We start from the raw sequence: 57,671 nt of genomic DNA, 5'->3' as shown, positions 1-57,671 counted from the left end.
AGATACTTTCACCGTACACGATCTTGCTTTTTACCTTATCAAGAACGCCGGCTTTGCTAAGCGCTTCTTCAGCAGCCTTACCATAAGGCGCGGTTGCAGGGTTGGCTATCGCGATATTTTTCGTTTGTGATGACAATAGCAGCTTTTGCCAGTTTTTAAGTGACTGATGTAAGGTGCTGCAAATAATAAGACTACCTGATGCATACACCCTTGGTTGAGCCGTTGCCATGCCATTTTTAAACAAAGCATCGGCAAACTGCATATCAGCAGAAAGGAAAACATCATAAGGAGCACCGTTATTTATTTGCGCCACCAGAGTTCCCGATGAGCCGGTAACCACTTCAGCCGAAATACCTGTCCGTTGTTTAAAATCAGCCTGAAGCGCTTTTATAACACCCTGCAGATTTGCAGCCACGGCAACGCGCAGTTGCTGGGCTGTAGCCGGTGACTTAAAAGTCACGATTAACAATACAAGGCAGAAGTACTTCAGTCTCATCCTTACAAATATAGGCGCATTACAAACAAAAAGGCTGTGCCTTGCGGGCACAGCCTGATAAATAAATATAGTGGTCAGTTAATATTTATTAGTTTTTATAGTTCTTCGTCGTGCTGGCTAACGTCCAAACCAACAAGCTCTTCTTCAGGAGTAACACGCAGCGGGCTTATCAGGTCGGTTACTTTCAGCAGGATAAATGAACCTACAAAAGCAAATGCCGATACCGCAACCAGCGCGATAAGGTGTTTTACAAACAATTCGGTAGAACCGTAGAACAAGCCTTCGGCACCTGCACCGTTAACACTTTTTGTAGCAAATACACCAGTTAATATCATACCCATCATACCACCCACACCGTGGCAAGGGAATACGTCAAGCGTATCATCGATGTTGGTTTTAGTTCTCCAGATTACTACCAGGTTACTTACCACAGCAGCAACGATACCTATAACCAATGAGCTTGATACAGTAACGAAACCTGCGGCAGGCGTAATAGCCACCAAGCCAACTACAGCACCAATACAAGCACCTAAAGCTGAAGGTTTTTTACCGCGAAGCATATCAAAGAATATCCATGAAATTGCTGCAGCTGCAGAAGCGGTAGTGGTTGTAGCTAAAGCTGTTGAAGCCAGTTCGTTAGCGCCTAATGCCGAACCCGCGTTGAAACCGAACCAGCCGAACCATAGTAAGCCTGTACCTAATATTACATAGCTGATACGTGCAGGAGTGTGTGCTTCTTCGTTACGTTTTTTAAGGTAGATAGCTGATGCCAATGCAGCCCAGCCAGCCGACATGTGTACTACAGTACCGCCGGCAAAATCCAAAACGCCTAATTTAAAAAAGTAGCCATCAGGATGCCAGGTTGCGTGTGCAAGCGGCGCGTAGATGATGATAATAAACAGGGTTATGAATATCAGGTATGAGTTAAAGCGGATACGCTCGGCAAATGCGCCGGTGATAAGCGCTGGTGTAATTACCGCGAATTTTAACTGGAACATAGCGAACAGGATTACCGGTATTGTGCCCCAAAGTACGCCTGTGGTGTTTTGCATCATAAAGAAAGAAGCCGGGTTACCTAAGAAACCACCGCCGATATCTTCACCGAAAGCAAGGCTGAAACCGAATACCACCCAAATAATGGTGATAAGGCCCATACACACAAAGCTTTGAAGCATGGTAGAAATTACGTTCTTTTTGCGCACCATGCCACCGTAAAAGAAAGCAAGGCCGGGTGTCATTAACAATACTAGCGCTGTTGAGATAAGCAGCCAGGCGGTGTCGGCTTTGTCGGCAGGGGTTGGTTTATCGGCTACCATTGTACCGGGGTACAGCAGTGCCAATACTACTACTACAATAAGCAGTAAAAAGGGTAGGATTTTTTTCATTGTTATAGTTTTTAGTTAGGGTTATTTGATAAGTTATTCTGTTGTGTGCTTTTTATTACTTTGCTATTCACCAAAAGCCATGATGCGGAAAAAGGATTTGCTTTTTTAAACAATCACCACTCGTCCCGGTAAGTGGTAAAGTATTTATTGAGCATACCTGCAAAATGAAGGGTTGAACAAATACATCTGGTAGTACAATTCCATTGCTAACCTTTTCAGATTTTATTGTAGTGAAACCATTATTACCTGAATGATTTTTCAATAAAAGAGATTTTGATCCGACTTTCAATGCTTTTTTTACAGACAAAGCAGCTTTTTTAGATTCAATTCCGGCAAATGTTTCTCCTATCCATGACAAACTCATGGAAAAAATCAAGAAACATTTGATAAATATTGAATTGTTGCGACTAATCATGTCTAATTTTAATGCAATATGATAAAAATTTCAAAACAAACTAACTTTTTTTGAAAATACTTTAAAAATAAATGCTCTTTAAGCTGAATTAGCTAATATTTGTTAATTATTAATTTGATTTTTGAAATAAAAAACGCCGTTGCTTATAGGCAACAGCGTTTCTTTAATTAAAACCTTATTTTATTCCTGCCTTATCGGTTTATGATATAAATGACATGCTTCAGCGCACGCTATGCACGCGGCTGCACAAGCCTGGCAATGCTCATGCTTATGCTTGCTGCATTCTTCGGCACACAAACGGCATGCCTCTTCACAAATTAACAAATACTGAAGCCCTAAAGTCGAGTCACGCTTTAATAATCGGGTTGCCTGAAAACAAATATCGGCGCAATCCCGGTCGAGGCTGATGCAGCCGGCCATCATTTTTACATCCTCTTCTTGCAGGCACATAGTAGCGCAATGCTCACAGGCCAACGCACAGTCAAGTAGTTTTTTTATAAGTTCTTCGTGGTTTTCCATAGCTTATACTCCTTTTAGAAAAGAATTAACCATGAAGTAGTATTGTTTTAAAATTTCCATAAAAAATGGGTAAAGAAACAATTCCTTTACCCATTAACTATGGTCACTTTAATCACTAATACTTAATTGTCGTTATCACCTGCAGGCGCTTCATCAGTTTCAGAAGGAACGCCAACTACACGGTAAACCTTATTGTCGTTAGCATCACGGTCTTCTTTGTAATATACACCATCAGGAGAAATGAAAAGCTTTTCGCCGTTAAGTTTAACCTTGCGGCTACCCTCAGGAAGCTCTGCTTCAATGTCGCCAACCAGTGGCAACTGCTCGTCATAACCTTCTTCGGTATTTAACTCACCGTCTTTACCGGCAATTTGATAAACTACAGTACCATCATCTTTAGTTACCGGCTGATAATACACACCATTAAGCTCGTAGTATTGAATACCGTTTATAACTATCGACTGTGCTTTTGATGGCAGCTCTTTAATCTCAGCGCCAACGGGCGGCTCAACAACGGTATATTGGTCGTCTTGCTGTTGATAGTACAAGCCATCGCTGTAATAGTATTGCACATTGTTCCACCAGAATGGGTAGTATCCATAAGGTAAAACGCCTATGCTAAAACCAATTTGTGGCAGATAGTATGAGCTGTAAAATCCACGGTACGGATAGTAGAACCCGCGGTAGTAACGGCCATAATACCTGTTACCATAATAACGGTTGCCGTAGTACCTGTTACCATAATATCGGTTGCCATAATAACGGCCACGGTTGTAATACCCACCGCGGTAAGGAGAGGTACGTGTAGCGTCGGGATTTGAGTAGCTGCCTCTTGGCGAGCGCGTTGCACCCACAGACGGGCTGTAACCACGTGAAACCGAAGGGCGCTGGCCTGAATAAACGCCGCTGCTTCCTCTTGGCGAACGCGATGGTAAACCTGAACTACCACTATATGACGGCCTTGACGGACTGCTAAAAGAAGGACGGCCTCCACCACCGCCACCAAACGAACGGGAAACGCCTACGCTGCCGCCGCCACCACTACGCACTCCCCCGCCGCCACCGCCACTGCGTGAGCCGCGCTGGGCACTGGCATCAAACACTGTAAACGACATCAAAAGGCCGCTTAAGGCAATGTAAAGCAAATTTCTATATGATCTTTTCATGTAAATAATTAATTAGCTCTTCAGCATGAGCATGCTGATGTTTATATAGACTACAAAACACCTAAACGGTTTAATATACTATAAATTATTTTTAAGGCACCATTTAATTCAATACCATCCTATAAATCAATATGTTAAAACAATTTTCAGCTTTACATGTTATTGTTTGTTTACCAATTTGACCAAATTATGGAAAGTACAAACAACAGCCAGCCCAATCCGGCTGAAAACGAAAACAATCAGCCCAACGAAGCTGCATCATTCAACACCGATGAACAAACAAAAGTGATAGAAGCTATCGATCAGCAAGAAAATGCCCTTACTAATAAGCAGGAAGAGGATGTTGACCCGATAGAATATTACGGCCTTTAAGCTATCTCTTCGGCAATAAATATAAACGGCTGATCAAACTGCAGGCTAAAAAAGCCATCGTGAGTAGTTTTGAAGCGGTTATTATTTATATGCTCGAGCCCGCCGGTGTGCAGTTGATGCGGATGCACAAGCAGTTCAATTATCTCGCCGGCGGGTTTCCATTTATTAAAACCACTGTTTACTGCATATATTTTTCTGCCCGCGTTATAAATCACCAGGTTTATCTTATCCGCAAAAAATATAACATCTTTTAATTGAAGTTCGTCGGTAACGATATTAACTGCCGGGTAGTTATGTGTCACCAGATATTTTAGCGCAGCTTCAGTAAGGGTATCATTTCCAGCCGGCAAATATTTTATGTCTGATTGCAGTTCTCCATTTTCATCATTTGAAATTATGCAATCGATCTTAATTCCCCGGGCGTGTACCTGTTCGGCGGTATCTTCAGTAACTATTACGGTAGGGCTCCATTCAAGCAACTGGCCAAGCAATTCATCATCAAAGCTATCCATGCCCAGCACCAGCAATGCGGGTTCCTGTTTTTCGCGTACTACGTGATGTGAAGACATGGATAGGTTAATGTTTGTTTAATTTGTTCAAAAAGATTAGTCGTGAATACCTTCGCCTATTTCTTCAATGGTCTTGCGGTTGAATGCATCCAGATCGTCGGGTTTACGGCTGGTTACAAGGCCATTGTCAACTACTACTTCTTCATCAACCCAATCAGCTCCGGCGTTTTTCAAATCGGTTTGCAGCGATGGGAATGATGTAAGCTTGCGACCATTTATCAAACCTGTTTCAATCAGCAATTGCGGACCGTGGCAAATTGCCGCAACCGGCTTGCCTTCATCTAAAAACGCTGATGCAAAAGCCACCGCGTCTTTATTCGTTCTCAGCTTATCGGGGTTTAATACGCCGCCCGGTAAAACCAATGCGTCGTAATCATCCGGACTTGCGTTGCTCAGCTCAACATCCACATCTATCTCAATGCCCCAGTCGGTATGGTTCCATGCTTTTATTTTACCGCCTTTAGGCGATATAATATGCACTGTAGCGCCCGCTTCCAGTAGCGCTTCTTTGGGGCTTGTTAACTCTACCTGCTCAAACCCTTCTTCGGTAAGGATAGCCACCTTACGATTATTTAAACTTGCCATAATGTATGTTTTTATAGATAAATAAACTACAGTTAGCAGCCGGTATGGTTTTTAAACTTACTAAATTGGCAGCTATTAAAACAACATCATGACAAAGCGATATATCATCATGTTTATTGTGTACACAGCTATAATGGCAGCGGTTTACACATTAATATTTAACCAACAATTTGGTGTAGCATTTGTAAAAAGTATAATTGCCGGGGCGCTGTTTGTGCTACTATACCACCTGTTGGTACGCTGGCTGGCTAAACGTCAGAAAGATGCTTAGGCAACTAATTTACTTTATACGTTCGAAGTATTTGCCGGTGAATTTGTAAACGATAAATTTATTAGTGATCTTCCCTTTAGATGTAATCAAAGGAACTTTTAAAGCCTGCGTTTTAGGATAAAATTGCAACTCTGGCTGCTCGCCTATCCCTTTATTAACATCAGCACTTAAATCGGAATCAACATCTAAACGATAATTTAAGCCCGACTTTGTTTTTATCAATTTGGCGTTAATGTTAAGCTTGTCATGCTCTATCGTAAATACCCTAACACCTTGAACAAGATATGCACTTGATAAAATACTTTTATTTATACTTAGATAATAGGTTTTTTCCTCTGTATTAATAGGGTAAATATCTGAATAAAAAGGCTCAAATCCGGCCTTATCAGTAATTAAAAGTGTTGAATAAACTTTAGTTCCAGACTTATATTGAGCAATGTTTCTAAACTTATGCATAGTACCGCCAAGGCTGGTGTCCCATGAATAAATTCTAAGCAAACCATCAGCCGAAGTAACGACTTTTAAACCGGCTTTGGTTAACTGATTAAAAGGATGACTTATAGTAAAGGAATATTTTCCTGTATAATTTTTTAGTTTCTTCCCGAATACAACATTTGCGTTTTCAAGAGAATCATCACCACCGGGATTGCTTCTATTTTGATACCAATAATCAATTCTATCAAATGCTCTTAACAAGTCGGCTTCAAGTTTCGTTACACTTTGTGCAGCAGTAAATACCGGTAAGTAACAGATGAGCAATATAAGTTTAGGTATTTTCATAACACTAAAGTAAACAAAAAGGGATAACCAACCGGCTATCCCTTTTAAGTCTATAACTCCCCCTTAAAGAGGCTAGGGAATCTACACTTCCACTTCTTGTCCTATCAAATTTTTAGCAGCCAAATATTCAGCTATCTGTATAGCATTGGTAGCGGCACCTTTACGCAGGTTGTCTGACACTATCCAGCAGTTCAACGTATTCGGCTGGGTTTCGTCACGACGGATACGGCCTACAAAAACTTCGTCCTTGTCATGCGCGTCAAGCGGCATTGGGTATTTCAGGTTGGCTACATCGTCGGTAACTACAACACCCGGGGCGTTGCTTAACAGTTCGCGTACTTCGGCCAGGTCAAAATCGTTTTCAAACTCAATGTTAACCGACTCAGAGTGACCGCCCATTACCGGGATACGTACTGTGGTGGCTGTTACTTTGATGCTGTCATCGCCCATTATTTTTTTGGTTTCCAGTATCATTTTCATTTCCTCTTTGGTGTAACCGTTCTCGGTAAACACATCAATTTGAGGAATTACATTTAGGTCGATAGTATACGGATAAGCTTTTGGCCCGTCGATGCCCTTACGCTCGTTAAACAACTGGTCGACAGCCTTAACACCAGTACCTGTTACTGATTGGTAGGTTGATACCACAACACGTTTAATTTTATATTTTTCGTGCAAAGGCTTTAACGCCACAACCATTTGTATAGTTGAGCAGTTAGGGTTTGCAATAATTTTATCTTCAGCGGTTAACACGTCGGCGTTAACTTCGGGCACAACCAGTTTTTTGGTTGGATCCATACGCCAGGCTGATGAATTATCAATAACGGTAATACCGGCATCGGCAAACAAAGGCGCCTGAGCCAATGAAGTGCTGCCCCCTGCTGAAAACAAGGCGACATTGGGTTTCTGTTTAATCGCATCCTCAACAGAAACCACCTTATACTGCTTACCCTTAAAAGTGATTTCTTTACCAACACTTTTTTCTGAAGCTACGGGGATTAATTCTGTTACCGGGAAGTTGCGTTCTGCGAGAACCTGCAACATTTTAGTGCCCACCAATCCTGTGGCACCTACTACTGCGACTTTCATTTCTTTTTTTAAAAATTTGTTTGTGTTAAAGTTTTACGGATGCAACGCAAAGCTTCGTTTTTAAAGTTAATTTGTTAACACGGTCAGCTAACAAATTCAAATATGCGAAATTTTTCGCACTTAATGTCTGCAGATGTGTTAATAACGTTACAATACAGCTTGATAAAAGCAATTGTTTAACTTTGCGGCATATTAACCTCATGACCGAAAAAATTTTAGTTATCGGCGCCAACGGACAAATTGGTACCGAACTGGTGCGTGCATTGTGCGAAACTTATGGCTGCGAGAACGTTATCGCCGGCGACATACGCGAATCAGAAACCGTACGGCACAATGCGCCGTTTGAACTGGTGAACGTTACCGACGAAGCAAACCTGCGTGCTGTGTTCGAAAAATATCAACCAACCCAGGTATACCTGCTGGCGGCCATTCTTTCTGCCGTAGGCGAACAAAAACCCAAACTTGCCTGGGAACTGAATATGGACGGGCTGATCTATGTGCTCGACCTTGCCCTTGAATATAAAACCGCAAAAGTTTTCTGGCCAAGCTCAATAGCTGTTTTCGGGCCGCATTCGCCAAGGGTAAATACGCCGCAATATTGTGTGATGGATCCAAACAGCGTTTATGGTTTCAGCAAACTTGCAGGTGAGCGCTGGTGTGAATACTACCACCAAAGGTATGGCCTTGATGTACGAAGCCTGCGTTATCCGGGTTTAATAGGCTGGCGGTCGGCACCGGGTGGAGGTACTACCGATTATGCCGTGCATATTTTTCATGAAGCACTGGTAAATGGCGAATACCAGAGCTTTCTTTCGGCACAAACCGAGCTGCCTATGATGCATATGGACGATGCTATACGCGCTACTTTAATGCTGATGAATGCCCCGGCAGAGGAGATTAAGATACGCTCGGCATACAACCTTGCCGGTATTAGCTTTACGCCCGAACAACTGGCTAATGAGATCAAAAAACATATACCGAATTTTAAGATCAGCTATGCAGAGAGTGATCCAAGGCAGGCTATTGCCGATAGCTGGCCAAAATCAATTGACGACAGCGAAGCACGCGCCGACTGGGGCTGGCAACCGGAATTCGATTTGGCGGGGCTGGTGAAAAATATGCTGGATAATCTGAAAGCTAAATAACACCATAAGCGCTATTGCGCTACTTTAGCCAATACACGCATCAGTGAAGCATCGAGTATGGCAGTAAAAATGTTCACCTGCTCTGTACTTTCTGTCGACAGATTTTCAGGATAGACAAAATAATTTACACCAATAGCTTTTAGCAATTCGTCAGTAGCGGTATGGGCATCAGGCTTGTAGCAGCAGATTTTGGTTTTTTTGTAGAATGTGTTCATGCGCAGTCGGCGCACTAAAGGCTCGATATCCTTTTTAACATGGCTGTAATCAAACAAGATCAGGTCGGGCTTCAGCTCAAATATTACCGGGAATAAACGACTAACATCAGATACGTGTGTTACGTGCTGATATTCAGCAGCTAATCGCCTTGGCGGATTGTCGGGTGCGACAAGCAGAACTCGCTTAAATCTTTGTCGGATCATGCTCAGTTTAATTAGGGGAGCATAAAATTATATTGTAAATTTCACATTGTCAAGGGTTTATTCATTAAATAATATGAAATTTTACAATTGTACTCCACGTTACCATAGTTAAAACAAAAAAGGCTCCTGGTTTATTGCCGGGAGCCTTTTGAAAATTTTGTTTTAACCGCTTATTTTATCTCAAATACAGTGTTGATCTGAAAGCTCAGTTTTATTTTTTTGAAGTCAATGTCCGATTCGGGGACCGCACTTGCATCGGCTGCTGCACTTTTGAACATTACATTAGCCATGCGTGGCTGTGGATAAAAACTGTTATCGGTATCAACTATATTGATTGCACCACCGAGCTTATCGCCAAGGGCAGTAACCAAATAGGTAGCTTTTTCGCGCGCCGAAAGTAAGGCCTGAATTTTAAGCTCTTTTTTCAGCTCGTTGGCTTTTGAATAATCGTAGCTGTCAATGTTGGTATATTGTATCCCCTTAGGATCTAATTTACTAAGTAGCTGATTAAACTTGTTTAAGTCGCGAAACTTAATACCGTATTGTTTGCTCACCAAAAAATCAGGGTTTTTCTTTTTCTCTATTACATAGTTCCAGCTTGAAACGCTGTTCACAGTAAAATCCTCTTTAGCAATACCAGCTTCGGAAACAGCTTTTTCCAATTGCTGCTCAAGTTGGGTGATGGTGATTTTTTTCTTACCATCAAGATATTCTTTTAGTGAGATGGACACGTTTATAATATCAGGGGTAACTTCTTTTTCAGCAATACCGGTTACTTCTATTTTACGGCGCAGATCGGCAGTTTGTGCGAAGGCTCCAAAAGTGGTGGCAACCATTGCTGCCATTAACAATAATCTTTTCATGGTTATAGCTATTATTTACAGATATAGACGGTGTATTGAGGCAAAGTGAAACATGCAACAAAAACATTACAATTAACCGTAATTAAGAGCGAATGTTTCGGTCACTTTGTGTTGGTTCTTCGTTAGGATTGGAAGGTATGCTGTATGATTGTTAGTGGATGTTCTTTTTTCTTTTGCCGGAAAAGAAAAAAGAACCAAAAAAGAAACCGGCCGGCTGCACCCTGGCCTTTTAAAGATTCTGCTATGGCTTTGCCTGTGCTGCCCGGCCATGCTGATGCTGGAACTGTTAGGTTATTGGCGGATTGATCAGGTTCTTTTTTCAGCATCTCACATGCAATGTTTCCTGAAGCATTGTTGACGGAGAATAGTTTGCTGGCGTTCTCACTACACACTATTTCTTCTTCTTACGATTCGTCTTCTCGTATATGCGGGTATTTACAGCTACCGAATCCTGATTGAAATCGATAAACAAACGTTTCATATAACTTGGCGGATACCCATCGTATTTTATGTCGATATCGTAATAAGTGCTTAATCCTTTAGTACCCTGCGGGCGACCAAGTGTATCCTGCACCTGTTTCCAGGTAAGGCCTTTTATTTTGTGGTTTTGCAGGAGGTCGTCCAGCATATTATCACGGTACTTAAACTCAAGTCCGTCGCCGTCTTTCCAAAGCGCGCGGTCAAATTTCTGCTTTTTGCTGCACGCAGAAATGAGCAGGACTGTTAAGCCAATTACAACCAATATTACCCTGCTCTTTTTCATGCCTCAAACTTAAATGTTATTCAGCAAATAAGCCTTAAAATCTTCAAACCTGTTGCTCATTTCAACCGCTTGCTTTTCCTTGCCTTCAAGTTCCTTTACACTTTCAGGGATAACAATTTTTGCAGCTATTTCTGCGGGAATTACATCCGGAAATTTGCAAGGGTGCGCAGTTGACAGGAACACGCCTGATGCAACATCTTCGTTAGCGGCTTGCCATTCTTTTAATGCCTTCCATGCGATGGCAGTATGCGGGCATACTACATAACCGTTGGTATTGAATACCTGCTCTAATGCCTCGGCGGTTTCTTGGTCGTTATAGCTGTAACCAACTATAAGTTTTTTAAGCTCATCTTTATCGCCTTTAAATAGGTCGGCAATGCGTACCCAGTTGCTTGGGTTGCCCACGTCCATAGCGTTTGATATGGTGGCAATCGATGGTTTTGGTTCGTAAACGCCGGTTTTAAGGAAAGCCGGAACGGTATCGTTAGCGTTGGTAGCGGCTATAAACTGTTCAACCGGCAAGCCCATTTTCCAGGCCAGCAAGCCCGCGCCTATGTTACCAAAGTTTCCGCTCGGTACCGAGAATACTACCTTATTTTTGTTCTGTTTTAACAGCTGCGCATAAGTATTAAAATAGTAAAAAGTTTGCGGCACCAACCGGGCAATGTTGATTGAATTCGCCGATGTAAGACGGTATTTTTCGTTCAGCTCAGCATCAGTAAAGGCTTGTTTAACCAGCGCCTGGCAATCGTCAAAAGTACCGTCAATTTCCAGCGCGCGGATGTTTTGGCCATTGGTGGTAAGCTGCTGCTCTTGCACGCCGCTCACTTTTCCTTTTGGATAAAGGATGGTTACCCGGGTGTTCGGCACACCAAGAAAGCCCAGCGCAACCGCGCCGCCGGTATCGCCCGATGTGGCTACCAGTACGTCAAGCTGTTTTTCACCTACCTCTAAAAAGTAGCTCATTACACGGCTCATAAACCGAGCGCCAAAATCTTTAAACGCCAGCGATGGGCCATGGAAAAGCTCCAGCACATACACGTCTTCTTCAAGCTTAACTATTGGTGCTTCAAAGTTTATGGCATCATTAATCAAGACTTTCAAATCAGCTTCCGGTATGCTGTCGCCAAGCAGGCTTTTTGCTACTTCAAAAGCAATTTCAGGAAGGGTATATTTGTCTAAGTTGCTTATAAATTCCTCACTTAAACGCGGAATGCTTACCGGCATGTAAAGCCCCTTATCCTGCGGCATGCTGTTAAAAACCGCCTCTTTGAATGATACGCTTGCTGATGTGTTGTTAGTGCTGTATAGTTTCATTTTGATTTCGAATATCGTATTTTCGATTTCGGATTTATTTTTCTTTTCTATATGTCATTGCGAGCGATAGCGTGGCAATCTCTTCAAGTGCATACAACGGGGGGTTGCTTCGTCGTTTCTCCTCTCAATGACATGTTTTATTATTCCCCCTTCAGGGGGTTAGGGGGCTTATATCACCCTCGGCCCCGCGTCATTTATAGTCGATACATAAGCGTTCGAGCCAATTTTAATTCCGGTTAAATGCGCTTGCAATTTCTGTGTGATGGAACGCGCGGTTTCTTCATCTTTTGTAAAAGCAAAAACCGATGGTCCAGAGCCTGATATGCCGAAACTTACCGCGCCGCTGCTCATGGCGATTTCACGCATTTTGTAAAAATCGGGTATCAGCATGCTGCGTACCGGTTCAACCAGTACATCCTGCATGCTGCGGCCAATCAGGTCAATATCCTGCATAAACAAACCGCTTACAAGTCCGGCAATGTTGCCCCATTGGGTCACCGCGTCTTTCATGGCTATTTTGTTGCGGATAATTTGCCTTGCTTCACGGGTTGGCACATCCACATCAGGGAATACAATAGCGCACCACAAGTCTTTCGGGTGTGGCAGGCGTACCACGTCAAGCGGTTCGTAGCTGCGTATTAGCACAAAGCCACCCATTAGCGCAGGTGCTACGTTATCGGCATGGCCATGCCCGCAAGCCATTTCCTCGCCTTTCATGGCGAAGGGCAGCAAAGTTGCCGGGTCGGTAGTATCGCCCATTAATGTTTTAATGGCGAACAAACCTGCTACAGTACTTGCCGAGCTTGAACCTAATCCGCTACCTATAGGCATTTTTTTATGAAGTTCAATATCCAATCCAATGTCACCGCGACCAATGCTGTCAAGGTAATGCTGTACACTTACACTCACGGTATTTTTAGTAGGGTCGAGCGGCAGGCGGCCGTCATCGCCGGTTATTTTGCTGATAACGATGCCCGGTTTATCGGTTACGCGCATTATCACCTCATCGCCGGGTTCGTTCACGGCGAAGCCCAGTACATCGAAACCGCACACCACGTTGGCTACTGTGGCGGGGGCAAAGACTTTTACAGATGATCCCACAAGCCCCCCGCCCCCCTGAAAGGGGAGTTGAACTTCATTAATTTCTTGTATGTTGTTGCTCATTTTCTCTTAAATATAACTCTATTAACCAGTCCCTTCATTAACACACCCCTGCCCCTCTCGAGAGGGGAGCCCTGATGCGCTGCACGTTTTGTTCCCCCTTCAGGTGTTAGGGGGCTTTCTAATTAGCACCTACGTTTATCAAATCCGCAAATACTCCGGCGGCAGTTACTTCGGCGCCTGCTCCGGGGCCTTTTACTACCAGCGGACGTTCTTTATACCTGTCGGTAGTAAATGATATAATGTTATCGCTTCCCGAAAGAGTAAAGAACGGGTGGTTTTCATCAACCATTTGCAGGGTAATGTTGGCCTTACCACCTTCAAGTTTGCCTATGTAGCGTAGTACCTTACCTTCCGATTTAGCTTTGTTTTTCAGCCCGGCGAAGTAAGCATCTTCAGCTTTCAGCGAAGCATAAAAATCCTCAACTGTTGCCGCTTCGAGTGATGCTTTCGGCAGGATGCTTTCTATTTCCACATCCGAGGCTTCAAGGCTTAACCCTGCGTCGCGGGCAAGTATCAGTATCTTGCGCATAAAGTCGGTACCTCGTAAATCATCGCGTGGATCGGGTTCGGTATAGCCTTTTTCCTGTGCCATTTTTACCACATCATGGAAGTTGGCGTCACCCTTAAACTGGTTAAAGATGAAGGAAATGGTGCCCGAAAGTATGGCCTCTATCTTCTGCACGCGGTCGCCGCTGTTCATCAGGTCTTTCAGTGTACGAATGATTGGCAGGCCGGCGCCAACGTTGGTTTCATAAAAGAAATCAACACCATGTTTACGCGCCGAATCCTTGAATGATTTATAACGCTCGTACGAACCTGAGTTGCCTATTTTGTTGCAGGTAACCACAGATATGGCCGAGTCAAAAACCTCTTTGTAATACTCAATTGGCGTTGGGCTGGCGGTATTGTCAACAAACACGCAGTTAGGCAGGTTCATATCTTTCATGGTGTCGATAAAGGTACGCAGGTCGGCTTTTTCCTCCGATTGTTCAAGCGTATCCTGCCAGTTGTCAAGCGATATGCCATCGGTATCAAACACCATTTTGCGGGTATTACTTATGCCGACGATCTTTACCTGTATGCCATTTTCTTCACGCAAAAACCCGGCATGACCGCAAAGTTGCTTAAACAAAGTTTTACCGATATTACCTGTACCCAAACAAAAGGCATGCAACGTTTTGTACAAATCGACAAAGAATGCGTCGTGCACGGCGTTCAATGCTTTTGCCAGGTCGTACTCACTGATGATAACCGATATATTATATTCTGACGAACCTTGTGCTATTGCTCTCACATTTACACCGTTACGGCCAAGCGCATGAAACAATTTGCCCGATACACCCGGTGTTTGTTTCATATTCTCACCAACTACGGCAAGTATGGCCAGGTTTTCCTCTATAACAATAGGGTCGAGCTTGTTGGCCAGTAATTCCAGTTCAAACTCTTGTTCGATAATTTTCTTTGCACGGTCGGCATCATCCGGCTGTACGGCGAAAGTGATGCTGTGTTCAGACGAGGACTGAGTAATTAATATTACGTTGATCTGCTCACGGGCCAACAGTGAAAACAGCCTGCCGCTAAAGCCCGACTTGCCCACCATGCCGCTGCCAACAAGGTTAATTATACTGATGTTGTTGATTGACGAGATGCCTTTTATAGCCAGGTTTGAGGCTCTGCATTCGTGCTGAATTATGGTGCCTTTAAATTCAGGCTCAAAAGTATTTTTGATGCTGATAGGTATCTTCTTTAAAAACGCCGGTATCATGGTTGGCGGATATATCACCTTCGCGCCAAAGTATGATAGCTCCATGGCCTCCGTGTAAGTAAGCTCGTCCAACGGGAAGGCTTTTTTAACCATGCGCGGGTCGGCGGTCATCATACCGTTAACGTCTGTCCAAATTTGTATTTCGCCGGCGTTAAGCGCCGCTCCGAATATTGCAGCGGTATAATCGCTGCCGCCACGGCCCAGGGTAGTTATCTGATTATCATCGTTACTGGCGATAAAGCCGGTAACAAAAAGGACTTTATCGTTGCTGCTTTGATACAGGTTACGTATCAGTATATCGCTTAGTTCGGTATTTACTTTCGCCTGCCCGAAAGCACTGTCGGTTTTAACCACTTCGCTGGCATCAACAAACAAGGCGCTGCCAAAATGCTGGGCAGCTATTTTGCTTACCATCAGGGTTGAGCAACGTTCGCCGAAACTTAATATCAGGTCTCGGGTTTTAAGGGTAAGTTCACGCAGGGTAAGTACCCCCTGCAACAACTCTTCCAACTGGTTGAAATGAATTTTAAGGCGGGTGAATGCCGGGTTACGATTTTGCACGTCGAGCAATGCCTCAACAACGTCGAAATGGCGTTTTTGAAGTTCGGCAAGGTGAGCGGTAAACTCGTTGCCTTTAGCGGCTTCTTCAGCCATTTTTATAAGCAGGTTGGTTACCCCGCTCATGGCCGATAGTACAACAACCGGCTTCTCGCCGCCATCAACCTCTGCTTTTACAATTTCAAGCAAAGTTTTTATGCTGTTAACCGAACCTACAGAAGTGCCGCCAAATTTTAAAACTTTCATTATCAGTATAAATTAAAAAAAACGCCTTCCTCTTTGTGGAGGAAGGCGGTCAGTTGGTTTCTATATTTTTACACCATACGATTATCTTCCTCCGAAATATACCCCGGTGGTAATAATAGTCGTAATAATAGTGGTGTTGTTAATCATTTAATATACATCGCCCTAAAGGACGCCGCAAATAAAACAGTTAATTTTTAAATTACCAAACGCGATTATGCTTTATTTCAATTATTTTAAATGTAAAGCTGTGGTTTGAACCTTTTTGCAAGATACCCGGTAGCTTTTTGCAAATCAATATCAACAACCAAAACACCCGGTTGCCCGTAAGGCTGGTGCGCCACAAGCGTACCATCAGGTGCTATAATCGATGTTGCCGACTCAGGGTACCGCGTGGCGTTATTTACGCTGGCAAAGTAGATAGTGTTTTCAAGCGCCCGCATCATCATGGCTTTTTCGTAATAAGGGTTCTGCATGTTGCCCCACTCGGTAAGTTTCGTGCCTTCGGTATCATTGCCGCCAAAATGCGGATGAAAAACCACATGTGCACCCTCACGCGCCGCCCAGCGTACCGATTCGGGGTAGCGGAAACCTTCATGGCATATGGTGATGCCGAATTTCAATCCGTTTACTTCAAACAATTGGCGCTTGGTGCCAGGTATCCAAATATCATCCTCACTTGGGTCGAGCTGGTTTTTGGTTTGGTAGCCCAATATTTCGCCTCCGGCAGATATTACATACGCCAGGTTAAGTACACCTTCGGGCGTGTACCAGTCCATCGGCACAATTATGGCGATGTTGTTTTGCGCGGCTATTTCACAAACCTTTTGCAGGGCGGCTTCCATGTTTTCGGGTGAGCTCTTTTCAGGCTCGAAACCGGGCATAGGGTAACCGGGCAGGTACGTCTCCGGGAAACAAATTATTACGGCCTGTTGGGCGGCAGCTTCCTTTGTTAAAGTTTCGAGATGAAAAAGCCCATCGGCGATGTTTTTCGGGTAGGGTGGCGAAGCTAAGGCGATCTTCATTTGCTTTATGTTAAAGCTCTTAAAATAGCGAAACATTATGCCGAAGCCAAGGGTTAATGTTTTTTTATTTCAGGCCAAATGCAATTTCATACCTTTACAGCCTTATTATGCAGGGGTTAGTTACAAAATCGACAGGAAGCTGGTACCAGGTGGTGACGCCTGAAGGTGAGCGGTACGACTGCCGTATAAAAGGCAAGTTCCGTATAAAAGGGCTTACCACTACTAACCCGGTTGCTGTGGGCGACGTGGTTGATTTTGAAATGGAACCTGAACAGGGTACCGCGGTAATTACCAACCTGCATCCGCGTAAAAACTATATTATCCGAAAATCCATTAACCTGTCGAAACAAGCACAAATTATCGCGGCTAACCTCGACCAAGCTATATTGGTGGTGACGTTGGCTTCGCCAAGGACGTCGCTTGGCTTTATCGATCGCTTCCTGGTTACTGCCGAAGCCTATGATATTCCCGCACGACTGGTATTTAATAAGCTCGACCTGTTTAGCGACGAAGGGCTGGAAGTTTTACAGGCTTATAAAGATATTTACGAAAACATTGGTTACCCATGCCACGAGGTTTCAGCCCTTGAGGGTACAAATATTGATGATATTAAAGCTTTACTGAAAGATAAAGTGACGCTGTTCTCCGGCCATTCGGGTGTAGGTAAATCAAGCCTTATCAACCGTCTGCTGCCTGATCTTGATTTACGCACGCATGAAATATCTGAGTGGAGCGACAAAGGTATGCACACCACCACCTTTGCCGAAATGTTCGACCTACCCGGCGGCGGTTTTATTATTGATACCCCCGGCATCCGCGAATTGGGCATCATCGACATAGAGAAACAGGAACTTGGCCATTTCTTCCCCGAAATGCGTGAGCGCATGCATAATTGCCGATTTAACAACTGCCGTCACATAAATGAACCCGGCTGCGCTGTATTGGAAGCGCTTGAAGAAGGTGTGATTGAGCCATCGCGCTATGATAGCTATCTGAGTATTTATAATGGGAATGATACGAGAGCGTAACCCCCAAAGGGGGGAACAAATTCACATATTTTTTATAAAAACATGTCATATCGACGAGGTACAAGGAGATATTCTTCTGATACATGCAAGCTGACTCATCGCTTTCAGAAGATTTCTCTCTACGTGCGAAATGACATACGCTTTTTGAATATTTTATATTGCAAATCCTGTCTTAATTCCTGATTCTTGTCTCCTGACTCTAACAACAATAAAAACATGCGTGCAGTATTACAACGAGTTACCGAAGCCGCCTGTCGGGTTGATGGCAATATAACCGGCGAAATCGGCAACGGTTTTTTGGCTCTGCTTGGCATTGAGGATGCCGACACTACCGACGATCTGCAATGGCTGGCGCAAAAAATTGTGAACATGCGTGTATTCGGCGATGAGAATGGGTTGATGAACAAAGCCCTTTCTGATATTGATGGGAACATCCTGCTGATATCACAATTCACCCTCTTCGCCCAAACAAAAAAAGGCAACCGCCCATCGTTTATACGTGCCGCGCGTCCTGATAAGGCTATTCCGCTTTACGAGCAGATGATAGTCACGCTTGAAACTTTAACGGGTAAGAAAATAGCTACAGGCATTTTTGGCGCCGACATGAAAGTAAGTTTGGTGAACGACGGGCCGGTTACCATTATAATAGATAGTAAAAACAAGGAGTAACTCTTACGTAGCAGCAGATACATTTATCTTAGTTATCATCATTAGTGGCTACTACAACTTTTTTAATATAATTTATGGAAATCAAGCAAGCCCAGCATCTTGTAGATGAATGGATAAAAACAACCGGCATCAGATATTTTAATGAACTGACTAACACCGCCATTTTAATGGAAGAGGTTGGCGAAGTGGCCCGCATTATGGCAAGGCAGTATGGCGAGCAGTCGTTCAAAAAATCAGATACCGAAGTAAACTTGGCCGATGAAATGGCCGATGTACTTTTTGTGCTGATATGCCTGGCTAATCAAACGGGTATTGATCTGTCTGAAGCGCTGGTTAAAAATCTTGAAAAGAAAAGCATCCGCGATGCCGACAGGCACCGGAACAATGAGAAATTAAAACCATAGATTATGAAAAGATTATTGTTTGTTGCTGCATTGTTTGTTTTGACTGCTTGCGGCCAAAAAGCTGATAAAGAGCAGGTAGCGGCAATTACATTAGCCAAACCCCAGGCTAACGGTTATGGCGGCGACCCCAATGCTGACATCAGTAATGATGAACAGGTTGGCAATGCAAATAAACTAATGCCTGCGCCCCCGGAACAGCGTGCGGAAGTTGAAAAGAAGATCATTAAAGAAGGTGACATTAGTTTTGAAACAGGTAATGTTGCTGATACCCGTAAGCAACTTTTAGCGTCATTAAAGAAATTGGGCGGTTACGTTACCGAAGATAACGAGTACCTGAATGGCGATGATAATCGCAAGCAATATGTTCTAAATGTTAAAATACCCGCCAAAAACTTTGATACTTTTTTAGGTACTGTATCAGAAAGCGCTACAAAGATTGACAGCAAGAACATTAGGGTGACAGATATCACCACTCAATATATTGATGTAAAAACCCGCCTCCACAATAAAAAGGCGCTTGAACAACGTTACCTGAGCCTGCTGCAAAAGGCTGGCAAAATGAGTGATGTACTGGAAATAGAGGCCAAGCTAACAGAAATACGTAGCGATATTGAATCGACACAAGGGCAGTTGAACTATATGGATAAGCAGGTGGCATATAGCTCGCTTTCCATCACCTTTTACACTAAACAAGTTGAGCAGGCTGATACCGGTAATACTTTCGGCTATAAATTTAAGCATGCATTAGAAAACGGTTTGCTGCTAATGCAGAGCTTTTTCTTTGGGTTTATTGCATGGTGGCCGGTGTGGGTAGTACTTATAGTTGCAATAGTTGTTATCAGGAATAGGAGAAAAAGAAAAGAGTAATAACAAATTAAAGTGTCATTTCGACTGTAAGGAGAAATCTTTTAAAAGCAGGGATATGCATGGTAGAAGATTTCTCCTTGTACCTCGTCGAAATGACAATGTTTAATTGTATTACACTTCCATCTTCACCAGCCTGTCACCATCAAGTACAGGGATCGAAGTTGCAATATCCACATTCAGGCAAAAAGCAATGTCTTCTTCTATACCCAATTGCTTTAGTCTTTCACTGTGCGAGGTTTTTTTTAGGTAGCCGGTAAGGTCATCTTTAGCAAGCTGATATAAGTCGTTAGCCGCAATGGCAGGGTCGTCAGTTTTATATTGCCTTTCTTTAAGCTGTTCTACCACAGCACCGGCAAACAAGGTATCTTCCAGGTTGAAATTGTTCTTCCATCCGGCGCATACCAGCAGGATATTCTCATCCTGTGTTTTTAGCCAGTTGCAAAGTGTAGTAATGTTAAGGAAAGACCCAATAACAATCCTTTTAGCTTTTATAGAGAGGTGCAGGGCATGCGTACCATTTGTGGTGGTAAGTACCACGGTTTTGCCTGCCACTTTTTCTTTTGTATATGAGAATGGTGAATTGCCAAAATCAAATCCGGAAACTACGGCGCCGTCACGCTCGGCAGCAAGCAAATAGTTAAAGCCTTTTTCGCGGTATGCAGCACACTCTTCAACCTGTGCTACCGGAATTATGGCTTCAGCACCGTTTTCAATGCCATAACAGATTGATGAGGTGGCGCGAAAAATATCTATTACCACCACTATATAATCTTCAACCTTATATAATGGCAGCAAAGCCGGGGTAAGGCAAACTTCAAGCCCTTTGCTCCCTAAACCCTCCCAGCCCCCTAAAGGGGAAGTTTCTGTATGGCCTGAATTACTATCTTTATTTATCATAGTGCTAACACCTGTCCACTGCTTCAGGGGATAAAGTGGGGCTTAATTTTTATAAAAAGGTGGCTTTACAATTTTTGCCTTTACCTTATTATCGCGTATTTTAATGAAAATTTCGGTATCTTCCTTAGCAAAATCTTTGTTTACGTAGCCTAAGCCAATAGCCTTTTGCAAAGATGGCGACTGCGTGCCTGATGTTACTTTGCCAATGGTGTTACCTTCGGCATCAACAATTTCATAATGCTGACGAGGTATACCACGCTCAATCATTTCAAAGCCAACCAGTTTTTTTGTTATGCCTTCCTGCTTTTGCTGTTGCAAAGCTGTTGAGTTGGTAAACTCTTTGCTGAATTTAGTCACCCAGCCAAGCCCGGCTTCCAGCGGTGAAGTTTTGTCATCAATATCATTACCGTACAGGCAAAAACCCATTTCCAAACGCAAGGTATCACGTGCGCCTAAGCCAATTGGTTTTATACCCAAAGGTTCACCTGCTTTAAAAATGGCGTTCCAAATAGCTTCAGCGTTGGCATTGTCAAAGTATATCTCAAAACCGCCCGCGCCGGTATAACCTGTAGCCGATACCAGTACATTATCAATTCCCGCAAAAGTACCTTTTTTAAACGTGTAGTATTCCATTGATGCAAGGTCGAGATCTGTAAGGCTTTGCAGCGCTTCCGCGGCTTTAGGCCCCTGCACGGCCAGCAGTGAGGTGCGGTCTGATATATCTTTCATATCAACACCTTCAGTATTGTATTTTGATATCCAGTTCCAGTCTTTTTCAATGTTCGAGGCATTAACCACCAACATGTAGGTTTTCTCGTCAATACGGTAAACTAACAGATCATCAACTATACCGCCGTCCTCATTCGGAAGGCATGAGTACTGCACTTTGCCATCGTATAATTTAGAAGCATCGTTGCTGGTAACACGCTGTATAAGGTCGAGCGCCTTATCGCCTTTCAATATAAATTCGCCCATATGGCTTACGTCAAACACGCCAACGCTTTTGCGTACGGTATCATGTTCGGCGTTTATGCCGGCGTATTGTACAGGCATCTTATATCCGGCAAAAGGCACCATTTTAGCGCCTAATTTTATATGCACATCAGTTAATGCGGTAGTCTTCATCTCAGCAGTTAATATGCTGCGAAGGTACGAAAATTAAAGTGGATTGGAGTTACCCAGCAGCCGGTTATAGTAGTTAACCATTTTGTTGGTCACGGCCTCAAAGTTATGATGTTCTTCAACTAAACTACGCGCATTTTGGCCTATTGAGCGGCAATAATGTTCGTCTGAAATGCAACGTTGTATGGCATCGTAAAACTCCTGTTTTGTATTGGCTATAATGATATTTTCGCCATGGGTATAATTTATGCCTTCAGCGCCCAGCGACGTGGAAATGATACACTTCTGCATGGCCATGCCCTCCACTATTTTAACACGCATCCCCCCGCCCGACATAAGCGGCACCAGCATAACGGCTTTGTTGTTCATAAACTCAAGCACGTCATCTACCTCGCCTTGTATAAATATTTTGCCGGGTGTTTCATATTCATCAAACTGTTCAGGTATGTCGTTTCCGGCCAGGTAAAACTTCGCACGCAAATCTCCTGAAGTAAGTTCGCTATGAAAGCTTTCGATAAACCATTCCATGCCTTCGCGGTTAGGCATCCATCCAAGCGAACCCAGGAAAAACAGGCTTGGAAATTCTGTTTTGCTATAATCAGGCTGATATTTGGTGAGGTCGACGCATATCGGCATAACCAGTACCGGGGTTTTAATGTGATGAGCGCGGATTGTTTCCTCATCCTGGTGGGTAAAGGTAATTATACCATTAAAGCCATTGAGTGTATGCAGTTCGCATTTTTTTATACGACGGGCAAGCATACCCAGGTAAATCTTTTTTATCGGATCGGATTTTTGCTGCGCCAGCCGGGCCCATACCTGGTGCTCAATATTATGCGCCCGGTATACAATCTTCGCGGCGGTGTTTTTACGCACTGCCTGAAGATAAGGCGTTACAAACAGTCCTTCAAACTGTATGATATCAAAGTTGCCTTTTTTTACATGTTTTATCAGTACACGTTCAACGTTCTCGGCGTAATATCTGTCAATTATATGTGCTGTTTTGCTAAAAATGTTCCGAACTGCATCCCATATGCTTACTGAGATATCAATGCTGTATGGGCGGTAAGTTATTTTTTCGAGAATAGGGTCACTTTCTGATATACGGTCTGTTTTCCTTTTTTCATCAAGCGATATCAGCGTTACTTCATGTCCGAGCGCGACAAGACCTTTTATGGTATTGTATACCACAATTGGGTACCCGCCGTTTTGGGGGAACAACGCACGGTGAGACAACAGAAGTATTTTCAACTTAATATAGGTTTACAAGCAAAAATACTTTTTGTAGGCGCACAAAGCAAGACTCCCCGCAAAGAAGACTTTATGCTGATAAAGCCTCTGAAAAATCAATAACAGTTTGTGGATTTGTAACCTTAAAACTAAGGCGGTGGTAAGGCGTATGCCCAAGCTCTAAAACTTTATTGCGGTGTTTGATTGTCGGATAACCTTTGTTGCTATGCCATTCATATTCCGGGTGCTCGACGGCGATTTGTTTCATGTAATCGTCGCGGTAAGTTTTAGCCAATATTGATGCCGCGGCAATGCTATAATATTTTCCGTCGCCTTCAACAATACACTGATGCGGGGTATCATTGTATTTATTGAAACGGTTACCATCGATAATTAAAAACTGGGGCTTTATACTCAACTGGTTGATAGCCCGGTGCATAGCCAGGAACGAGGCGTTCAAGATATTAATTTCGTCAATCTCTCTATTACAGCATGAGGCAACAGCCCAGGCAAGCGCATGTTGCTTTATTTCGTCGCGCAGTTGGTAGCGTACCTCTTCGGCAAGTTGTTTAGAATCATTAAGCAGGGGGTGTTTAAAATCGTGTGGTAAAATTACAGCGGCGGCAAATACAGGGCCTGCAAGACAGCCACGACCGGCCTCGTCACATCCGGCTTCCGTAAATTCATACTGAAATCTCGCTGCTAACATGTATCTTTACCCTCTCCTGCTGAATTTAAACTCAAAGATGCTATTTATACGGAAATATCTGAAAAGATAATTTTCCACAGATAAAACAAACTGCATTTTTAGTGTTAAAAACTAAAGTGTGCATTACTTTTATATTTTTGTTTTTTAAGCTGGTAATTCCCCTTGTTATACATGAGCGAAACGGAAAAAAAGAAGGTTATTATTTTTGATGACGACGACGACATCTTGTCAATATGTACTTACATCCTTGAAGATCATGGATGGCAAGTGTACACATATGATAACTGTAATGACGTAACCGGAAAGGTAGCTAACATTATGCCAGATGTTATCCTGATGGATAACTGGATACCCGATACTGGGGGCATTGAGGCTACACAAGCACTTAAAGCTGATGCCAACCTCAAATCCATACCGGTGGTATACTTCTCAGCAAACAGCGATATCCAGTCTCTTGCGGAAACAGCCGGAGCTGAAAGCTATATAGCTAAGCCATTCGATATAAACGATCTTGAACGCGTTATAAACGCCGCTGTTAAATAATCCCGTTTACATCATGCCCGGTCCGCCCGGAGGAGGGCCACCCGGTCCGCCTTGACCACCAGGACCATTCGGAGCAACGTTATCTCTGTTGCGTCCGCGGTTTTGATTAGGCGAACTACCGGCAAATTTCTGCAGCCTTAAACTGAAAGTAAGCAGAAAGTAACGGCTAAGCCTGTTCACATTACTTTGCGTTGTGGTTATGCCATTATCAGTTGAGGTAAAGCCACGGTTTTGATTAAGCAGATCGACACCTTGAACACGTATGGTAGCCATATTATTTTTCAGGAAACGGCGCTCTACATATACATTCAAAATATTAGGATTAGTTACAGGTACATTATAGCCATAGTTTACCTGCCTTGTGAAATCGTAGCTTAATGTCCAGTCTTTCCAAAAATAATTTTTGCCGTTTACACCCAAGCTTAGTGTGCGGGCATTGGTGTTTTGATTTACCAGCGCGCTTGTATTTCCGTTTATTGAACTTACCGTTTTATTGATTGCATAGCTGGTATTTACTTCAGCGTCAACAATATCGGTGATATTTACCCTGAAGCGTACGCCGGGCGTAAACACCAGGTTTTTAGCAATGCTTTTCTGGAAATCAGTAGCTACGTTATTGCTGTCAATTGATCGTGAAAAACCTATGTTATTGTTGTATGATATATTACCGTTAAGGAATAAAGTGTATTTACGCTCGGCCCATGGTTTTGAAAACACAGCAAACGCCGAAGCATTATAAAAACCTCCTGTATTAGTATAAGTAGTAAGATTAGTATTTTGCAGATTTTTCAATGACGGATCGGCAGCCAACGCAGCCTCGCTAAAATTTGTTGGGTAAGTAGTGGTTTGCGATACTATCCTATCGCTATATTGGTTAAACTCTAAACGGCTGAAAAATACATTTCCCGTTTCAAAACTGAAATTGTTATACCTAAGTGAGAAGTTGTTTTGAAACTCGGGCTTTAAGTTCGGGTTACCCAGTGTAGGATATAACGCGTTTGAAAAATCGTATACCGGCTGCAGCTGATTAAATGATGGCTGGCTGTTGTTACCGCTGTAATTAAAGTTTAATGATTTATTGCGGGTAAAGTTGTAAACCAATCGAGCTGTAGGTATTACGTTGAAAGTATTCCTTACCGTTTGCGGGGCGTTTATTGAATTGCCCTTTAAGGTACCGGGTTGCACACCAATACCTAACGTGTAGTTAAAGTTTGATTCTACAAAACGATAATTAAGTCCTACACGGTTTGTAGTGAAAGTATAGTTGTAGCTGTTACTTAAAAAATCATAACGGTCAAAAGCATTGGTTACCAGATTCAACGTATCCGTTGATTTATCTGCAGATGTGTAAGAATGATTAAACGCATAGTTTAACTCAAGAAATGACACCTTGCTTAACGGCTCAAGATATGAGAGGTTGGTAGCCCACGTATTGGTGCGGCTATCAGTATTTATTTGCTGATTAAGCGGTGAGGTAGGCACGCCCTGGGTGTACACATAAATAGGGTTTTCATACTGATCATTCTTAGCTGTGTTATAACTCACATTAAAGCTCAGGTTACGCCCGCGGCTGTTAAATCTATGGTTGTATAAAGCATTTATACCAAAGTTTGGCGTTTCGCTGTTACTTACTGAATTTAAAGTATAAGCAAGGTTTGTCGCGTCTCCCCTTGTAGCTAAAGTACTCTCATCATTTGTACTGTTGTTGCGTGAATATGAAAATGTAGGAGTGATTTTAAAGTAATTCACCGTATCCGGCCGCCACTCAACATTGAAGTTTAAACGGTGATTTATCGGATCGCTGATTTGCCGGGTATTGGATGTGGTTGTTTGCGGCACTTCAAACCTTGCAAGCGAGTATTCGTTAGTTTCGGTAAACGTACGGTTGTTGTTAAAACTATAACTGCCATATACTGATAACTTACCCCCGGCCCATTCATCCCTGAAGTTTACACCCAATGATTTTGCATTGGTGATGCCATTGGTAGCAGTTGTTTGTCCGCCGCCCGAGCCGCCGCCGCCTCTGAAAGCACGCCCGCCACCGCCGCCGCCACCACGATTGCCGCCGCCGCCAAAATTACCACCGAAACCACCAAATGAAGGCGAGCTGAAACTGAACGTATTCAGGTTGGTATTATTTAAATTTCCTAATACAGATATCTGCTGGTTACCGTTAAAATTGAAAAAGTTTAACATGCCTAAATACCTATTCTCATTATTTATACCGGGGTCGTTTGGCAATGCATCGGTTCCATCACCGGCTGTGGCTTGTAATGAGTAACCGTAGTTACGATCTTTACGAATGTTGATGTTCAATATTTTGTTTGGCTCACCGGTTTTAACTCCGGTAAGATTTGCCTGATCGCCGTAATCATCGACTATCTGTATGCTTTCAACTATATCAGCAGGAAGGTTTTTAGTAGCGGTTTGCAGGTCTCCGCCAAAAAAGTCTTTGCCATTCAGCCTAACGCGGGTCACTTGTTTGCCTTGGGCGGTAACGTTACCGTCTTTATCCACATCTATACCCGGCATTTTTTTAATGGCATCTTCAATAGGCGCATTATCACGCACTTTATAGGCGCTTACCTTGTATTCTACAGTATCTTCTTTAAGCTGTACCGGGTTTGGTGCACCGGTAATGGTAACCTGGTTAAGCAAATTTCTTTGCAATTGCAAAACTATAGGATCAAGAACTATAGGCTCTGTACCGGCATCAAATGAATAATGCTTTATCAGTGTTTGAAACCCAATTGATGAAATGGTTAAAGTAATTTTCGTACCCTTAACTGATGAAAAAACAAATTTTCCGTCTACGTCAGCAGCGGTTATTGAGCTGTCGCCTTGTGTCGAAGTAAGCTTTATGCTTGCCCCAGGTATGGATAGTTTAGTCGAATCAATAACTGTACCGCGAACTTCACGGCCTGTTTGCGCTAATGCAAAGTTTGTTAGTAAATATGTAAGAGTCAGCGTTAATAGTAATCTTTTCATTATTAATACTTTCACATTATCAATTGTTATCCATCAAGACACCAATTGGCTGCAAATGTTTAACTATTAAATGTTAAAAAGTGATTAAGAATATGATTGTTACATATCCTTAATAGCATTGTTACAATATTGATGTGCGTTTGGGATTTTGTAAAATGCACATCTGTTGATAATAAATATTTAAAACACTGCAACAATCAGGTAATCAGGTGCGTTTAAGTTAAAGTTAAAACATCATTAACCTATGGCTAACTTAAAATTATCCCTGCACACACGTGTGCACAACTGGATTAACACGGTGGGATTCAGGCTTAACACCTCGCAAACGAGTAAGGACAACGTAACCACCAATCATTACTTTTTTGAAACATTCAATTTCTTTGAAAAGGAAAAGAATAACGACCATTCTACCTCAAAGTTTTTATGTTTCGATACTTATGGGGAAAAAGTTCCGGTACGGTCATTGCTTGATCTGCAAACTGCTTTTTTTGATAACATCAGTCAATTGAAGTAACATCGATGGGGCCTGTTCAGATGCGGCGTTTCAGGGTAAGTATCACGTGGTCGGTCTTTTTATCGTGATAGATTTCCAATAATATATTCCTGTCATGTTTAGATCTGAACAGGTCGTCAATTTCTTCAAGGGTCATTTTTGATACCGGTTTAAAATTGATGGTCACAATCTCATCTCCTCGCTCCAATCCAATTTCATATCCAGGTGATCCCGCTTCTACGCGGCTTATTATTACATGTTTATGATCTTTGCCCCCGGCAAAATATTCCAGCCCGGTCATATCATGTTCAAAAGGCTTTTTAAAATCCTGCCCTTTTTTAAGATACATAGCGCCATTGCTGTAATCAAATATTACTTTAAATTTCTTCAATACCTCTGTTCCTAAATTCCCATCGCGGTAAACTGATGGGCGTATGTTAGAAACCATGTTAGGGAAAGATGCAAGCGGTTCTTTAAGCTTGAATTTTCCTAATTCAAGTAATTTTATCCTGCTTATAAAGCCGCTAATCGGGCCATTCAGCCCTATACCTAAATTGGCAGCTATTATTTTTTGTGGAAAGTCATTGTTGTTGGCCACATTTTCAAGCGATACCGGATGTCCGGCACCTAAGTCAACCACCAACTTTTTATCAATTGTCTTACCATCAGGCATTGTAATTTTGGCAAGCATATAAGGCTTTTTTTCTTCAATAGATATAGGCACTCTTATTCCTTTTCTGAACACACGCATATCTGCAGGCCGGCACACGGAAAGTATGCTGTCGGAAAAATTGATTTGCACGGCAAGTTTGTTAAAAAATTCATAGCCGATAAGCCCATGTATAGGCATTCCTAAAAAGTCAGACAGATTAAAATGATCGCGTTTTAATATTGCTGCCGACACATGACGGCTTTTAGTGTTGTTTATTTTCACATCCAATGGCGAGGTGATAAAAGCTTCAGCATCGCCACCTTCTCCTAAACCTGATATACGAACCGTACGTTTATTATTAATTTGCAAAGAATCAACCAGTGTTGGATCAGTAATTATCATCAATCCTACACCTGTATCCAATATGAAGTTAAACGGCCCTCGATTGTTGATACTGGCTTCAACAATAACCATATTACGAATAAGCTTAAACGGAATTGTTGCGCGGCGACGGTTGCTGTCTATTTCAAAATGCTGCGCTTCAAGTTCTTTTGTGATGCCTGTGCATAACAATATCGCCAGGATTGCATATCTGCAATAAATGATATAAAATGCACGTTTAGATAGCAACTGGTTATAATTAGTATTTAAATGTACAATAAATACTAATCAATGCAATGCAGGCTTGTTATGCTTTTTTATCCTTATCGTCGTCTTCGCATTCTTCTGTAGCAGGTGTTTCCGGATTGTCACATTTTAAAGCGCCTTCAAGCTCGGGATTTTGGCGCGGAATTTCTTTTACCTGTTGCTCTACCTCGGTTTGTTGTATGTGAACCGCATAAGGTGCCGGCTCTAAACGGCTTCCCTGAGCCTCGGCATAAACCTGAGTAAATTCGGCGCCTATGTATAAAATAGCTGCAGTGTAATAAATCCAAACCAGTATCACGATGATTGAACCGGCAGCACCGTAAGCCGACCCCTGCGCTGTATAGGTTAGGTATAAGCTAATTATATATTGGCCAAGCATAAATAGTAAAGCGGTAAAAATAGCCCCGGCCTTTACATCTTTCCACTTAATTTTAACATCCGGCAACACTTTAAATATAATACCAAACAATACAGAGATAATAAGCAATGTAACCACAAAGTTTACTGCGTAAAGTAATGTACCACTTATAAAATCAGATACTCCTTCATTACGTATCAGGAAATTAATTAGCCTTTCAATTTGTGCACTCAGGGCGCTTATAATAAAGTTTACGAGTAATGAAACCAATAACAAGAACCCAAGACTAACAATGAGCGAGAACGACAGGAACCTGTTTTGCAGCATTTTCACCCATCCTTTTTTAGGCTTGGCTTTAACTCGCCATATCATGTTAAGAGAATCTTGTATTTCCAGAAAAATACTGCTGGCGCCAAGCAGTAAGGTAACTATACCAATAACAAGGCCTATGCCTTTTTTATCAGCAATATCCTGCTTTTCAATAGTTTGCTGAATTTGTGCGGCAGCCTCCTTACCAATGTATTGTTGTATTTCGGGGTAAAGGCTGTTGTTTGATTTGTCTTGAAGATCAGGCAGTAAAAAACCGGCTAACGAAACTACCAGTATAAGCAGTGGCGCCAGTGAAAAAACGGTATAATAAGCCAGTGACGCACTAAGTTTTAAACCCTTATCATCTGAAAAACCACTGAATGTTGCCAATAATACTTTCCATAATTGCTTAAAGTATTCTTTACTGAACATTTTCATAAGCTGATATATTTCTGTTAGTCAATTAGCTAACAGCAACTTTTATGCTAATGTTTGCCTTATGGGGTTAAATTGATATTAAAATGCGGCTTATAATGCTTCAAAAGGCACATCCAGCAGATCAAACCGCTCCCAACCTGCAAAGTCATAATGCCACCATTCGGAAGGATAGATTTTAAAGCCATGCTTTTCCATTATTGTACGCAGCAACCAGCGGTTGTGAAGTTCTATATATGGCAGATCAAAGTAATCGGCAGCGGCTTTTTTACTAAAGCTATCATATCCGGTTGGCATTTGCAGCTCTTCTCCGGTTTTAAGGTTGATCAAGGTCAGGTCGATAGCGCAGCCACGGTTATGCCTTGAGCCTTTGCGCGGATCGGCAACAAAAGTGGTGTCTTTAGCTATCTCATAAAATTTTACGGTGACCGAATACGGGCGATAACCATCAAATATTTTTAATCCCAATCCCTTGGTTTTCAATTCAGCCTGTACAGCCCGCAACGCTTCGGCAACAGGCTTGCGGGCAAAGGCCCTTGCCTGATTATAAACTTTATTACCGGTGAAGTTATTGTTGGTTGCGTAGCGAATGTCAAGTACAATATTTGGTATTACCTGTTTAATTTCGAGTAATGCCTGATCAGGGTGCTGTTTAATTTGGCGGCGATATTTTTCTGCACCATCTACTTTATCACTATCTATGTATTTATACGGCTGCGCTATTGCTGATAAGTTGAGCACAAACAGCAATATCCAACAGCATCTATACTTCATTTTTTTACAAGCTTGATACGATGAGCAGATCGAGATCTTTACAGGGCAATGAAAAGCGGTCGGCAATGTGCTTGTTGGTTAAATGGCCCTGGTAAATGTACACCGCGTTACGAACACCTGTTTTTTTCCAGATAACATTCTTGATACCGCCGTGGTCGCCTATATCTACCAGTATAGGTGCAAAAATATTAGTAAGCGCGTAGGTGGCAGTACGTGCTACCCGCGAGGCGATGTTTGGTACACAATAATGAATCACATCATACTTGCGGAAAACCGGGTTGGTGTGGTTGGTAACCTCTGATGTCTCAAAACATCCACCCTGATCAATACTCACATCAATAATCACCGAATCGCGTTTCATGCGGCTAACTGTAGCTTCTGATATAATGCAGGGGCTCCTTCCATCCTCAGCACGCATAGCACCTATAGCAACATCACAAGTTGTAATGGCTTTTTCCAATACTATTGGCTGTACAACTGAAGTAAATACACGGTTACCGATGTTGTTTTGCAAGCGACGTAGTTTATAAATAGAGGGATCGAAAACTTTCACTTCGGCACCTAATGATAATGCAGTACGCGCGGCATATTCTCCTACGGTCCCGGCACCCAGTATAACAATCTCTGTCGGCGGAACGCCGGTTATACCACCCAGCATCAGGCCTTTGCCTTCAAATACGTTACTCAGATATTCTGCTGCAATCAGTATCGACGTAGCGCCTACTATCTCGCTCATGGCACGTACAACGGTTAGTGTGCCGCCTTCATCAAGCAGGTATTCAAAACAAAGCGCGGTGATCTTTTTCTGCATGAGAGCCTGCAATATTTCAGGCTTCATGGTTGCAGGCTGCAGGGTTGATATCAGCAGCTGTCCGGGCTTCATCAACTCTATCTCTGCCATAGTAGGCGGAGCAATCTTGATAATTACATCGGCTTCGTAAACGCTTTTAGTATCATACACAATGCGGGCGCCCTGTTCGCTGTAATCCTTATCAAGAAAATTGGCAGCTTTTCCGGCGTTGCTTTCCAGCATTACATCGTGCCCGTTGTTTACCAGAAGCGCTACCGACAGTGGGGTAAGCGGTATCCTGTTCTCCTGGAAAGATACCTCTTTTGGTATACCGATGTATAATTTGTTCTTTCTGGTTTTTACTTCCAGCATTGATTCCTGGGTTTGCATCATGGCTTGTTTTGCCACATCAGTAAACCCGCTGTATTTACCTGAACTCATTGCCTGTACCCTGTTTTGCGGAAGTTGAAGATAGGCAATTTTTGTGAATTATATCCTGTAAAGTCCTTATAAACAAAAAATGCAGGCAAACTTTATGTTTCCTGCATTTTTCAATCTGCCACCGGGCAGTTTTATAATTTAATCTCTTCGTCTTTCGACGAGAAGAAACGGAATTCGGTGAGCTGGTACGATGGATTACTTTTCACTTTTATCCATTGCTTATACTTAAAGTACCATTTCATCTGGCGGGTGTAAACGCCTTTTTTAATGTATGCTTCGATGTAAGGGTGAACACAAAGCGTAATATTTTTTTCATTTTGCTCCATTAGGATGTAATTGAAGTTATTTTCAATATCATCAAGCAGCAATATGCTTGGGCGTACAGCCCCGGTACCATGGCAGGTTGGGCAAACCTCACTGGTAACAATGTTCATTTCAGGGCGCACACGCTGGCGTGTTATCTGCACCAACCCGAATTTACTTGGGGGAAGTATGGTATGTTTCGCCCTGTCGTGCGACATTTCGGCACGCAAATAATCAAATAACTCTTTACGGTTGGTTGGCTTATGCATGTCGATAAAATCGATCACTACAATACCTCCCATATCACGCAGACGCAGCTGGCGGGCAATTTCGCGTGCCGCTTCTTTATTTACCTGCAGCGCGTTTTGCTCCTGGTTTTCTTTGTTAGCAGTACGATTACCGCTGTTTACGTCAATAACGTGCAGTGCTTCGGTATGCTCAATTACCAGGTATGCGCCACCTGCTAAGTTAACGGTTTTTCCAAAAGCACCCTTAATTTGCTTTTCAATACCGTAATGTTCAAAAATCGGGTCGCGGTGCTTATGCAGCCTTACAATGTTTTCCAGATCGGGCGATATCTCGTGCACATATGAGCGCACTTCTTCATACATCCCGTTATCATTTACATAAATGCTCTGGAAATCTGAATTAAGAATATCCCGCAGGATAGTTGAGGTGCGGTCAATCTCGCCCAGTATTTTTTTCGACGGTTCAACTGATGGTAGCTTTGTTATCAGCGTTTCCCATTTAGCTATAAGGTCAAGCAGGTCTTTCTGCAGCTCGGTTACACCTTTCCCTTCAGAAACGGTGCGGATAATAACCCCGAAATGCTTTGGCTTGATGCTTTCAACTATCTTGCGCAGGCGCAGGCGCTCGGTATTGCTTTTTATTTTCTTTGAGATAGAGATCACCTCAGAGAAAGGCACAAGCACTACATACCGCCCCGCTATTGACAGGTCGGCACTAAGCCGCGGACCTTTAGTTGAAATTGGTTCTTTAGCTATCTGAACGGGAATAACAAGGCCTTTTTGAAGCACCTCAGAAATTTTACCGCCCTTGTCAATATCAGCCTCAAGCTTAAGTTTATCTAAAAGCTTAGACTGATATCCCCCGCTACGTACCTGTTTGGTAAGCTTAAGCAGGCTTTGCACCTGCGGCCCCAGATCAAGGTAATGCAAAAAGGCATCTTTCTCATATCCTACATCAACAAAAGCAGCATTTAACCCCGGCATAATCTTTTTGATTTTGCCAAGATAAATGTCGCCAACAGTATAATTGTTGGTACTTTGCTCTTTATGAAGTTCTACGAGTTGTTTGTCCTGTAGTAATGCAATGGTAGCTCCGTTGGGGGATGAATCGATAATTAATTCTTTTATCAATTGCTACTCCATTTCTATTAAGCGGCCGGAAAGCCGCCGGTTAACAAGAAAAACAAAAACACAAGTTCAGCCCGCGCGTATGCCGGGCTGAATAGATGACTGATCGTCAGGATCAGCTTATTTCTTTTTGTGTCTGTTTTTTCTTAAGCGTTTTTTGCGCTTGTGGGTAGCCATTTTATGTCTCTTACGTTTTTTACCGCTTGGCATAGTGTTTAATTTTTTTTAATGTTATTAATTTAATTCCTTTATGTATTCGTCAATGCGCTTACCGAAAGTTGGGTCGGGCATCATTTCCTTACACTTGTTATAAGCCTCAATGGCTTCTTTCTTTTTACCCAGTTGCTTGTAGCTTTCGGCCAGATAAAAATATGGCTCAACTTCAGGCTTTTGAGCGACAACCGTTTTGAAACGCTCAACCGCCTTGTCATACTGTCCCGATTTCATCGAGAAAATACCCAGGTTAAGGTTCGCGTTACGGTTATTCGGATCCTGCTTCACTACTTCAAGCAACAGGCTTATACCCTGCATAGGGCTTGGTGCGCCACCGTTAACATACGCTGTACCTAATCCGGTTTTAGCGTCAAGGTTATCGGGCGCAAGTTTGCGTGCTGCCTCAAAAGCCTCAACCGCGTTGGCCAGGTAAGTAGGCTGTGCAGTAGTATCCTGTGTTAGTTTCCAGGCATCGTTAAAGCGGTTACCCGCATCTATCCAGTTGCCTGCTGTGTTTTCTTTTTGGGCTATTGCTTTATAATAAAAAGCCGCCGGCCCAGGCTGGTTTACCGCGTCCCACTCGGTAGCCAGTTGTTTTTGTAAAGATAATTTATCAGCTTCTCCTGCTGCTTTCAACTTACCTTCCAGATCAGTGATCTTTGCAGCCAGTTGCTCGCCTATAGCTGTTTTACCTGTTTCAGAAACCTGCTCAACCGTAACTGAATTTGCCGGCGCGGCTGTATGCTCGTGCCCGTCGTCCTCAGCATGTGTTTCGGTTTCTTTTGATTTCATCAGCCCTTTAACAGGCTGCAAATACAAATAGCCCATTATGCCAGCTATGGCAATAATTACGGCTATTTGTTTACTTTTCATTACTCAAAAAAAATTATTTGCTTGTTTTACCGGCTTTGTTACCTGTTTTTACTTTTTCAACAAAAGTTTTTGCGGGCTTAAAGCTTGGCACAAAATGCTCGGGAATGATAATGGCAGTATTTTTTGAAATATTACGCGCTGTTTTTTTAGCTCTTTTTTTAACAACAAAACTTCCGAAACCTCTCACATACACATTTTCACCTGCAACCATAGAGCCTTTTACAACTTTAAAAAAAGCCTCAACAGTCTCTTGTACGTCCACTTTCTCAATGCCTGTTTTAGTTGAGATTTCAGCTATAATTTCTGCCTTAGTCATATCTGATTTGTCTTTATTTTTTATATAATTACTTAACTGTTTTGGGGTTGCAAAAGTATCGCTTTATTACGAAAGTCTGAAATAAATGATGTATTTTTTTTGTGCGCATTTATACGGGCATTAAAAAGCGTGTATTTATGACATCTGTTACACAATCCCCTTTACATTTGATTTATGAATTTTGCTAACGAACTGCTGGCCTGGTACAGGCAAAACAAACGCGACCTGCCCTGGAGAAATACTACTGATGCTTATGTAATATGGCTGAGCGAAGTGATATTGCAGCAAACCCGGGTTGAACAGGGTCTTCCTTACTTTTATCGCTTTCTCGAGCGTTTTCCCAACGTTGAAAGTTTTGCCAACGCCAGTGAAGATGAGGTACTAAAACTGTGGCAAGGCCTTGGTTATTATTCGCGCGTGCGTAACATGCTTAAAACAGCGCAACTGATAAAGCAACAATATAATGGTATATTTCCGGTAAAGTATGATGAACTTATAAAGCTGAAAGGCATTGGCACATATACCGCAGCAGCAATTTCGTCATTCTCGGCTAATGAAGTACAGGCAGTAGTTGATGGTAATGTTTACCGGGTACTATCTCGTTATTTTGGCATCAATGAACCAATTAATACGCCTAAGGCAAAAACCACATTTCAAAAAATTGCCGACGATTTAATTAATAAGAAACTTCCCGGCTTGCATAATCAGGCCATGATGGAGTTTGGCGCTATGCTTTGCAAGCCAAAAAATCCGGCCTGTGGTATATGTCCGGTGCGTACGGGGTGCTACGCATTTAAGCACAATGCTACTGCTTACCTGCCCGTTAAGCTGAAAAAAGCTAAATCGCGCGAACGTTTTTTGAACTATTTTTTACTCACAGACGGCCATGATGTATTAATGAACAAAAGGGATGAAGGTGACATTTGGGCTAATATGTACGATTTGCCGATGTTTGAAACACAATCATTGATGACTGTTAATGAGCTAGTTAACGATAATTGGGTGAAAGAACATTTTGGAGAACACCTGACTGTTGAAAAGGATTATGGCGTTACACGGCATTTACTCACACATCAAAAATTATATGTAAGGTTAATAAAATTAAACACAACAACGGTTAAATTAGAACAACAATGGTTTTACATTGAAGTAGAAAAATTAAAATTTCTGGCATTGCCAAAAATCATTTTTATATTTCTAAAAAATATTTTTAATTTGTAGAACAATTTTCCGAGTTAATTTAAACCATGTCTGGAATAAACAAAGTAATATTAATAGGCCATTTGGGTAAAGATCCTGAAATACGTTACCTTGAAGGAGGCGTTTCGGTAGCAAGTTTCCCGCTGGCAACTTCTGAAACATTTAATAAAGACGGCAAAAAAGTTGAGCAAACTGAATGGCATAACATTGTTATGTGGCGCAGCCTTGCCGACGTCGCTGCAAAATACCTGCAAAAAGGTAAACTGGTTTATATTGAAGGTAAACTACGTACCCGTTCATTCGAGGATAAGGAAGGAATAAAAAAATATACTACCGAAGTTGTGGCTGAAAACTTTACTATGCTTGGCCGCAAAAGCGATTTTGAAGGAGATAACCGCCCTATTACCAAGACCGATAGTGCATCTGAATTTAATCCGTCAGATGCAGATGATCTGCCTTTCTAACCAATCAGTGTAAACTTATTAAGAAAAGAAAAAGCCCGTGCAAATTGCCGGGCTTTCTTTATTTCCAACTCTTACCTTCCACCCGGCGGGCAATGCTCTTTTAAATATTTAGTGAACAGATTACGCAAATGCTGCGTAGTACCTGCCCCTTCTGAGAGTGAATGCGTACGGTTAGGGTACGACATTAGCTGGAATTGCTTGTTATATTTCACCAATTCGTTTATCAGCAGTTCAGCGTTGTTATAGTGCACATTGTCATCACCAGTGCCGTGAATGTAAAGCAAGTTACCTTGCAGGTTTTTGACATTGGTAACCGGCGACCCTTTTATAAATACCGCCCGGCTTTCTTCGTCGACAGGCACGCCCATGTAGCGTTCCTGGTAAATGTTGTCATAAGTAAGCTGGTAAGCCACTGCCGAAATAGCGATACCCGTTTTAAAAGTTTCCGGATACAGGAACAACAGATTGAGGGTAGTTGAACCGCCTCCGCTGGCTCCCCAAACTGCCGTGCGGGTGCTGTCAACAAACGGCCATTTCAACACTTCTTTTGCTCCAAGCGCCTGATCACGAATGTTCAGCGTACCTATATTTTTATAAATAGCTTTACGCCATTCACGTCCTTTTGGCGCCGGTGAACCACGGTTGTCCATTGAAATATAGATGTACCCGTCTTCGGCCATATCCCCGGCATAACGCGAATTGCGTCCTGCACCGTAAACGTCTCTTGCGGTTTGTGTAGCCGTTTCGCCATACACGTAAAACATCACCGGATATTTTTTTGTGGGATCAAAGTTATCCGGCTTTTTTATCCAGCCCTGCATATCCACACCGTCGGCTGTTTTTACTGTAAAAAACTCAACAGGATTTTTTACATTCTTCGCTATAGCCACCATGTCACCGGTGAGGTGCTTATGATCGGGCAGACTGATAGTCTCAGTTTGGCCCGGCGTATTGGCATTTGAAAAAGTGTGCAGCGCCATTTGCCCGTTTGGTGAAATGGCATAGGTATGCGTCCCCGGCTGATCCATCGGTGTAAGGCGTTCCGGCTTCCCACCGGTTATCTTTATACGGTACAGGTATTCCTGCGTAGGGTTATCCGGCGAAGCTGTAAAATAGATATAGCCCACCTGCTCATTTATAAGCACCGTTTTTATCACATCAAAGTTTCCTTTGGTTATCAATTGCTGTTTACCTTCTTTGCTTACCCTATATAAATGGCGCCACCCATCCTGCTCGCTCGTCCATACAAACTCTTTTCCATTTTTTATAAAATCCCAGCCTTCGGCATTTTTCTTTATATCGATCCACGCCTTATCAGTTTCAGTATAAATTAACCTTGCGACAGCGTTTGACACATTACAAATAAACAAGCGGCTTTGGTTTTGCGCACGGTTAAGTTGTTGCAGGATAATCTCATTGGGATTAGTAGTCCACTCCATCCGCGGAATGTAATGCTGTACATTGTCGCCGGGAACATTCATCCAGCGTTTAGCACCTGTGTTTATGTCAACAACACCAATGCGACATGCGCTCGGGTTTTCGCCGGCTACCGGATATTCAACAGGCACTACATATGAGTAAACCAAACTGTCGGTAGTATTCAGCATCAAATAGTTCTTTATCTTGCGGGCATCTATTTGCCAATAGGCAATGTACTGCCCGTCCGGCGACCAGCGGAAGCCGTCGCGGCACGCAAATTCTTCCTCGTATGCCCAGTCGAACGTCCCGTTGATCAATTTATCCGTCCCATCAGGAGTAAGCGCTTTTATATTTCCTGATGAAAGATCTTCTACATAGATATTATGTTCACTAACGTATGCAACTTTGTTTCCATCGGGAGAAAACTTGGCAAACATTAATGATGAAGCCGGCTTGCCTATACCCAATTGTTTTAAGGTTTTACCTTTAGTGTCATACACCCAGTAATCGCCGCGGGTATCATACCGCCATACTTTTTTTGTGTTTGTGTTTATCAGGATCTTGCTGCCATCATTACTTAAAGAAAACCTGCGAACCTGCAATAATTTACCGTTAGGTTGCGTAAGCGCCCTTTTATCGGCTATAACGGCTTTTTTGCTTTCGTCACGTACGTCAAATTCCATTATGGTGCTGTCCTGCACCTTATAGTACCTGTAACCATCGTTTGCCCAAACCGTTCCCTGCCCAAACTGCGCCTTTGCCGTTTGCCAAAAGCCTGCAAACACCAATGCCGCTGTAAAAATTAACCTGTAGAATCTGCTGTTCATTAATATATTTTTTATGAATAGATAATTTTAATTAAAGTATTACGAACTTAAATTTTGCGTTAAATTAGCATTTAACAAACCCCCAAGTTAAACTGTAATGAAAAAAATACTTCTTCTGCTCGGCCTGTCCTTTATTACTATTACCACCGTAACCGCCCAAAATGCTAACAGAAGTAAATTTGTTGCTGATAGCTTACCTGCTTATATCACCCGCGCATTAACCAACTGGCGCATACCCGGCGCCGCTGTTTGTATTGTTAAAGATAACAAGATTGTGCTGATGAAGGGTTACGGCATTAAGGAGCTTGGCCTTAACAACAAGGTGGACGAGAATACGCTGTTTATGATAGGCAGCAACACCAAAGCCTTCACTGCTACAGCGCTTGCCATGCTTGCAGAAGATAAAAAATTATCGCTTGATGATAAGGTGACCAAGTACATTCCTGACTTCAAGCTAGAAAATAAAGCCGCAACTGAGCTGGCAACTGTACGCGACTTACTATGCCACCGCTTGGGATTTCAAACGTTTCAAGGGGACTTTACCTTTTACAACACCAACCTCAGCCGTGAGAATGTTATAAAAAGGCTTGGCATTATGAAAGCGCAGTATGGTTTCCGCACACGCTGGGGCTACACCAATTCGGCATTTTTAACCGCGGGTGAAATTATACCCAAAGTCACCAAGCAAAACTGGGATATTTATCTAAAAGAGAAAATTTTCGCGCCGCTGGGGATGGGTAACACACTTGGCTTAAGCGTTGCTATGCCGAAAGCCATTAACCGTACTGTGCCGCATACCATAAGCGACGGCAGGCTGATAGCTATACCCTACGCTAATCTTGATAATTTGGCACCGGCAGGAAGCATAAGCTCCTCGGTAAACGACATGAGCAAGTGGGTAATGGCATTATTGAATGAAGGCAAGGTAGGCACAAGGCAAGTGATACCGCTTAATGCTATTAAAGCCACCCGGCAGCCACAAGATATTGTAGGTACTTCAAGGCATTTAGATGGTACTGTGAATTATCAATTATATGGATTAGGCTGGTTTTTGCAGGATTACCACAACCACCGCCTGGTAATGCACGATGGTGGTGTAAATGGCTATGTATCTTCGGTTACTTTAGTTCCGGAAGAAAAATTGGGTATTATTATTTTAACCAATACTGATCAAAACAGCCTGTACGAAGCGCTGCGCTGGGAAATACTTGACGCCTATTTCAAGCTGCCTTACCGCAATTATAGCGATGCCTATTTAAAAGAATATAAAACCGACCTGGCCACACAGCAGGCCGAGGATAAAAAGAGGCGTGATACTGTTGCAACCAACCCGCGTACGGCGTTATCAATGAGCTACTATGAAGGTAAGTTTTCTAATCCGTTATACGGAAACCTTACTGTTGAACGTGGCGACAATAACGAACTGAACATGCGCTTTGAGCACCACCCAAAAATGTATGCTAAGCTGCAGCCGCTTGGCGGAAACCGCTTTTACGCTACTTTCAGCGATCCTGTGTTAGGGAAAGCGGTGTTTACTTTTACAGTTCAAAACGGGAAGGTTACAGGAGTTACCATCAAGGTGGCCGACTTTATTGAATACGGCGCGTATGAGTTTACCAGGTAACACACCCGGGTAAATCTTCCGTGCTTTTGTTCCGTACAAAAACACTATCTTTCGGCTTAAAAACTTTATTACAGTGTTGGTTAAAACTTACGGAAGCGCAGTTTACGGAATACAGGCAATTACTATTACGGTTGAGGTTAATTTAAGCGGCGGCAAGCCGGCTTATTTTATTGTGGGTTTGCCTGATAACGCTGTCCGCGAGTCGTTGCAGCGGGTGGAAAGCGCACTGCAAACCAATGGCTACCGTATGCCCCGACAAAAAATAGTGGTGAACATGGCGCCTGCCGATATTCGCAAGGAAGGATCTGCATACGACCTGACCATTGCTACCGGTGTACTTGCCGCATCAGGACAGATAGAATCGGAAGAACTGGAAAAATACCTGATAATGGGTGAGCTGTCGCTTGATGGCGGCTTGCAGCCAATTAAAGGCGCGTTACCCATTGCCATACAAGCGCGCAAGGAAGGCTATAAAGGGTTCATTTTGCCTAAGCAAAACGCCCGTGAGGCCGCCATTGTGAATGACCTTGAGGTTTACGGAGTACAGAACCTTAAAGAAGTAGCCGACTTTTTCAACGGCGATGTACAGCTGGCTCGCGAAGTGGTAAACACCCGCGAAGAGTTTTACGATAGCCTGAGCAATTATGACAGCGATTTTAGTGAGGTTAAGGGTCAGGAGAATATAAAGCGTGCTTTAGAAATTGCCGCTGCAGGCGGACATAATGTGATACTGATCGGTCCACCAGGAGCCGGAAAGACCATGCTGGCGCGCAGGCTGCCATCGATACTGCCACCATTGAGCTTACATGAATCGCTTGAAACTACCAAGATACATTCGGTTGCCGGAAAGCTGGCAACTAACGACGCGCTGGTGACTGTAAGGCCATTTCGCGCGCCACATCATACAATTTCTGATGTCGCGCTGGTTGGCGGTGGCGGCAATCCGCAGCCGGGCGAGATATCGCTTGCGCATAACGGCGTGCTGTTTCTTGATGAACTGCCTGAGTTTAAACGTTCGGTACTGGAAGTGATGCGTCAACCGCTTGAAGAGCGCCGTGTAACCATATCTCGCGCGAAGTTTACTGTTGATTACCCAAGCAGCTTTATGCTGATAGCCAGTATGAACCCCTGCCCCTGCGGATATTACAATCACCCTGAAAAAGAATGCACCTGCCCGCCGGGCGTAGTACAGAAATATATGAGCAAGGTATCAGGCCCGCTGCTTGATCGTATTGACCTGCACGTTGAAGTAACGCCTGTAAATTTCAGCGAACTATCATCAGAACGTCTTGCCGAAAAGAGTGAGCTGATACGCGAGCGTGTAATTAAAGCGCGTGAAGTACAGTTAGAGCGATTTGGTAGTAAACCCGATCTGCATGCCAACGCGCAGATGAGTCCGCAAATGGTACGTGATATTTGCAAGATCAGCACTGCGGGGCAAACACTACTGAAAAAAGCCATGGAAAAGCTTGGCCTATCTGCCCGGGCCTACGACCGTATATTGAAAGTATCCCGCACCATTGCCGATCTTGCCGGTAGTGAGGATATTCAGCTCGAACATTTAGCCGAGGCTATTCATTTCAGAAGTTTGGATAGAGAGGGCTGGGCAGGATGATGACGTTTTTAAGATTATAATGGAGAGGGTTAGAGGCCTTAAAATTATGAAAACAACTATTGAAGAAACAATAAAGCTGTTCAGTTTAGAGGCAGAAAAAAAAGCTCAAGCAAATGAGGTAGGAGATTCTAAGACCGCCAATAAAAGTTATGACAAAACTATAAAAGCGGTTAAAGTATTAAAAAGTAACGGCAGTATAAGTAGTTTGCTGCCACTGTTAAATGATAATAGGTTAGCAGTAAGAATGACAGCCGCTATTTTTTTACTGTCTAAATATGAGAACATTTCACTTCCTGTATTGGAGGCGATTGCCAGCTCTGAAGGGATATTGGCCTTTACAGCTGAAATGACTATTACAGAATGGAAAAAAGGTAATTTAAATGATTACTTGTAGTTGATTGAAAGCTCTCTTTGATTCTATTTATATTCTAAAGCCTTTTGATGATAACCCTTACATTTCAGGAGTTTGGACAGAGAGGGTTGGGCCGGGTGATAAACATATTTCGTATGATTATTATTTATTATAAACTATATTTATGTCTTTTGTAAAGACACTATTATTGAAATGTTCTTCCAAAGACCTGTATTCTTTATAAAACATTGTTATACTATCATCTCCAATAAATGGCTCAAAAACGAGTGGGATTCTATAAAATTCGTTTAGCGAGATTTTGTTAGGGTTTGGATCATGATATACTATTATTTCGGGAATAGAGTGTAGATCAATTAAAGATTCTATCTCTGTCAAAGATTTAGGCGGGCCATTGAAAATATGGCTTTCACATTCCAAATCAATAGATAAAAAAATATTGATATCGGACATATCAATGTTTTCCTTAGTTATATAGTTAACAACGTAATCGAAAGTCAAATAACTATTTAGTAAAACTTCAGCCTTCGAGAAGAGTTGAAAATCATTTTTGAAAATCTCATCCAAATGAATGTCTTGAGTAAGACCATTGAGTTTTACTTCATCAATAGCTTTACCCAACCATTTGTTAAGCTTTCTTTTAAAAAGTTTATTCATTTCTAATTACCCAATTAACTAACTCTCGCTTAGTGTGCTTGATGTAAAAAAAAATAAATATAAATTTTACAGGCAAATGCTTATAATGAGTATATAGAATTTGTAACATTTTCTTTAAAAACGATCCATTTACGAATAAACTATATCTTTGTTCTTGTATTTACAAGTAACAAAGTGCTTGTACTGTATAAAAACCAACAACTAAACTACTTTTCCTTATGAAAACACAATTACTTGCAGCCTTATTGCTGGCTACAGCATCATCTTTCGCTCAGCAAAAAGAGTTAAAAACATACAGAGACACTACAGCCACAAATTTTTTCAGGTTTGAAACAGGCATGACCTCAGGCGACGGCGGCATGAGCATTGCGCTGGCCGACGGGCGCTCGCTATGGCTTATGGGTGACAGCCATATCAATGATTTCGATCCGGTTACCAAAACCATACCCTGCCTTTTCCAGGTAAATAATTCAGCAGTGCTGCAAGGCGCCAAAAGCTGGAAACAAGCCGATGCCCATACGCTTACAGGTAATGGTCCCGGCCGTAAGAGTTTATTCAAAGCTTCTGTTGATGACAAAGAATTTTACTGGCCGGTATCGGGCATACAGCTAAAAGATACCGTATATGTATTTTGTGCAGGCATAGAGCTTACCAAGGCCGGCGGCATGGGCTTTGCCGGAACTGGTAATTTTGCTTTCGCAAAGATGAAGTTTCCGGAGATGGTAGTTGATGGTTATATACCTTTGAAAGGGAGTAAAATACCTTACGGTATTGGCTTTGTTAAAGAAGGAAAATATGTTTATGCTTACGGACATAATCTTAACAAGGTTGGCATGAGCGAAATTTATGTCGGCCGGTTTTTAGCTGATAAACCTTATACGGCATGGCAATACTGGGATGGCAAAGCCTGGCAGGCTGATGCTACCAAAGCTGCTGTAATTGGCACTACCGATGGCGGTACGCCAATGGTGGCGAAAGTGAAGAACAGGTATGTGCTTGTTGGTTCACAGCTAAGCGTTGGTTGCGACCAGGGTACAGAAATTTATATGGCAAGCAGTGCAAGCCCCACAGGGCCATTCTCTGCAAAAAAGAAGATACACACAATAGATAACCGGGTGAACGGTCACTCACCGTTTTTTTACCTGCCTGCTTTGCACCCGGAATTTATCAACGATAAAAATGAAATACTGCTTACCTACAGCATCAACGGTTATGGTAATTGTGTCGAGTGGTGTATTAATGGCCGTGCTAACCCTGACCATTATCGCTTACAAGGCGTAAGGGTGCCGTTAAAACTAATTGATACGGCTATAAGGTAGGTAACGTTACACGCTGTTAATATAGTCTCAAGGTTAGAAGCGTGATATCATCAATAGGTTTCGCCTTAATGTACCTGTTTATATAATCGAGTATAGCGGTATTGAATTCGTTAGGCAACAACTTGCCATATTTATTTGCCAGGGTAATAAGTTTATCTTCGTTCCAGCTTTTTGAAACATCGGGTTCGCGGTCCATCAAACCATCGGTATAACTGAAAATAAGTGTATCCTTATCAACATCCATTTCACCCTGGTTTAAAAAAGGCAATTCATCAAACACACCTATCATGGTAGTACCCAGTTTAAGTTGCGCAGCGCCACTTCCTGCGGCATATAATATTGCAGGATTATGCCCAGCATTAATATAGTTAAGTTTGCGGGTTTTCTTGTTGTACCGGGCTAAAAACAATGTAATAAAACGCTCACCTTTGGTATTACGGGTAAGTATCTTGTTTAAACGATCTACAATAGTTGTCAGGTCGTCCTCAACTGTAGCCCATGCACGTAAACTTGCCTGAAAGTTTGCCATCAGCAAGGCCGCTGATATACCCTTTCCTGATACATCAGCTATACACCATAAATATTCATTTTCATTTATTTTAATGAAATCGAAATAATCGCCGCCAACGTTTTGATGGGGCAGGTACCGTGCACTTAATTCAATGCTTTCATCCTTATATTGCTGTACGGGTATAAGCATATTTTGAACCTCACCTGCAAGTTCCATTTCACGCTGAAAACGTTCGGATTGCAAGCGCTCTTTAAACAACTTTTTGTTTTCGAGACCTACCAATACAACATTAATAAGCGTTTGTATAAAATTAAGATCGTTGCTCAGCATTTCCTCAGATGAAGAAAATTCGCCTATAAGCGCATAAGCAACCGGTTTATTTTTAAGATAGATCGGAATAAAATAGTCGTAGTTTGAAAGAACAGGATTTTTGGGATTGTTTACATGTACCGGCTCCTGTATCTTTTTAAATTGCTTGCACGCCTTAAACAACTCGCCCGTGGGTTCAAATTTGCCGCCATATTTAGCTATGCAGATGTAAGCGCCCTCACTTTCAATTAAAAAACGCAGGCGGCCTATCTGCAGATAATTCTGGCATATCACCTCGAGCATTTGAATAAGCACGGGCGTGGCCATATTTTTATTTATAGCCCGCGTTATTTCGAGTAAAGAGTTTAGTTCCGACTGCCGTTTTAATAACAGCCTGATCAGATCATCTTCTACAGAATTAGCTTCACTTTGCTGCATTGGTTTATACAAGCCCCTCTTGGATAAAAGTAGAAAATATTTTTTACACCCGAATATTTTGCGATCTTATATCAAAAGCGTCGCGCAGGCCAACAGTAATCAGGTTAAAGGCATATACCGTAAGCATAATGGCTATGCCGGGTATTAGCGCCAGATATGCCGCGTTCATTACAATGTAACCATAATGCTCCTTTATCATACCGCCCCAGGTAGGCATTGGCGGTTGAGCGCCAAAGCCTAAAAAGCTAAGCCCTGATTCCAACAATATCGCAGAAGCAAAGTTGGACGAAGCAATCACCAGCACAGCGCCAATTATGTTAGGTAGAATGTGTTTGACAATAATACGGACATTGCCAAAGCCAAGCGCATGAGCGGCTTCTATGTATTCCATTTGTTTTATGGCGATCACCTGTCCGCGCACCAGCCTTGCCACTTCTACCCACATGGATAAGCCTACCGCTACAAATATTTGCCACATGCCTTTACCCAACGCAAATGAGATTGCTATAACAAGCAGCAATGCCGGTAACGACCAGAGGATATTCGTCAACCAGCTTAAAGCGGCGTCTATCTTCCCGCCGAAGTAACCGGCTACGGCACCGATTGTAATGCCCAACAACAAACTGATGACTACTGAAATTAAACCAACGGCTAATGAAACCCGTGTGCCCAGCATTAACCGGCTCAGCAGATCGCGGCCATACATATCGGTACCCAGCCAATAGGTCTTTTTAACAATCTCCCAGGTATTCCCTCTTTTAGCTTCAGGGGCAAAATAGCTTTTTACTTCAGGTTTGTCTTCATCGCCAATGTACTCATCAACCCTAAGTGAGTCGCCTGCACGGCTGTAAGCAGTTACCGGGATCTCTGAAAAAGAATCGGGCTGCCCCGAAAGCATTTTTTCAAAAAAACTCACTTTAGCCGGCGAGTCGGCTTTTTTTAAGCGAAGTATAGTAAATGTGGTTCCGGGCTTTTTCAGGCTGATCTGTAACAGCATATTATTTGCCTGCGGCGTATCGTCGGGCATTATCAAATAGCCGAGTACTGATACCACTACACATATCAAAATAAACACAAGCCCGCCCACGGCAAATTTGTTCCGCCTGAAAATTCTCCATGCGCGCCGTGAGTTTGTCAGTTCAGCCAATTTGTAAAGTTATCGGCCTAATATATGAAAGTATTAAGCAGATTGTGTCAGCTCATCCCAATATTCAACCGCCCGGCGGTAATGCGGAATCACTATTGATCCGCCTACCAGGTTTGCGATCATGAACACTTCATTTATTTCATCGTGATTAACACCGGCTTCGTGGCACTTGCCAAGATGGTATTTAATACAATCATCACAACGCAGCACCATTGAGGCTACAAGGCCCAGCATCTCCTTAGTTTTAACATCCAGCGCGCCTTCGGCATACGTAGTAGTATCAAGCGCGAAAAAACGTTTGATGTTTGTATTGGCCGTAGCCATAATCCTGTCGTTCATTTTAGTACGATAGGCATTAAATTCTTCTTCCAGCTTTCCCATTTTCTTAATGCATAAATTTCTTACGGTAATTAAGCGGGCTTAACTTCATCTTACTTTTAAATGTTTTATAAAAGTGCGATACATCGCCAAAACCACTCTCCAGCGCAATTTCTGATACCGGCTTATCCGTTTGTACCAGCTGCTGTGTGGCGTAATTTATCCGGTATTCAATTATAGTTTCAAAAAAGGTTTTACGCGTGGTTTTTTTGAAAAATTTACAAAAGGCATTAGGCGTCATGTTGGCGATGCCCGCGGCTTCATCAAGCGATATCTGTTTCCGGAAATTATCAACCAGGTAGGCGAATACCGGGTTAATACGCTGCTGTTCGCTCACACTTATGGTTGCTATATTGCTGTTCGGGTCGAGCAGTTTATACCTTTCGTCAGCCGCCAGTTGATGTAAAATATCAAGCAAAGCGATTAACTTTATAAAATCATTCTTTTCATCTTTAAGCCTGATAAGGCTTTCGGCCATCTCCTGCCGCTTATCTTCATTAAAGCTGATACCGCTTTTACTTTTTTGCAGCAGCTTATTGATGTAACGCAATTCGTAACGGTTAAAAAAATCGGCGCCTAAAAAGTTACCGGTGAACTGTATTACAAAAGCGCCCGCGTTTTCTTCCTCTTCATCATCCAGTTTCCAGCAATGCGGGATATTTGGCCCAAGAAGCACGAGGTCGCCGCTTGAAAAATTTTCCATATGGCTGCCCGCATACCGTTTACCATGACCTTTGATAATATAGGTAAGCTCATACTCTTCATGAAAATGATATGGCGCCTGAAAGGCTGACGCGTGAAATTCGCGTGCTAAAAACGACTGCTTGTCGGGGTGCTGAATAACCTCATAAGAAGCTTTCATAATTGATTATTTTAATTTAAATATAGTATTTATATTTCAAATGGATAAAATAAACCATTATGAGGCTAATGTAACTATTTTATTTAACTAAAAACAACTGCACTTTTGGAAGTATAAACCAATATGTAATGAATACACAGACGCTACCTGAATTGAACGATACCAGGCAACTGCCTGCTGATATTGTAAACGAATTTCGTGAAAAGGGACATACACTTGTTAGAGGCGTATTATCTACTGAAGAGGTTGAAGCATTTCGTCCGGTAATAACCAACGCCGCAGAAAAATACAATACCGAAAAGCGCAGCATGGAAGAACGCGACACTTACGGAAAGGCGTTTTTACAGATAATGAACCTATGGCGTGTTGACGAAGACACTAAAAAATATGTGTTCGCCAAACGTTTTGCTAAAATTGCTGCAGACCTGCTTGGCGTTGAAAATGTGCGTTTGTATCATGATCAGGCGTTGTATAAAGAACCGGGTGGCGGCCCTACTCCATGGCATCAAGACCAGTATTACTGGCCTATCGACTCACACGATACCGTAACTATGTGGATGCCGCTGGTTGATATTGATGTGGATATGGGCATGCTTACTTTCGCTTCAAACTCTTTTGATAAAGGAGCAATATTTGATAATGAAATTTCAGACGCATCTGAAACGGCATTTGACGATTACGTAAAACAACATGGCTTTAACATCACCTGTGCTGAAACCATGAAAGCCGGCGATGCTACGTTTCATCGAGGATTTACCATACATAAAGCTCCCGGAAACAATTCAGACACCATGCGTGAAGTAATGACAGTGATCTACATCGCCGATGGTGCCAAAATTACTGAGCCTAAAAACAAATATCAGGTTGACGACCACCGCAAATGGCTTGACGGCAAACCCGTAGGCGGCTTTGTTGATTCGGAACTTAACCCGAAACTTTTATAGCAATTAATTAAATAGTCTATACTTTGAAGAGCCCCGGAAACGGGGCCTTTTTGTTTTATACGCCGCTGAATACCGAGAAACCTCCATCAACATTAATAATGGTTCCGGTAACAAACTTTGAAGCATCGCTAAGCAGATATATCAACGCGCCAACCAGTTCTTGCGGCTTCCCAAAACGTTTGTAAGGGGTATTTTGTAACACCAACTTGCCTCGTTCGGTATAGCTGCCGTCGGGGTTGGTAAGCAAGGCACGGTTTTGTTCGGTTAAGAAAAAGCCGGGCGCGATAGCATTCATGCGTATGGCATCTCCGTAACGGTTAGCTGCCTCAACGGCGAACCACTGATTGTACGAATCAACTGCAGCTTTAGCTATGCTGTAACCCAACACCTTTGTGATGACATGCTTTGACGACATGGAAGAAATATTTACAATGCTTCCGTTGCCATTTTTTGCCATTACTTCACCAAATACCTGTGTAGGAATAATAGTTCCCCAAAGGTTAAGGTCGAGCACCTGGCGTAAGCCTTCAAAATTCAGCTTAAAAATGTCATCGCCAGGTTGAATGATACCGCCCGGCATATTGCCGCCTGCGCCGTTCACCAAACCATCTATCCGGCCGTATTTCGTTAGCACTTTTTCACACGCGGAAATAAGATCATTTTCGTCAAGCACATTAGCAATAAGCGCGATGGCCTTCCCGCCGCCAGCAATTATATTTTGGGCGCGTTCATTGGCAATTTTTTCGTTACGGCCCAGTATTCCAACTATACCACCTGCTTGTGCGATGCCTTTTGTAAATGCTTCGCCCAATACGCCTGTACCGCCGGTTACTATTATTACTTTATCTTTTAAAGGAAGGGTTTCCATTGCAAAAGGTTTATATCAGCTGTCAAAAATAGCGCTCAATTGCTGACAATGGAAATCATTCAGCCACCAACACCGCGTCCATAAACCAATGTTTACTATCAAACAGGTGATCGCTGGTGTTGAAACGTGCATTTGCTGCCATCTGATCAATTTGATTCACCGTATATTTCTGTGAAATCTCCATCCAGATGTATTCATCTTTCTTAAAGAAAATTTGCTCATCATTTATAGTCATAGTTTGTTCGGATGTGCTGATCAGGTAGCTTTTGCATGAACCGGTTTCGGGGTCGTAGCTGCAATAATGTTCAAACTTATCTATATCAAAATCAGCATTAAACTCCCGGTTTATACGCTCGAGCAAATTAAGGTTGAATTGTTTTGTAACCCCTTGCTTATCATCATATGCAGCGCGAATAATTCGCGGATTTTTTTTCAGGTCGACGCCCACAAGCGCCATATCACCGGGTGATAGATGCCTGCGCATTTCGTTCAAAAATTCCTGCGCGTCGTTAACCGGCATATTGCCAATGTTCGATCCAAGAAACAGCACCACTTTACGGCGATTTGATATAGAGGCCGCTTTTTTCAGCATCTCGAAATATTCTCCATTAAGTCCTTCCAGTTTCAAACCGGGCAGCTTAGCAGGCAGTTCATCGTTAAGCAGCTGTATTACATGCGCCGAAATATCAATGGGCATATAAGTGAAATCAGCACCTTTATACAATAACTCCTTTAACAAATGAATGGATTTTGTAGCATCTCCGGCGCCAAGCTCAATCAGGTCGAACGGCTCGCCGCCGCTGCGTACGGTTTCAGCAAGCGCATCCGCCTGGCTGGTGAAAATATCCATTTCGCAACCCGTTAAATAATATTCCGGACTGTTCATAATCTGCTGAAACAGCACGTCACCCTTTTCGTCATAAAAATATTTCGACTGAAGATGCTTTGGCTCAGCCTTGAGACCGGTAATTACATCATTTAAAAACTGGCTGTTAACTGTAGTAGTTTCCGGCATATTGGTGGTTATTATGAGGTATATAGGTTATTTAGCAAGGCGTATGCCAGTAAACTGCCAACGTAGGTTGGTTTGAAAAAAATTGCGGTAAGTAGCACGGCTGTGGCCCGGTGGTGTTACTTCTGACGCGCCACGAAGTACCTTTTGATTCACCATAAACTTGCCGTTGTATTCACCAATGGCGCCCGGCGCTTTAGCAAAACCCGGGTAAGGCAGATAAGAACTTTCGGTCCACTCCCAGCGGCTACCCCAGTTAAACTTCGCTGATGCTGCTTCCCATTCAAACTCGGTTGGTAAACGCAGGCCTTTCCACGTGGCGTAAGCATAAGCCTCAAAGTAGCTGATGTGCGTTACAGGCTGTTGCAAGTGCAACGGCTCTAAGCCGTGAAAAGTGTATTGATGCCATTTTCCATCAATATTATACCAGTACATGGGCGCTTCAACCTTATTTGTGTTTACCCAATCCCAGCCCTCAGCATGCCAATGCCTGAAATCATGATATCCGCCGGCGTTGATAAACTCAAGGTATTCGGCATTAGTAACCAGCTGTGCACTTATACTATAAGCGTTCAGGTAAACTTTATGCCGGTTCAGTTCATTGTCAAAACAAAAACTTTCGCCAGTAAAGCCAATTTCATAAATGCCTTCGTTCATGCTAATGAAATCGGTAACTGCATTACCATCAACCTTAGGTACTTTATAATTGCTGTTGTAAGCGGGAAATAATGGATTGTGCCCCAATATGTATTTAATATCGGTAAGTAACAGCTCCTGATGCTGCTCTTCATGGTTAAAGCCAAGTATCAACAGTTCTTCTATTTCTTTGGAGATTTTTCCACACAAGAAATTATACATGGCTTCATCAACATACTTGCGGTAGCTGTAGATGTCTATAACCGTTGGCCGGCTTAAATTTCCCCTGTCTGTACGAATTACACGAGCCCCCACCGACTCGTAATAGCTGTTGAATACGTAATTATACTCAGGATTGAATTCTCGGTATTCAGCAAAATAGGGTTTTAGGATAAATGTTTCAAAAAACCAGGTGGTATGCCCCAGATGCCATTTAGGCGGGCTTACAAATTCAACCGGCTGAACCACATAGTCTTCCGTTTGCAGCGGACTACAAATATCAGCGGTATGCTGGCGTACAGTTTGGTAACGTTCGGCTAAAGTCATTTATCAAGGTATCGTGTCAGCTCGGATATGCTTTTAACACCCAACTGGTCAGCTTGTTTTTGCCGCATCATTAAAGCGTATGCATTGTTAAAACCTATTGGGGTAAGCCATTTTATCCGGTAACGTTTATAAAATTCGGTTTTAACAAAGTTGTAAGTTTTATTTTTATCTGATGTTAACGAATTGACAGTTTTTACGGGCGCCTGCAAAATGGCGATCAGGCCGGTGCCAGTGTATTCAGGGTAAAAATCTATCTGGTTATTGGCAAGTGCGTCGAAACAAATTTTAGTGCCGCCGAGGCCCGTTTTAGTTGATACACCATAATCTGTATAACCTTTTATCAGCATATTGTAAATATGGGCCAGTATGTATTGTTCGCCAAATATTTTTGAACCAATACGCACGATGCCACCAGTACCACTACGGGCTGGTTTATAAAGACCAACTTGTTTCAAAAAATCTTCAGCCACTTTTTCGGGCGCTTGATGCAGGTAATCGGTACGATAATTTAGCTCTGTCATTATTGAATCCGTTATCTTTCCTGCAAGAAGATTGAGCGTCTGCTCCAATTCAGGGAACTTTACAAGAGCCTGTTCACTAACAATCGGCGCCGCATAATACGGCGGGAAGATATGTTTATCATCATCAAGTACTATTAGATCGTAAGCTGTTAACCGCCCATCTGTTGAGTATCCGCTGATTACGTCAAGCTTTTTCTCATAAGCGGCTTTATACATTACGGCATCGTTAATTACAACAGTATGTATTTTCAAACCGTATTTGCTTCGCAGGCCGAGGTTACCATCCTGCCTTCCCATAAATTCGGGGGTAAATCCGGCTGTCAATTTGCTCCCATAAGCCGATGGAATGAAATATAACGATGCCAGCGCTAAAACCACAAGCGGCAATACTGCCAAGCCTGTTTTTACTTTTTTTAGATTGTACTTTTGTAATCGCGACAGCAGGAAATCAAACACTAAAGCCAGCAATGCCGCCGGTATGGCGCCTGCAAGTATCATATTGGTATTGTTAAGCGATATACCGCCGAAGATAAATTCGCCAAGCCCGCCTGCGGCGATGTATGATGCCAGTGTTGCCACGCCTACATTGATAACCGTTGCTGTGCGGACACCCGCCAGTATCACAGGCATGGCCAGTGGCAGTTCAACTTTTTTAAGCACCTGCCACCTGCTCATGCCCATGGCCAGTGCAGCTTCTTTTACCGATGCATCAATGCCGATTACGCCTGTATAAGTATTTTGGATAATAGGCAACAGCGCATATAACAACAAAGCAACTATAGCTGGCTTGGGGCCAATGCCAAGGACCGGAATCATAAAACCCAGTAACGCTATGCTGGGGATAGTTTGTAAAATGCCGGCTAAACTTAATACGGTTCCCGATAAGTTTCTTCTGCGGGCGATTAATATGCCCAGCGGCAAACCGATGATTACCGCTATCAATAACGATATAAAGGTGAGCCCTATATGTTCAAGCGCTTGTGATAACAGCTTGTCCGACTGTTCACGCATAAAATCGAGCAAGGTTTGTCGCTGTTCATTCATGGCGGTAGTTTTTATATGCCGACATCAATTGTTCAAGCGTTATTGACCGTGAAGCGACGCCAGTGCCTGTCACCTGTATGCTTTCGGCTTTGCCGGATGTAAATATCTCCATAGCATGCCACAGGCTATCTTTAGCATTTACTGTAACCGAACTCTGTTGTACCACATTTGGAAAAGTATCCCATATATCAGCCAGTTTTACCGATTGCAATTCCAACTGTAATCGTTGCTCGTGCAAAAAATCACTTATAAAATTATTTGCAGGCTTAAACAACAGATCAGCCGGGACACCTTCTTGTACTAAAACTCCTTTATCCATTATACCAATGCGGTCGCCCAATTCAAACGCTTCCTGTATATCGTGGGTAACCATTACGATGGTTTTGCGCTTCAGCTCATCAAGATTTTTGAATTCCGCCTGGATTTTTGCGCGTGTAACGTTATCAAGGGCACCCAGGGGTTCATCCATCAGCAGCACCGGCGGATCGGCTATCAGTGCGCGGGCCAGTCCTACTCTTTGCTGCTGACCGCCGCTTAGTTTATTGGGATACTTATTTAACTCACCCGAACTTAAATGCAGCTTTTCAAGAAGTTCATAGGTGCGGTTTCTTATTTTTTTATCGTCCCATTTAAGTAGTCGAGGAACTACAGCAATATTTTCGGCAACCGTATAATGTGGGAACAAGCCATTGTTTTGCAATACATAGCCAATGCTTCTGCGTAGTATCTCGGGCGACTGGTCATTAATATTTCTACCGTTTATGAATATTGTGCCGCTTGTGGGTTCAATAAGACGGTTAAGCATTTTAAGGGTAGTTGTCTTTCCACAGCCGCTTGTGCCAAGTAAAACAAAGGTTTCGCCCTCGTTTATCTCCAAGGACACTTCATTTACCGCCTGTATAGCACCAAAGTGTTTACTTAATCGGTCTACCTTTATCATCCAATATGCTTTCTAACACCGAATGTACAATTATTTGTGACACAGGCAATTTAGTAACAATTATAATTAATACGCTTTGTAAGCTTTAAAGGGCACATTTTGATGCCGGAAAAGAATTTTAAAAAAGTTTAAATATTTTTTTGCTTTGTTAATGAAACGTATATCTTTGCAGTCCCAAAGCAATGGCCCGTTCGTCTAGGGGTTAGGACGCAAGATTTTCATTCTTGAAACAGGGGTTCGATTCCCCTACGGGCTACTTGATGGGAAAGGTTCAAATTCAATGAACTTTTCCCATTTTTTTTTGCCTTTTAATTTGCTGTTTATCAGCAAGATAAGTCCAAGTGGTTCGCTTAGCCTGGCGGTTCGATGTTGCATTCCGTCAATATAGATATAAAACTCCCTATTCGCTCGTTCTTTTTATATCCGGTTCTATTGCTTACCCATAAAAAAGCACTTGGCACCGATATGGAATACCTTAGACAGGCGTTGAACGCAAATTATAACAAATGAGCACAGAATTATGGATCAAATCCTTTCATCCAGCTTCTTTTGCTGCCAGGTCGCTTTTACAAGCTCCTGAAGCTGAACAGGTAGAACCAACAACCTTTCCTCCTGCCACCGTTTTTCGGTCGCCAGTTCCAGGCCAGCCAGTTTAATTGCTTTGAGTGCGTAATAAGCACCGCCGAGTGAATGATCAGCCATATGAGCGGTCGCAACGGCCTGACCCGCTGCCCTGGCGATGGCTTTGTGGGTTTCGTTCGTGGAAACTCTGGCCGCAGCATGTGCCCCAAGTGACTTTTTCATACAATCCCCAGTTGATGTCTTACCATTTTCCCAAGCCGCCGCCGTTACTAAAGCATCTATGATACGCTGATCAACTTCGGGACCCGCTAAATGCAATACATGCTCTACGCATTCTCTGGCCCATCTGATCAATTGCTGCCGGTCAGACAGTGATAGCGGCCCGCCCCGGTGCGCGGCGATCCAATGATATCGTTTAGATCGTTGTGCCTGTTCCTTGCTCGTCATTTTCATAATGGCAAGTTATGGAATCGAAAATAATATCCTGAAGTATATCACTGCGGCATGTATCGCACGTGCTGGGTTTGCCTGCCTTCCGACTCCGGTTGTTTGTAGAGATAACGCAAAAATCAGTGTCCTGGTACGCTTGAAAAAATATACTTGAAATCCTGTTTTTTTATCCGTCCGGCCAATTATTTTCGAAGGAATAACGGCATTTTCAAGAAAACAACTATGGAATTCAACCCCCAAAATCACATCATACAGCTTTGCATACAGGGTATGCAAATGGAAGAGACCGGTAATGTTCAAAAGGCACTTGAATTTTTTATGCAGGCATGGAACCAAGCATCAAACGACTTTGAGAAATTTACTGCGGCCTGGTTTGTTGCCCGATCTCAGTCAGGTAATACTGACAAACTCCGGTGGTATGAAATCGCCTTACAGCTGGCTTTAAAGATCGATAATGACGCCGTCCGGGGGGCATTGCCTTCGCTTCATACCCATATCGCTCAATGTTATGAAGAACTGGGTGAATCGGACCAGGCAAAAAAGCATTCCCGGTTAGCGCTCGAAAATGTTAGTCAACCTGTTGATAAGGGGCCATTTTATCACGGAACAAGGGCTAACCTCAAGCAGGGAGACCTGCTTACAGCCGGATGGACGTCTAATTATCATGAAAGCCTAGTCATGAACCACATTTATTTCACCGCCCTCATCAACGGGGCCGGCTTGGCTGCCGCCTTAGCAAGAGGTAACGACCCGGAGCGTGTTTATATCGTGAAGCCTATCGGCGCATTCGAGAATGACCCCAATGTCACCAACAAAAAGTTCCCCGGCAATCCCACCCGGTCTTACCGAACGAAAGAACCGCTGAAAGTTATTGGCGAAGTAGGCGATTGGCAGCGACTCACGGACGAACAGCTTCAGCAATGGCGCGAGAAATTAGCGGCGAATAAAGGCGAGATCATCAATTGAAAAGAAGAAATTAGATCTCGTTAAGTAAATGCCTTCAATCTGTTTAAAAACTTAATCACGGCTTGTTCAACCTTTCCAAAGACCTGGTGGAGATGAATGTGCGTATCTGATCGGTATTTTTCATTTTTTACATTGTAAATACTACATCTAATTTTTGATAGTCTGATAAAGTTAACAATCAAAACGTTCCGACAGATCGGGTTTCTTAACCTTTGATCGTCAAGAACAAGGTCACGTATTTGATCAGGAAGCTGATCTCTTTGCCAGGCGCATTCTATTTTACCACTTGCCTCTGCAAAATCTTTTACGACTGACGCTTTAACAGCTTTTATGGCGTAGGCGGCAGCACCAAGATCATGAGCGGCAACATGTGCAGTTACTGCCGCCTGACCAGCTGCATAGGCCGCATATCGAGGAGCTCCTTTTAAGTCTCTTGCCGCAGACATTGCACGACCACCGTAGGCGCGGCAATCCATCATTTTGATTTCACCTTGCACCCACGCTCGGATCTTTTCTATGGCCTCCCGGGGGCGAGTGTCCAATGGCCTTGTAACCCTCCCTTAGTTCGGACTGGTGTTTTATAGACTTATTTAATTCAAAAATATAATTATTGTTGTTGGAACTGTGGAGATGTTGGAAACTCGGTAGAGTTTTCAATATCTCCACAGTTTAGCT

At 42.8% G+C, this 57,671-nt stretch carries 58 protein-coding genes, 1 tRNA gene and 1 pseudogene (1 of these 60 running past the window's edge); 18 read left to right on the top strand and 42 right to left on the bottom strand.

Annotated elements, in window-relative coordinates; translation table 11 throughout:
- The 5 genes from modA to EOD41_RS17500 all read right to left on the bottom strand — a co-directional run.
- Positions 1-460 carry the 5' portion of a molybdate ABC transporter substrate-binding protein gene (modA, locus tag EOD41_RS17520; protein ID WP_240663482.1) on the bottom strand. Its footprint begins 251 nt before the window's first position, so only the first 460 of its 711 coding nucleotides appear in the window; it begins with the start codon at positions 458-460; its stop codon lies off the left edge, out of view.
- A gap of 131 nt (positions 461-591) precedes the next feature.
- Positions 592-1,881 (bottom strand): ammonium transporter, encoded by a 1,290-nt coding sequence (locus EOD41_RS17515; protein ID WP_127707350.1) that lies wholly within the window; start codon positions 1,879-1,881, stop codon positions 592-594.
- Between the two features lie 67 nt (positions 1,882-1,948).
- A complete protein-coding gene (locus EOD41_RS17510) occupies positions 1,949-2,245 on the bottom strand; it encodes a hypothetical protein (RefSeq protein WP_164849974.1) in 297 nt (98 codons plus the stop codon).
- A gap of 231 nt (positions 2,246-2,476) precedes the next feature.
- Entirely contained in the window at positions 2,477-2,815 is a 339-nt protein-coding gene (locus EOD41_RS17505; protein WP_127707346.1) for a four-helix bundle copper-binding protein, read from the bottom strand.
- Positions 2,816-2,937: 122 nt separating this feature from the next.
- Positions 2,938-3,981 carry a DUF6515 family protein gene (locus tag EOD41_RS17500; RefSeq protein ID WP_127707344.1) on the bottom strand — a complete coding sequence of 348 codons (1,044 nt, stop codon included), beginning with the start codon at positions 3,979-3,981 and terminating at the stop codon, positions 2,938-2,940.
- Between the two features lie 189 nt (positions 3,982-4,170).
- On the opposite strand from EOD41_RS17500, the gene EOD41_RS17495 reads away from it, so the two are divergent.
- On the top strand, positions 4,171-4,353 hold the full coding sequence (locus tag EOD41_RS17495) for a hypothetical protein (protein WP_127707342.1): 183 nt from the start codon (positions 4,171-4,173) through the stop codon (positions 4,351-4,353).
- On the opposite strand, the gene EOD41_RS17490 is transcribed toward EOD41_RS17495, so the two are convergent.
- Both EOD41_RS17490 and EOD41_RS17485 read right to left on the bottom strand, forming a co-directional pair.
- A complete protein-coding gene (locus EOD41_RS17490) occupies positions 4,350-4,922 on the bottom strand; it encodes a thiamine diphosphokinase (RefSeq protein WP_127707340.1) in 573 nt (190 codons plus the stop codon). The two genes, EOD41_RS17495 and EOD41_RS17490, sit on opposite strands and share 4 nt — an antisense overlap.
- A gap of 36 nt (positions 4,923-4,958) precedes the next feature.
- On the bottom strand, positions 4,959-5,507 hold the full coding sequence (locus EOD41_RS17485; protein WP_127707338.1) for a type 1 glutamine amidotransferase domain-containing protein: 549 nt from the start codon (positions 5,505-5,507) through the stop codon (positions 4,959-4,961).
- 88 nt (positions 5,508-5,595) lie between these two features.
- Here EOD41_RS17485 and EOD41_RS17480 point away from each other — a divergent pair, with 88 nt between their 5' ends.
- On the top strand, positions 5,596-5,778 hold the full coding sequence (locus EOD41_RS17480) for a hypothetical protein (RefSeq protein ID WP_127707336.1): 183 nt from the start codon (positions 5,596-5,598) through the stop codon (positions 5,776-5,778).
- 9 nt (positions 5,779-5,787) lie between these two features.
- On the opposite strand, the gene EOD41_RS17475 is transcribed toward EOD41_RS17480, so the two are convergent.
- Positions 5,788-6,558, bottom strand: coding sequence for a hypothetical protein (locus EOD41_RS17475; protein WP_127707334.1), 771 nt, complete (start codon positions 6,556-6,558; stop codon positions 5,788-5,790).
- A gap of 81 nt (positions 6,559-6,639) precedes the next feature.
- Positions 6,640-7,647, bottom strand: coding sequence for an aspartate-semialdehyde dehydrogenase (locus EOD41_RS17470; RefSeq protein WP_127707332.1), 1,008 nt, complete (start codon positions 7,645-7,647; stop codon positions 6,640-6,642).
- A gap of 200 nt (positions 7,648-7,847) precedes the next feature.
- Between EOD41_RS17470 and EOD41_RS17465 the strand changes: the two genes are divergently transcribed.
- Positions 7,848-8,792, top strand: a complete 945-nt coding sequence (locus tag EOD41_RS17465) for an NAD-dependent epimerase/dehydratase family protein (protein ID WP_127707330.1) — start codon at positions 7,848-7,850, stop codon at positions 8,790-8,792.
- Positions 8,793-8,803: 11 nt separating this feature from the next.
- Here the strand turns inward: EOD41_RS17465 and EOD41_RS17460 are convergent, their stop codons facing one another.
- The 8 genes from EOD41_RS17460 to EOD41_RS17425 form a co-directional block, all read right to left on the bottom strand.
- The gene (locus EOD41_RS17460) at positions 8,804-9,211 is read right to left on the bottom strand and encodes a hypothetical protein (RefSeq protein WP_127707328.1); all 408 of its coding nucleotides are present in this window, start codon (positions 9,209-9,211) and stop codon (positions 8,804-8,806) included.
- Positions 9,212-9,381: 170 nt separating this feature from the next.
- Positions 9,382-10,074 (bottom strand): SIMPL domain-containing protein, encoded by a 693-nt coding sequence (locus EOD41_RS17455; RefSeq protein WP_127707327.1) that lies wholly within the window; start codon positions 10,072-10,074, stop codon positions 9,382-9,384.
- A gap of 122 nt (positions 10,075-10,196) precedes the next feature.
- A complete protein-coding gene (locus tag EOD41_RS17450; protein ID WP_127707326.1) occupies positions 10,197-10,400 on the bottom strand; it encodes a hypothetical protein in 204 nt (67 codons plus the stop codon).
- A gap of 65 nt (positions 10,401-10,465) precedes the next feature.
- Positions 10,466-10,837, bottom strand: coding sequence for a hypothetical protein (locus EOD41_RS17445; protein WP_127707325.1), 372 nt, complete (start codon positions 10,835-10,837; stop codon positions 10,466-10,468).
- 9 nt (positions 10,838-10,846) lie between these two features.
- Positions 10,847-12,154: a threonine synthase gene (thrC, locus tag EOD41_RS17440; RefSeq protein ID WP_127707324.1), complete on the bottom strand. Its 1,308-nt coding sequence runs from the start codon at positions 12,152-12,154 to the stop codon at positions 10,847-10,849.
- Between the two features lie 168 nt (positions 12,155-12,322).
- Positions 12,323-13,255 carry a homoserine kinase gene (locus EOD41_RS17435; protein ID WP_394342477.1) on the bottom strand — a complete coding sequence of 311 codons (933 nt, stop codon included), beginning with the start codon at positions 13,253-13,255 and terminating at the stop codon, positions 12,323-12,325.
- A gap of 181 nt (positions 13,256-13,436) precedes the next feature.
- Positions 13,437-15,887, bottom strand: coding sequence for a bifunctional aspartate kinase/homoserine dehydrogenase I (gene thrA / locus EOD41_RS17430; protein WP_127707322.1), 2,451 nt, complete (start codon positions 15,885-15,887; stop codon positions 13,437-13,439).
- A gap of 233 nt (positions 15,888-16,120) precedes the next feature.
- Positions 16,121-16,909 carry a carbon-nitrogen hydrolase family protein gene (locus tag EOD41_RS17425; protein ID WP_127707320.1) on the bottom strand — a complete coding sequence of 263 codons (789 nt, stop codon included), beginning with the start codon at positions 16,907-16,909 and terminating at the stop codon, positions 16,121-16,123.
- 107 nt (positions 16,910-17,016) lie between these two features.
- Here EOD41_RS17425 and rsgA point away from each other — a divergent pair, with 107 nt between their 5' ends.
- The 4 genes from rsgA (at position 17,017) to EOD41_RS17405 (ending at position 19,877) form a co-directional block, all read left to right on the top strand.
- Positions 17,017-17,937: a ribosome small subunit-dependent GTPase A gene (gene rsgA / locus EOD41_RS17420; RefSeq protein WP_127707318.1), complete on the top strand. Its 921-nt coding sequence runs from the start codon at positions 17,017-17,019 to the stop codon at positions 17,935-17,937.
- A gap of 216 nt (positions 17,938-18,153) precedes the next feature.
- Entirely contained in the window at positions 18,154-18,606 is a 453-nt protein-coding gene (gene dtd, locus EOD41_RS17415) for a D-aminoacyl-tRNA deacylase (protein ID WP_127707316.1), read from the top strand.
- A 74-nt stretch (positions 18,607-18,680) separates the two neighbouring features.
- Complete coding sequence (locus EOD41_RS17410) at positions 18,681-19,010, top strand: nucleotide pyrophosphohydrolase (protein ID WP_127707314.1); 330 nt, start codon at positions 18,681-18,683, stop codon at positions 19,008-19,010.
- A 3-nt stretch (positions 19,011-19,013) separates the two neighbouring features.
- Positions 19,014-19,877: a DUF4349 domain-containing protein gene (locus tag EOD41_RS17405; RefSeq protein WP_127707312.1), complete on the top strand. Its 864-nt coding sequence runs from the start codon at positions 19,014-19,016 to the stop codon at positions 19,875-19,877.
- Between the two features lie 111 nt (positions 19,878-19,988).
- Here the strand turns inward: EOD41_RS17405 and EOD41_RS17400 are convergent, their stop codons facing one another.
- The 4 genes from EOD41_RS17400 to EOD41_RS17385 form a co-directional block, all read right to left on the bottom strand.
- Positions 19,989-20,774 carry a 2-phosphosulfolactate phosphatase gene (locus EOD41_RS17400; protein WP_127707310.1) on the bottom strand — a complete coding sequence of 262 codons (786 nt, stop codon included), beginning with the start codon at positions 20,772-20,774 and terminating at the stop codon, positions 19,989-19,991.
- A gap of 42 nt (positions 20,775-20,816) precedes the next feature.
- Positions 20,817-21,899 (bottom strand): glycine cleavage system aminomethyltransferase GcvT, encoded by a 1,083-nt coding sequence (gcvT, locus tag EOD41_RS17395; protein WP_127707308.1) that lies wholly within the window; start codon positions 21,897-21,899, stop codon positions 20,817-20,819.
- Positions 21,900-21,932: 33 nt separating this feature from the next.
- Positions 21,933-23,147 carry a glycosyltransferase family 4 protein gene (locus EOD41_RS17390; RefSeq protein ID WP_127707305.1) on the bottom strand — a complete coding sequence of 405 codons (1,215 nt, stop codon included), beginning with the start codon at positions 23,145-23,147 and terminating at the stop codon, positions 21,933-21,935.
- A 70-nt stretch (positions 23,148-23,217) separates the two neighbouring features.
- Complete coding sequence (locus EOD41_RS17385; RefSeq protein ID WP_127707303.1) at positions 23,218-23,835, bottom strand: ribonuclease HII; 618 nt, start codon at positions 23,833-23,835, stop codon at positions 23,218-23,220.
- A gap of 171 nt (positions 23,836-24,006) precedes the next feature.
- Between EOD41_RS17385 and EOD41_RS17380 the strand changes: the two genes are divergently transcribed.
- Positions 24,007-24,378, top strand: coding sequence for a response regulator (locus EOD41_RS17380; RefSeq protein ID WP_127707301.1), 372 nt, complete (start codon positions 24,007-24,009; stop codon positions 24,376-24,378).
- 6 nt (positions 24,379-24,384) lie between these two features.
- Here EOD41_RS17380 and EOD41_RS17375 read toward each other — a convergent pair whose 3' ends face one another.
- Complete coding sequence (locus tag EOD41_RS17375; RefSeq protein WP_127707299.1) at positions 24,385-27,366, bottom strand: outer membrane beta-barrel protein; 2,982 nt, start codon at positions 27,364-27,366, stop codon at positions 24,385-24,387.
- Between the two features lie 244 nt (positions 27,367-27,610).
- Here EOD41_RS17375 and EOD41_RS17370 point away from each other — a divergent pair, with 244 nt between their 5' ends.
- On the top strand, positions 27,611-27,880 hold the full coding sequence (locus EOD41_RS17370) for a hypothetical protein (RefSeq protein WP_127707297.1): 270 nt from the start codon (positions 27,611-27,613) through the stop codon (positions 27,878-27,880).
- Between the two features lie 16 nt (positions 27,881-27,896).
- Here the strand turns inward: EOD41_RS17370 and EOD41_RS17365 are convergent, their stop codons facing one another.
- The 7 genes and pseudogenes from EOD41_RS17365 to EOD41_RS17335 form a co-directional block, all read right to left on the bottom strand.
- Positions 27,897-29,141 (bottom strand): aspartyl protease family protein, encoded by a 1,245-nt coding sequence (locus tag EOD41_RS17365; protein ID WP_127707295.1) that lies wholly within the window; start codon positions 29,139-29,141, stop codon positions 27,897-27,899.
- Positions 29,142-29,199: 58 nt separating this feature from the next.
- The gene (locus EOD41_RS17360; protein ID WP_127707293.1) at positions 29,200-30,264 is read right to left on the bottom strand and encodes a YihY/virulence factor BrkB family protein; all 1,065 of its coding nucleotides are present in this window, start codon (positions 30,262-30,264) and stop codon (positions 29,200-29,202) included.
- 90 nt (positions 30,265-30,354) lie between these two features.
- A complete protein-coding gene (locus tag EOD41_RS17355) occupies positions 30,355-31,035 on the bottom strand; it encodes a M15 family metallopeptidase (RefSeq protein WP_127707291.1) in 681 nt (226 codons plus the stop codon).
- A gap of 4 nt (positions 31,036-31,039) precedes the next feature.
- Positions 31,040-32,266: an alanine dehydrogenase gene (locus EOD41_RS17350; protein ID WP_127707289.1), complete on the bottom strand. Its 1,227-nt coding sequence runs from the start codon at positions 32,264-32,266 to the stop codon at positions 31,040-31,042.
- 131 nt (positions 32,267-32,397) lie between these two features.
- The gene (locus EOD41_RS17345) at positions 32,398-33,948 is read right to left on the bottom strand and encodes an Rne/Rng family ribonuclease (RefSeq protein ID WP_127707287.1); all 1,551 of its coding nucleotides are present in this window, start codon (positions 33,946-33,948) and stop codon (positions 32,398-32,400) included.
- A gap of 231 nt (positions 33,949-34,179) precedes the next feature.
- On the bottom strand, positions 34,180-35,031 hold the full coding sequence (locus tag EOD41_RS17340; protein ID WP_127707285.1) for a tetratricopeptide repeat protein: 852 nt from the start codon (positions 35,029-35,031) through the stop codon (positions 34,180-34,182).
- 13 nt (positions 35,032-35,044) lie between these two features.
- Positions 35,045-35,374, bottom strand: a pseudogene (locus EOD41_RS17335) (HU family DNA-binding protein); the annotation flags it as partial.
- Between the two features lie 147 nt (positions 35,375-35,521).
- Here EOD41_RS17335 and mutY point away from each other — a divergent pair.
- On the top strand, positions 35,522-36,568 hold the full coding sequence (gene mutY / locus EOD41_RS17330; protein WP_127707281.1) for an A/G-specific adenine glycosylase: 1,047 nt from the start codon (positions 35,522-35,524) through the stop codon (positions 36,566-36,568).
- A 26-nt stretch (positions 36,569-36,594) separates the two neighbouring features.
- The gene (locus tag EOD41_RS17325; protein ID WP_127707279.1) at positions 36,595-37,011 is read left to right on the top strand and encodes a single-stranded DNA-binding protein; all 417 of its coding nucleotides are present in this window, start codon (positions 36,595-36,597) and stop codon (positions 37,009-37,011) included.
- 71 nt (positions 37,012-37,082) lie between these two features.
- Here the strand turns inward: EOD41_RS17325 and EOD41_RS17320 are convergent, their stop codons facing one another.
- A complete protein-coding gene (locus EOD41_RS17320; RefSeq protein WP_127707277.1) occupies positions 37,083-39,257 on the bottom strand; it encodes a S9 family peptidase in 2,175 nt (724 codons plus the stop codon).
- A gap of 97 nt (positions 39,258-39,354) precedes the next feature.
- Here EOD41_RS17320 and EOD41_RS17315 point away from each other — a divergent pair, with 97 nt between their 5' ends.
- The 3 genes from EOD41_RS17315 (at position 39,355) to EOD41_RS17305 (ending at position 42,890) form a co-directional block, all read left to right on the top strand.
- Entirely contained in the window at positions 39,355-40,881 is a 1,527-nt protein-coding gene (locus EOD41_RS17315) for a serine hydrolase (RefSeq protein ID WP_127707275.1), read from the top strand.
- Between the two features lie 73 nt (positions 40,882-40,954).
- Positions 40,955-42,496: a YifB family Mg chelatase-like AAA ATPase gene (locus EOD41_RS17310; protein ID WP_127707273.1), complete on the top strand. Its 1,542-nt coding sequence runs from the start codon at positions 40,955-40,957 to the stop codon at positions 42,494-42,496.
- 46 nt (positions 42,497-42,542) lie between these two features.
- Positions 42,543-42,890 (top strand): hypothetical protein, encoded by a 348-nt coding sequence (locus EOD41_RS17305; protein WP_127707271.1) that lies wholly within the window; start codon positions 42,543-42,545, stop codon positions 42,888-42,890.
- A 120-nt stretch (positions 42,891-43,010) separates the two neighbouring features.
- Here the strand turns inward: EOD41_RS17305 and EOD41_RS17300 are convergent, their stop codons facing one another.
- On the bottom strand, positions 43,011-43,523 hold the full coding sequence (locus tag EOD41_RS17300) for a hypothetical protein (protein WP_127707269.1): 513 nt from the start codon (positions 43,521-43,523) through the stop codon (positions 43,011-43,013).
- A gap of 218 nt (positions 43,524-43,741) precedes the next feature.
- Here EOD41_RS17300 and EOD41_RS17295 point away from each other — a divergent pair, with 218 nt between their 5' ends.
- The gene (locus EOD41_RS17295; protein ID WP_127707268.1) at positions 43,742-44,842 is read left to right on the top strand and encodes a DUF4185 domain-containing protein; all 1,101 of its coding nucleotides are present in this window, start codon (positions 43,742-43,744) and stop codon (positions 44,840-44,842) included.
- 16 nt (positions 44,843-44,858) lie between these two features.
- Here EOD41_RS17295 and EOD41_RS17290 read toward each other — a convergent pair whose 3' ends face one another.
- Genes EOD41_RS17290 through EOD41_RS17275 form a run of 4 tightly spaced genes read right to left on the bottom strand, consistent with a single transcriptional unit; the run spans position 44,859 to position 48,487 of the window.
- Complete coding sequence (locus tag EOD41_RS17290; protein WP_127707266.1) at positions 44,859-46,100, bottom strand: PP2C family protein-serine/threonine phosphatase; 1,242 nt, start codon at positions 46,098-46,100, stop codon at positions 44,859-44,861.
- 43 nt (positions 46,101-46,143) lie between these two features.
- Positions 46,144-47,247 carry an ABC transporter permease gene (locus EOD41_RS17285; RefSeq protein WP_127707264.1) on the bottom strand — a complete coding sequence of 368 codons (1,104 nt, stop codon included), beginning with the start codon at positions 47,245-47,247 and terminating at the stop codon, positions 46,144-46,146.
- A 33-nt stretch (positions 47,248-47,280) separates the two neighbouring features.
- On the bottom strand, positions 47,281-47,628 hold the full coding sequence (locus EOD41_RS17280; protein ID WP_127707262.1) for a carboxymuconolactone decarboxylase family protein: 348 nt from the start codon (positions 47,626-47,628) through the stop codon (positions 47,281-47,283).
- A gap of 4 nt (positions 47,629-47,632) precedes the next feature.
- Positions 47,633-48,487, bottom strand: coding sequence for an AraC family transcriptional regulator (locus EOD41_RS17275; RefSeq protein ID WP_127707260.1), 855 nt, complete (start codon positions 48,485-48,487; stop codon positions 47,633-47,635).
- Positions 48,488-48,615: 128 nt separating this feature from the next.
- Between EOD41_RS17275 and EOD41_RS17270 the strand changes: the two genes are divergently transcribed.
- Positions 48,616-49,431, top strand: coding sequence for a phytanoyl-CoA dioxygenase family protein (locus EOD41_RS17270; RefSeq protein ID WP_127707258.1), 816 nt, complete (start codon positions 48,616-48,618; stop codon positions 49,429-49,431).
- 55 nt (positions 49,432-49,486) lie between these two features.
- Here the strand turns inward: EOD41_RS17270 and EOD41_RS17265 are convergent, their stop codons facing one another.
- From EOD41_RS17265 to EOD41_RS17245, 5 genes are read right to left on the bottom strand one after another with little or no spacing between them, the layout of a single operon-like run.
- The gene (locus EOD41_RS17265) at positions 49,487-50,299 is read right to left on the bottom strand and encodes an SDR family oxidoreductase (protein ID WP_127707256.1); all 813 of its coding nucleotides are present in this window, start codon (positions 50,297-50,299) and stop codon (positions 49,487-49,489) included.
- A 55-nt stretch (positions 50,300-50,354) separates the two neighbouring features.
- Positions 50,355-51,314 carry an L-histidine N(alpha)-methyltransferase gene (gene egtD / locus EOD41_RS17260; protein ID WP_127707254.1) on the bottom strand — a complete coding sequence of 320 codons (960 nt, stop codon included), beginning with the start codon at positions 51,312-51,314 and terminating at the stop codon, positions 50,355-50,357.
- 27 nt (positions 51,315-51,341) lie between these two features.
- Positions 51,342-52,493, bottom strand: a complete 1,152-nt coding sequence (gene egtB / locus EOD41_RS17255; protein WP_127707252.1) for an ergothioneine biosynthesis protein EgtB — start codon at positions 52,491-52,493, stop codon at positions 51,342-51,344.
- Entirely contained in the window at positions 52,490-54,058 is a 1,569-nt protein-coding gene (locus tag EOD41_RS17250; protein WP_127707250.1) for an ABC transporter permease/substrate-binding protein, read from the bottom strand. The genes egtB and EOD41_RS17250 overlap by 4 nt, the downstream gene beginning before the upstream one ends.
- On the bottom strand, positions 54,051-54,998 hold the full coding sequence (locus EOD41_RS17245) for an ABC transporter ATP-binding protein (protein ID WP_127707248.1): 948 nt from the start codon (positions 54,996-54,998) through the stop codon (positions 54,051-54,053). Before EOD41_RS17245 ends, EOD41_RS17250 begins: the two co-directional genes overlap by 8 nt.
- A gap of 184 nt (positions 54,999-55,182) precedes the next feature.
- Here EOD41_RS17245 and EOD41_RS17240 point away from each other — a divergent pair.
- Positions 55,183-55,254: transfer RNA gene (locus tag EOD41_RS17240), tRNA-Glu, on the top strand.
- Between the two features lie 269 nt (positions 55,255-55,523).
- On the opposite strand, the gene EOD41_RS17235 is transcribed toward EOD41_RS17240, so the two are convergent.
- Positions 55,524-56,033 (bottom strand): putative immunity protein, encoded by a 510-nt coding sequence (locus EOD41_RS17235; protein ID WP_205780588.1) that lies wholly within the window; start codon positions 56,031-56,033, stop codon positions 55,524-55,526.
- 513 nt (positions 56,034-56,546) lie between these two features.
- On the opposite strand from EOD41_RS17235, the gene arr reads away from it, so the two are divergent.
- Positions 56,547-56,996: an NAD(+)--rifampin ADP-ribosyltransferase gene (arr, locus tag EOD41_RS21285; RefSeq protein WP_394342476.1), complete on the top strand. Its 450-nt coding sequence runs from the start codon at positions 56,547-56,549 to the stop codon at positions 56,994-56,996.
- Between the two features lie 20 nt (positions 56,997-57,016).
- Here the strand turns inward: arr and EOD41_RS17225 are convergent, their stop codons facing one another.
- Positions 57,017-57,538 (bottom strand): putative immunity protein, encoded by a 522-nt coding sequence (locus EOD41_RS17225; protein WP_205780587.1) that lies wholly within the window; start codon positions 57,536-57,538, stop codon positions 57,017-57,019.
- Between the last annotated feature and the right edge of the window lie 133 nt (positions 57,539-57,671).

It is taken from the genome of Mucilaginibacter limnophilus (genome assembly GCF_004005815.1).
Classification (GTDB): Bacteria; Bacteroidota; Bacteroidia; order Sphingobacteriales; family Sphingobacteriaceae; genus Mucilaginibacter; species Mucilaginibacter limnophilus.
Note: the sequence above shows the minus strand (reverse complement) of the source record. Positions and strands in the feature narration are given on the sequence as shown.

Coding starts and splice junctions, on each gene's coding strand:
- EOD41_RS17235 (WP_205780588.1), bottom strand. CDS start 56,033: ATGAAAATGACGAGCAAGGAACAGGCACAACGATCTAAACGATATCAT.
- EOD41_RS17480 (WP_127707336.1), top strand. CDS start 5,596: ATGACAAAGCGATATATCATCATGTTTATTGTGTACACAGCTATAATG.
- thrA (WP_127707322.1), bottom strand. CDS start 15,887: ATGAAAGTTTTAAAATTTGGCGGCACTTCTGTAGGTTCGGTTAACAGC.
- EOD41_RS17485 (WP_127707338.1), bottom strand. CDS start 5,507: ATGGCAAGTTTAAATAATCGTAAGGTGGCTATCCTTACCGAAGAAGGG.
- EOD41_RS17325 (WP_127707279.1), top strand. CDS start 36,595: ATGTCTGGAATAAACAAAGTAATATTAATAGGCCATTTGGGTAAAGAT.
- EOD41_RS17300 (WP_127707269.1), bottom strand. CDS start 43,523: ATGAATAAACTTTTTAAAAGAAAGCTTAACAAATGGTTGGGTAAAGCT.
- dtd (WP_127707316.1), top strand. CDS start 18,154: ATGCGTGCAGTATTACAACGAGTTACCGAAGCCGCCTGTCGGGTTGAT.
- EOD41_RS17320 (WP_127707277.1), bottom strand. CDS start 39,257: ATGAACAGCAGATTCTACAGGTTAATTTTTACAGCGGCATTGGTGTTT.
- EOD41_RS17425 (WP_127707320.1), bottom strand. CDS start 16,909: ATGAAGATCGCCTTAGCTTCGCCACCCTACCCGAAAAACATCGCCGAT.
- EOD41_RS17455 (WP_127707327.1), bottom strand. CDS start 10,074: ATGAAAAGATTATTGTTAATGGCAGCAATGGTTGCCACCACTTTTGGA.
- EOD41_RS17470 (WP_127707332.1), bottom strand. CDS start 7,647: ATGAAAGTCGCAGTAGTAGGTGCCACAGGATTGGTGGGCACTAAAATG.
- EOD41_RS17405 (WP_127707312.1), top strand. CDS start 19,014: ATGAAAAGATTATTGTTTGTTGCTGCATTGTTTGTTTTGACTGCTTGC.
- EOD41_RS17475 (WP_127707334.1), bottom strand. CDS start 6,558: ATGAAAATACCTAAACTTATATTGCTCATCTGTTACTTACCGGTATTT.
- EOD41_RS17350 (WP_127707289.1), bottom strand. CDS start 32,266: ATGAGTTCAGGTAAATACAGCGGGTTTACTGATGTGGCAAAACAAGCC.
- EOD41_RS17295 (WP_127707268.1), top strand. CDS start 43,742: ATGAAAACACAATTACTTGCAGCCTTATTGCTGGCTACAGCATCATCT.
- EOD41_RS17280 (WP_127707262.1), bottom strand. CDS start 47,628: ATGGGAAAGCTGGAAGAAGAATTTAATGCCTATCGTACTAAAATGAAC.
- EOD41_RS17245 (WP_127707248.1), bottom strand. CDS start 54,998: ATGATAAAGGTAGACCGATTAAGTAAACACTTTGGTGCTATACAGGCG.
- EOD41_RS17355 (WP_127707291.1), bottom strand. CDS start 31,035: ATGAAGTATAGATGCTGTTGGATATTGCTGTTTGTGCTCAACTTATCA.
- gcvT (WP_127707308.1), bottom strand. CDS start 21,899: ATGAAGACTACCGCATTAACTGATGTGCATATAAAATTAGGCGCTAAA.
- EOD41_RS17290 (WP_127707266.1), bottom strand. CDS start 46,100: ATGCAGCAAAGTGAAGCTAATTCTGTAGAAGATGATCTGATCAGGCTG.
- EOD41_RS17360 (WP_127707293.1), bottom strand. CDS start 30,264: ATGAAAATGTTCAGTAAAGAATACTTTAAGCAATTATGGAAAGTATTA.
- EOD41_RS17265 (WP_127707256.1), bottom strand. CDS start 50,299: ATGGAAACCCTTCCTTTAAAAGATAAAGTAATAATAGTAACCGGCGGT.
- EOD41_RS17465 (WP_127707330.1), top strand. CDS start 7,848: ATGACCGAAAAAATTTTAGTTATCGGCGCCAACGGACAAATTGGTACC.
- egtD (WP_127707254.1), bottom strand. CDS start 51,314: ATGCCGGAAACTACTACAGTTAACAGCCAGTTTTTAAATGATGTAATT.
- egtB (WP_127707252.1), bottom strand. CDS start 52,493: ATGACTTTAGCCGAACGTTACCAAACTGTACGCCAGCATACCGCTGAT.
- EOD41_RS17450 (WP_127707326.1), bottom strand. CDS start 10,400: ATGCTGAAAAAAGAACCTGATCAATCCGCCAATAACCTAACAGTTCCA.
- EOD41_RS17495 (WP_127707342.1), top strand. CDS start 4,171: ATGGAAAGTACAAACAACAGCCAGCCCAATCCGGCTGAAAACGAAAAC.
- EOD41_RS17510 (WP_164849974.1), bottom strand. CDS start 2,245: ATGAGTTTGTCATGGATAGGAGAAACATTTGCCGGAATTGAATCTAAA.
- EOD41_RS17410 (WP_127707314.1), top strand. CDS start 18,681: ATGGAAATCAAGCAAGCCCAGCATCTTGTAGATGAATGGATAAAAACA.
- mutY (WP_127707281.1), top strand. CDS start 35,522: ATGAATTTTGCTAACGAACTGCTGGCCTGGTACAGGCAAAACAAACGC.
- EOD41_RS17385 (WP_127707303.1), bottom strand. CDS start 23,835: ATGTTAGCAGCGAGATTTCAGTATGAATTTACGGAAGCCGGATGTGAC.
- EOD41_RS17460 (WP_127707328.1), bottom strand. CDS start 9,211: ATGATCCGACAAAGATTTAAGCGAGTTCTGCTTGTCGCACCCGACAAT.
- EOD41_RS17505 (WP_127707346.1), bottom strand. CDS start 2,815: ATGGAAAACCACGAAGAACTTATAAAAAAACTACTTGACTGTGCGTTG.
- EOD41_RS17445 (WP_127707325.1), bottom strand. CDS start 10,837: ATGAAAAAGAGCAGGGTAATATTGGTTGTAATTGGCTTAACAGTCCTG.
- EOD41_RS17515 (WP_127707350.1), bottom strand. CDS start 1,881: ATGAAAAAAATCCTACCCTTTTTACTGCTTATTGTAGTAGTAGTATTG.
- EOD41_RS17490 (WP_127707340.1), bottom strand. CDS start 4,922: ATGTCTTCACATCACGTAGTACGCGAAAAACAGGAACCCGCATTGCTG.
- EOD41_RS17275 (WP_127707260.1), bottom strand. CDS start 48,487: ATGAAAGCTTCTTATGAGGTTATTCAGCACCCCGACAAGCAGTCGTTT.
- EOD41_RS17500 (WP_127707344.1), bottom strand. CDS start 3,981: ATGAAAAGATCATATAGAAATTTGCTTTACATTGCCTTAAGCGGCCTT.
- EOD41_RS17250 (WP_127707250.1), bottom strand. CDS start 54,058: ATGAATGAACAGCGACAAACCTTGCTCGATTTTATGCGTGAACAGTCG.
- EOD41_RS17380 (WP_127707301.1), top strand. CDS start 24,007: ATGAGCGAAACGGAAAAAAAGAAGGTTATTATTTTTGATGACGACGAC.
- rsgA (WP_127707318.1), top strand. CDS start 17,017: ATGCAGGGGTTAGTTACAAAATCGACAGGAAGCTGGTACCAGGTGGTG.
- EOD41_RS17375 (WP_127707299.1), bottom strand. CDS start 27,366: ATGAAAAGATTACTATTAACGCTGACTCTTACATATTTACTAACAAAC.
- EOD41_RS17340 (WP_127707285.1), bottom strand. CDS start 35,031: ATGAAAAGTAAACAAATAGCCGTAATTATTGCCATAGCTGGCATAATG.
- EOD41_RS17400 (WP_127707310.1), bottom strand. CDS start 20,774: ATGATAAATAAAGATAGTAATTCAGGCCATACAGAAACTTCCCCTTTA.
- EOD41_RS17315 (WP_127707275.1), top strand. CDS start 39,355: ATGAAAAAAATACTTCTTCTGCTCGGCCTGTCCTTTATTACTATTACC.
- EOD41_RS17305 (WP_127707271.1), top strand. CDS start 42,543: ATGAAAACAACTATTGAAGAAACAATAAAGCTGTTCAGTTTAGAGGCA.
- thrC (WP_127707324.1), bottom strand. CDS start 12,154: ATGAAACTATACAGCACTAACAACACATCAGCAAGCGTATCATTCAAA.
- EOD41_RS17370 (WP_127707297.1), top strand. CDS start 27,611: ATGGCTAACTTAAAATTATCCCTGCACACACGTGTGCACAACTGGATT.
- EOD41_RS17270 (WP_127707258.1), top strand. CDS start 48,616: ATGAATACACAGACGCTACCTGAATTGAACGATACCAGGCAACTGCCT.